40 protein-coding genes are annotated in these 46,887 nt (G+C 44.4%); 15 read left to right on the top strand and 25 right to left on the bottom strand.

Annotated elements, in window-relative coordinates:
* Positions 1 to 96: 96 nt before the first annotated feature.
* Both CA598_RS20550 and CA598_RS32365 read right to left on the bottom strand, forming a co-directional pair.
* A complete protein-coding gene (locus tag CA598_RS20550) occupies positions 97 to 282 on the bottom strand; it encodes an H-type small acid-soluble spore protein (RefSeq protein ID WP_042131867.1) in 186 nt (61 codons plus the stop codon).
* Positions 283 to 313: 31 nt separating this feature from the next.
* A complete protein-coding gene (locus tag CA598_RS32365) occupies positions 314 to 484 on the bottom strand; it encodes a hypothetical protein (protein ID WP_179283720.1) in 171 nt (56 codons plus the stop codon).
* Between the two features lie 139 nt (positions 485 to 623).
* On the opposite strand from CA598_RS32365, the gene ku reads away from it, so the two are divergent.
* Together ku and CA598_RS20540 are read left to right on the top strand one after the other, a co-directional pair.
* On the top strand, positions 624 to 1,592 hold the full coding sequence (gene ku / locus CA598_RS20545; protein WP_094877704.1) for a non-homologous end joining protein Ku: 969 nt from the start codon (positions 624 to 626) through the stop codon (positions 1,590 to 1,592).
* 12 nt (positions 1,593 to 1,604) lie between these two features.
* On the top strand, positions 1,605 to 2,552 hold the full coding sequence (locus tag CA598_RS20540) for an ATP-dependent DNA ligase (RefSeq protein WP_094877703.1): 948 nt from the start codon (positions 1,605 to 1,607) through the stop codon (positions 2,550 to 2,552).
* A 47-nt stretch (positions 2,553 to 2,599) separates the two neighbouring features.
* Here the strand turns inward: CA598_RS20540 and CA598_RS20535 are convergent, their stop codons facing one another.
* The 4 genes from CA598_RS20535 to CA598_RS20520 form a co-directional block, all read right to left on the bottom strand.
* Positions 2,600 to 3,406, bottom strand: a complete 807-nt coding sequence (locus CA598_RS20535) for a hypothetical protein (RefSeq protein ID WP_094877702.1) — start codon at positions 3,404 to 3,406, stop codon at positions 2,600 to 2,602.
* A gap of 26 nt (positions 3,407 to 3,432) precedes the next feature.
* Positions 3,433 to 4,248 (bottom strand): hypothetical protein, encoded by an 816-nt coding sequence (locus tag CA598_RS20530; protein WP_094877701.1) that lies wholly within the window; start codon positions 4,246 to 4,248, stop codon positions 3,433 to 3,435.
* A 160-nt stretch (positions 4,249 to 4,408) separates the two neighbouring features.
* On the bottom strand, positions 4,409 to 5,602 hold the full coding sequence (locus CA598_RS20525; protein ID WP_094877700.1) for a hypothetical protein: 1,194 nt from the start codon (positions 5,600 to 5,602) through the stop codon (positions 4,409 to 4,411).
* Complete coding sequence (locus CA598_RS20520; protein ID WP_094877699.1) at positions 5,560 to 6,144, bottom strand: RNA polymerase sigma factor; 585 nt, start codon at positions 6,142 to 6,144, stop codon at positions 5,560 to 5,562. The genes CA598_RS20525 and CA598_RS20520 overlap by 43 nt, the downstream gene beginning before the upstream one ends.
* 146 nt (positions 6,145 to 6,290) lie before the next feature.
* Here CA598_RS20520 and CA598_RS20515 point away from each other — a divergent pair, with 146 nt between their 5' ends.
* A complete protein-coding gene (locus CA598_RS20515) occupies positions 6,291 to 7,175 on the top strand; it encodes a DNA polymerase domain-containing protein (protein WP_094877698.1) in 885 nt (294 codons plus the stop codon).
* Positions 7,176 to 7,376: 201 nt separating this feature from the next.
* On the opposite strand, the gene CA598_RS20510 is transcribed toward CA598_RS20515, so the two are convergent.
* Positions 7,377 to 8,216 carry a YitT family protein gene (locus CA598_RS20510; protein ID WP_231573468.1) on the bottom strand — a complete coding sequence of 280 codons (840 nt, stop codon included), beginning with the start codon at positions 8,214 to 8,216 and terminating at the stop codon, positions 7,377 to 7,379.
* A gap of 240 nt (positions 8,217 to 8,456) precedes the next feature.
* Positions 8,457 to 9,887: a cardiolipin synthase gene (gene cls / locus CA598_RS20505; RefSeq protein ID WP_094877696.1), complete on the bottom strand. Its 1,431-nt coding sequence runs from the start codon at positions 9,885 to 9,887 to the stop codon at positions 8,457 to 8,459.
* 207 nt (positions 9,888 to 10,094) lie between these two features.
* On the opposite strand from cls, the gene CA598_RS20500 reads away from it, so the two are divergent.
* Positions 10,095 to 11,213: a peptidoglycan DD-metalloendopeptidase family protein gene (locus CA598_RS20500; RefSeq protein ID WP_256990573.1), complete on the top strand. Its 1,119-nt coding sequence runs from the start codon at positions 10,095 to 10,097 to the stop codon at positions 11,211 to 11,213.
* Positions 11,214 to 11,253: 40 nt separating this feature from the next.
* Complete coding sequence (locus CA598_RS20495; RefSeq protein ID WP_094871437.1) at positions 11,254 to 11,703, top strand: bactofilin family protein; 450 nt, start codon at positions 11,254 to 11,256, stop codon at positions 11,701 to 11,703.
* Between the two features lie 9 nt (positions 11,704 to 11,712).
* On the opposite strand, the gene CA598_RS20490 is transcribed toward CA598_RS20495, so the two are convergent.
* The 5 genes from CA598_RS20490 to CA598_RS20470 all read right to left on the bottom strand — a co-directional run bounded on the left by CA598_RS20490 (position 11,713) and on the right by CA598_RS20470 (position 21,718).
* Positions 11,713 to 12,501, bottom strand: coding sequence for an ABC transporter permease (locus CA598_RS20490; protein ID WP_094871436.1), 789 nt, complete (start codon positions 12,499 to 12,501; stop codon positions 11,713 to 11,715).
* Positions 12,494 to 13,405 (bottom strand): ABC transporter ATP-binding protein, encoded by a 912-nt coding sequence (locus CA598_RS20485; RefSeq protein WP_094871465.1) that lies wholly within the window; start codon positions 13,403 to 13,405, stop codon positions 12,494 to 12,496. Before CA598_RS20485 ends, CA598_RS20490 begins: the two co-directional genes overlap by 8 nt.
* Before the next feature lie 218 nt (positions 13,406 to 13,623).
* Positions 13,624 to 18,219: a glutamate synthase large subunit gene (gene gltB / locus CA598_RS20480; RefSeq protein WP_094877695.1), complete on the bottom strand. Its 4,596-nt coding sequence runs from the start codon at positions 18,217 to 18,219 to the stop codon at positions 13,624 to 13,626.
* A gap of 363 nt (positions 18,220 to 18,582) precedes the next feature.
* Positions 18,583 to 20,937 (bottom strand): YhgE/Pip domain-containing protein, encoded by a 2,355-nt coding sequence (locus CA598_RS20475; protein WP_094877693.1) that lies wholly within the window; start codon positions 20,935 to 20,937, stop codon positions 18,583 to 18,585.
* Positions 20,938 to 21,142: 205 nt separating this feature from the next.
* Complete coding sequence (locus CA598_RS20470; protein ID WP_094871433.1) at positions 21,143 to 21,718, bottom strand: TetR/AcrR family transcriptional regulator; 576 nt, start codon at positions 21,716 to 21,718, stop codon at positions 21,143 to 21,145.
* A gap of 268 nt (positions 21,719 to 21,986) precedes the next feature.
* On the opposite strand from CA598_RS20470, the gene CA598_RS20465 reads away from it, so the two are divergent.
* Positions 21,987 to 23,174 (top strand): MGDG synthase family glycosyltransferase, encoded by a 1,188-nt coding sequence (locus tag CA598_RS20465; protein ID WP_094871432.1) that lies wholly within the window; start codon positions 21,987 to 21,989, stop codon positions 23,172 to 23,174.
* Between the two features lie 235 nt (positions 23,175 to 23,409).
* Here CA598_RS20465 and CA598_RS20460 read toward each other — a convergent pair whose 3' ends face one another.
* From CA598_RS20460 to thpR, 3 genes are all read right to left on the bottom strand, one after another.
* On the bottom strand, positions 23,410 to 24,093 hold the full coding sequence (locus CA598_RS20460) for a metal-dependent hydrolase (protein ID WP_094877692.1): 684 nt from the start codon (positions 24,091 to 24,093) through the stop codon (positions 23,410 to 23,412).
* Positions 24,094 to 24,167: 74 nt separating this feature from the next.
* Positions 24,168 to 25,058, bottom strand: a complete 891-nt coding sequence (locus tag CA598_RS20455) for a cell wall hydrolase (protein WP_094871430.1) — start codon at positions 25,056 to 25,058, stop codon at positions 24,168 to 24,170.
* Between the two features lie 77 nt (positions 25,059 to 25,135).
* Positions 25,136 to 25,738, bottom strand: a complete 603-nt coding sequence (gene thpR / locus CA598_RS20450; protein WP_094871429.1) for an RNA 2',3'-cyclic phosphodiesterase — start codon at positions 25,736 to 25,738, stop codon at positions 25,136 to 25,138.
* 88 nt (positions 25,739 to 25,826) lie between these two features.
* Between thpR and CA598_RS20445 the strand changes: the two genes are divergently transcribed.
* The gene (locus CA598_RS20445; protein ID WP_094877691.1) at positions 25,827 to 26,783 is read left to right on the top strand and encodes a D-2-hydroxyacid dehydrogenase; all 957 of its coding nucleotides are present in this window, start codon (positions 25,827 to 25,829) and stop codon (positions 26,781 to 26,783) included.
* A 78-nt stretch (positions 26,784 to 26,861) separates the two neighbouring features.
* A complete protein-coding gene (locus tag CA598_RS20440; protein ID WP_094877690.1) occupies positions 26,862 to 27,128 on the top strand; it encodes a GrpB family protein in 267 nt (88 codons plus the stop codon).
* Between the two features lie 96 nt (positions 27,129 to 27,224).
* On the opposite strand, the gene CA598_RS20435 is transcribed toward CA598_RS20440, so the two are convergent.
* Positions 27,225 to 32,021 (bottom strand): glycosyl hydrolase, encoded by a 4,797-nt coding sequence (locus tag CA598_RS20435; RefSeq protein ID WP_094877689.1) that lies wholly within the window; start codon positions 32,019 to 32,021, stop codon positions 27,225 to 27,227.
* Positions 32,022 to 32,338: 317 nt separating this feature from the next.
* Entirely contained in the window at positions 32,339 to 33,748 is a 1,410-nt protein-coding gene (locus CA598_RS20430; protein WP_094877688.1) for a deoxyguanosinetriphosphate triphosphohydrolase family protein, read from the bottom strand.
* 190 nt (positions 33,749 to 33,938) lie between these two features.
* Here CA598_RS20430 and CA598_RS20425 point away from each other — a divergent pair, with 190 nt between their 5' ends.
* The 4 genes from CA598_RS20425 to CA598_RS20410 all read left to right on the top strand — a co-directional run bounded on the left by CA598_RS20425 (position 33,939) and on the right by CA598_RS20410 (position 36,753).
* A complete protein-coding gene (locus CA598_RS20425; RefSeq protein ID WP_256989878.1) occupies positions 33,939 to 34,247 on the top strand; it encodes a hypothetical protein in 309 nt (102 codons plus the stop codon).
* 42 nt (positions 34,248 to 34,289) lie between these two features.
* On the top strand, positions 34,290 to 34,913 hold the full coding sequence (locus tag CA598_RS20420; RefSeq protein WP_094871425.1) for a class F sortase: 624 nt from the start codon (positions 34,290 to 34,292) through the stop codon (positions 34,911 to 34,913).
* A gap of 52 nt (positions 34,914 to 34,965) precedes the next feature.
* Positions 34,966 to 35,715 carry a polysaccharide deacetylase family protein gene (locus CA598_RS20415; RefSeq protein ID WP_094871424.1) on the top strand — a complete coding sequence of 250 codons (750 nt, stop codon included), beginning with the start codon at positions 34,966 to 34,968 and terminating at the stop codon, positions 35,713 to 35,715.
* Between the two features lie 66 nt (positions 35,716 to 35,781).
* Entirely contained in the window at positions 35,782 to 36,753 is a 972-nt protein-coding gene (locus tag CA598_RS20410; RefSeq protein ID WP_094877687.1) for a substrate-binding domain-containing protein, read from the top strand.
* Between the two features lie 428 nt (positions 36,754 to 37,181).
* Here the strand turns inward: CA598_RS20410 and modB are convergent, their stop codons facing one another.
* The 5 genes from modB to CA598_RS20385 form a co-directional block, all read right to left on the bottom strand.
* Complete coding sequence (modB, locus tag CA598_RS20405; RefSeq protein WP_094877686.1) at positions 37,182 to 37,844, bottom strand: molybdate ABC transporter permease subunit; 663 nt, start codon at positions 37,842 to 37,844, stop codon at positions 37,182 to 37,184.
* 34 nt (positions 37,845 to 37,878) lie between these two features.
* A complete protein-coding gene (gene modA, locus CA598_RS20400; protein WP_094877685.1) occupies positions 37,879 to 38,667 on the bottom strand; it encodes a molybdate ABC transporter substrate-binding protein in 789 nt (262 codons plus the stop codon).
* Positions 38,668 to 38,904: 237 nt separating this feature from the next.
* The gene (locus tag CA598_RS20395) at positions 38,905 to 39,876 is read right to left on the bottom strand and encodes a helix-turn-helix transcriptional regulator (RefSeq protein WP_094877684.1); all 972 of its coding nucleotides are present in this window, start codon (positions 39,874 to 39,876) and stop codon (positions 38,905 to 38,907) included.
* A 199-nt stretch (positions 39,877 to 40,075) separates the two neighbouring features.
* Positions 40,076 to 40,762: a hypothetical protein gene (locus CA598_RS20390; protein WP_094877683.1), complete on the bottom strand. Its 687-nt coding sequence runs from the start codon at positions 40,760 to 40,762 to the stop codon at positions 40,076 to 40,078.
* A gap of 191 nt (positions 40,763 to 40,953) precedes the next feature.
* Positions 40,954 to 41,640: a M50 family metallopeptidase gene (locus tag CA598_RS20385; protein WP_094877682.1), complete on the bottom strand. Its 687-nt coding sequence runs from the start codon at positions 41,638 to 41,640 to the stop codon at positions 40,954 to 40,956.
* Positions 41,641 to 41,866: 226 nt separating this feature from the next.
* On the opposite strand from CA598_RS20385, the gene CA598_RS20380 reads away from it, so the two are divergent.
* Positions 41,867 to 42,334 carry a DUF3450 domain-containing protein gene (locus CA598_RS20380; RefSeq protein ID WP_094871417.1) on the top strand — a complete coding sequence of 156 codons (468 nt, stop codon included), beginning with the start codon at positions 41,867 to 41,869 and terminating at the stop codon, positions 42,332 to 42,334.
* A gap of 49 nt (positions 42,335 to 42,383) precedes the next feature.
* Entirely contained in the window at positions 42,384 to 43,088 is a 705-nt protein-coding gene (locus CA598_RS20375; protein WP_042185200.1) for an AIM24 family protein, read from the top strand.
* Between the two features lie 78 nt (positions 43,089 to 43,166).
* Here the strand turns inward: CA598_RS20375 and CA598_RS20370 are convergent, their stop codons facing one another.
* Positions 43,167 to 43,622: a Dps family protein gene (locus CA598_RS20370; protein WP_042185198.1), complete on the bottom strand. Its 456-nt coding sequence runs from the start codon at positions 43,620 to 43,622 to the stop codon at positions 43,167 to 43,169.
* Positions 43,623 to 43,806: 184 nt separating this feature from the next.
* Positions 43,807 to 45,285: a potassium/proton antiporter gene (locus CA598_RS20365; protein ID WP_094877681.1), complete on the bottom strand. Its 1,479-nt coding sequence runs from the start codon at positions 45,283 to 45,285 to the stop codon at positions 43,807 to 43,809.
* A gap of 194 nt (positions 45,286 to 45,479) precedes the next feature.
* Here CA598_RS20365 and CA598_RS20360 point away from each other — a divergent pair, with 194 nt between their 5' ends.
* Positions 45,480 to 46,547, top strand: a complete 1,068-nt coding sequence (locus CA598_RS20360) for a GNAT family N-acetyltransferase (protein ID WP_094877680.1) — start codon at positions 45,480 to 45,482, stop codon at positions 46,545 to 46,547.
* Positions 46,548 to 46,887 lie beyond the last annotated feature (340 nt).

Genomic DNA, 46,887 nt, shown 5'->3' with positions numbered 1-46,887 from the left:
AAGTTTCCATCTTACGGGTCACAGTTCAGATAAGCATAAAGAGTCTCTTTTATAAACGTGTGATTTAGATTATCTCAGCTCTTCGAACAAACCCTGTTAATGTTCTTGCTCCTCTAACCGTTCAACACCTACCGTATGCGTATTCGTTGGTCGAGAGCCCACTTGAACCGTAGCCATTCCGTTCTGTGCATCCACATGCTCAATCCATACAGGTTCTCCATCCAAATGTACACTTACCGTCTCTTTAGAAGCATAAATATCCTGTGCCCGTTTGACGTCCACCACTGTTCTCCTCCTTTATTTTTCCTATAGTTTACGATTCTAAGGGTGATGTATCTTCGAGGGTTCGTTCTGCATCCAGCTTCTCCGAATCAGATACCTGACTTGCTTCCGGTGGAGCTATAATACTATTCCAATCCACAACTGCCGCTGGAATATCCTGCTCACTTAATGCATCGGTCCACTCGTTATCCCTGGGTTCCATTCCTTGTATTCTCCTCCTCAGCTTTATAGGCCTGATTTTATATTTTCCCATGCTTCTCAAAAAATGCACCCGGCTAGAAAAGCCTTTCCTGCCTCATACTAACCCAAAGCAGACCAACTTAGATCAGGAGGGGTTTCTCATGCATACCGTTTGGAAAGGAGCCATCAGCTTCGGGCTAGTGCATGTTCCGGTTAAAATGTTCTCCGCTACGGAAGATAAGGACATTTCCCTGCGTTATATTCATAAGGAATGCGGCAGCCCTCTGTCGTATGTACGTAAATGTCCAGTATGTGACAAAGAGGTGGCTTGGGAAGAAATCGGCAAGGGGTATGAATATGAAAAAGGGAAATTTGTTCTATTCGACAAAGAGGAACTGGATCAATTGACCGACGAAAGCAGCAAAAGCATTACCATACTCGACTTTGTCGATCTGACGGAGATCGATCCGATTTATTTTCAAAAAACCTATTATTTATCCCCGGATCAGGCAGGGACAAATGCATACCGGCTTCTTATGGAGGCCATGCGTCAAACTGGTAAAATTGGCATCGCCAAAATTTCGATTCGTTCCAAAAGCAGTCTCGCTGCTATTCGTGTGCTGGAGGATTGCCTCGCCATCGAGACTATTTTTTATCCTGATGAAGTGCGACCAGTCTCACAAGTGCCTGGCCTGCCCGAAGCAGGGACGGTGAATGATAAAGAGCTGGATATGGCGAAGCTGCTGATTTCACAGCTGTCCACGCCTTTTGATCCGGCCAAATATACCGATGATTATCGCCAGCGTATGCTTGATCTAATCTCACATAAAATTGCAGGCGAAGAATTTCATATCGCTCCTGCCAAACAGGAAAGCAATGTAATTGATCTAATGGCAGCATTGCAGGCCAGTATTCAGGCGGTACAGCATGTTCCTACGGATCCAGGTCCTACATTAACAGGTACTAAGAAAACAAAAACTAAAGCGACTCCGGCTGCCAAAAGAAAAACTTCCAAGACCAAAGCAGCAGCTGAACCTGCCGAACTGCAGAATGAAGCTTCTGGGCCGATTCCAGTCATCGCACCCAAACCGAAGCGTCGTAGCCCCAAAAGTAAAACAACCGTATCTTAGGAGGCTCTGCTGATGAAGCTTCAGCCTATTATTCCTTTTGAACCCATACTGGCTGGGCAGCTTCCAGCAGGCAACCAGTGGATTGCACAGATTAAATGGGATGGCGTTCGCATGTTGTCCTATTACGACGGAAGCACTACTCAGCTTATTAACAGACGCGGCAATTACCGTACAACGCAATACCCTGAGCTTACGGATGTATCTGCTTACTGCAAAGCGGACTCCGTTATTCTTGATGGTGAGATTATTGCACTCAAGGATGGAAAACCTTCATTCCACGAGGTCATGCGGAGGGACAGCTTAAAGAATGGCTCCACCATTTCTGTCGTTAGGTATCAGGTTCCTGTCATTTATATGATTTTTGATATTTTGTTGTACAATGGCCAATCGACGATGGATCAACCTTTATGTTCGCGGCAGCAGCTGCTAAGCGATATTCTGCTGCCCCATCCTCATGTACAAGTCGTACCGAATTATAGCGATCCTGGAGAACTGTTTGCCGCCGCTCAGAACCAAAGCCTAGAGGGAATCGTCTGCAAGGATATCAACAGCACTTATGCTCCGGGTGGAAAAGATAAACGCTGGCAGAAACGTAAAATCATTTCTGACATTGTGGCTGTAGCCGGAGGTGTAACGTTCCGAGACGGCATCGTTAATGCATTGCTTCTCGGGCTGTATGACAATGATGGTAACCTACACTATATCGGGCATGCCGGACCCGGCAAATTGACTGTACAGGATAAACGCGACTTAACTGCGGAGGTACATCAATTAAAAATAGATCAAATGCCCTTTGCAGAGGTTCCGCAACGAGGTAAGAATGCATTTTGGATCAAACCAAAGCTTGTCTTCAAGGTTCATTTTCTGGAATGGAATACCTCAGGCACTTTGCGTCAGCCCGTTACTCAAGCTAAGGTTGATCTTCCTCCGGAGTCTTGCACTATGGAGCAAAAAGGATGAGTTCTTCCCCAAAGAAACGTCCTCCCGACTGTACGGGAGGACGTTGTTTATTGTGCTATAAGACTTGTTACAATAGCCTCCAGCTCCGCTTTTGTCTGCGCAGTATTTTTTGTACTCGTAAGCTTATAATCAGTACCTCCATCCACACTAGACCATACCAGCTGAACTTTAAGATCTCCATGATGAGGTCCAAACACAGTGTATACTGACTCAACTCCATTGATGGTCGAGTTCTCATCTTGGTCACCAGGCAGCTGCGCCAAAGTAACCCCTTCCGGAAGCGTATATGCAGGAGCAGATTTTAAAATCACTCTCTCCCCATTTCGCAAATAGGTGATAGAAGTTTCTGTGTCGCTCCACTTCAAGCTTTGGGAAATCACTTTTTTACCAGCAGCTTGTGCTTTGGCTTTTATCTGATCTCTGAGGGCTTTATACTCTGTGCTGAAAAACATCGGCAGCACTGGATTTAAAACAACATCCTGCAGCTTATAATCCTCCGGGAGTGAAGCAGGTATCAGGAGTGACTTTCCGCTTAATGAAGATAACTTCTGCGCTGCTTCATTTGTGGAACTGAATCTGTAAGGCATATAGCTTATACTCAAGGTTTCATCTGGATTAGATTTCTTGTCATTGACATAAAGGATCTTAATTTCGCCCGCTTTTAAGGGAACCGCATTTTCTTTAACAATCAACGCTTCAATCGTTGGCGATACCGGCGTATTCTGTTCAACGGGTGCGGTGGCTTTGCTTTTATTCTTGCTTCCTGAAGGCACTGCGCCTGCTGTTCCACTCACCGCACTCATCAACACTATTAAGCTTAAAGCCGTAATAGCTGCACTTTTTTTAATAATCAATATGATATCCTCCTTTAACCATCTGGTTATTTGATCATGCTTTTAGCTACAGCCAGCATTTCATTTGTCGTCAGTTTACTGGCCCGATTGTCTGAAAGGGTATATTGCACTGTTCCTGAGTTATCCAACCACACCAGTTTAGTATTGAAGCTTGCATCTTTAGCGGAATCGGTTGTAAGCACTACTTTCCTTCCGTTGACCGTCAGCTCTTTCTTAGTTTCTGTAGCTCGTACAAAAGGTACCGCTCCTTCGGGGAGTTTGGCGGGCGGCGCCCCGGCTACAATGCTAAAATTGGCTTTTCCTTTGGCATACAGCTGCATGGACAATTTAGTCTGGCTCCAGCCAACAACTTTACTGAACAACTGTTTATGGGGCTCACCTGCCGCTGCTGCTGCCTTTAGTTCCTGCTCTAACTGTAAATACAGATCTGAATCATTAGCTACGACCGGTGGGTAAATGATAGCTGTAGCCAGCGCGAAGCCTTTAGGAAGATTGCCAGGCTGCGGAGTAGACGGCCCCTTTAGCGCTTTAAATTTAGCTGCAAAAGATTTATAGTCTTTAAAAACAAATCCTTTGCCAGAGAAGCTGATCGTATCCTGAGGATTGGAAACTTTATCACGTACGTAATAAGCCATTAACGTTCCTTCCTTCAACCCTGCTTCGAGTGCATCCAGTTGCTTCTGAATCTTCTGATCGATTGGTGCTGAAGCCTGCTGTCCAGATGCCGACGCGGTCGAAAGGAACAAGCCAGATACTTCCCCACCCAAGACCACTCCTATTCCCAGCAAGGTTACTGCAGAAATCGCCATCAGTATTTTTTTGAATTGATTATTAAGCTTCAAGTTCTAATCACCTCCTTCTAAAAGGGTAGATGTAATTTCGCCCTGTTTTTCAACTACACTTCTATAACACTTCAGCATGGGAGAAAGGGACTTTTTCTCATAAAAAAATCCTTTCGTCAAAAGACGAAAGGATCATAAAGTACAATTAGAGCAGCAGTAGCTAGCGAATAAAACTATTGGCAATCACTTGCCATTGTTCACGGGTTAAACTGTTATTCAATCCATCATTTAGACTACGAATCGTCTGGCTGGCCTCATCATACCAATACAAACGATTCAAGGAATACCAAGCCTGGGTCCCCTGCTGTGTACTCGCAGCGATAAAAGCCGCCTCTTTACCTGTGTTTGTCAGAGACCATTTTTCAGCAGTCTGACCTTCCAGGATGGACACTTGTTGTGCACCGTTTCCAAGTAGTTCACTCTGGCTTAAGGATAATGTAATTCTTTGATCCCCCTTGTGATAGGTAACCTCAGCACTCTCTATGGCATTCACAGTTATCTTCTCCATAAACAGCTTTTGGCCTGTATCATCGGCCTTAGCTTTCTTTTGAAATTGTTCAAACATTTCTTTATGCTCCGTGTTTATCGACCCGTAAGGAGAAGCGGCTTTAAAAGTTGCTTGCTCAAATTCATAACCATTAGTGAGCTTGGAAGGCAGCTCTGGCCAGAAATCGCCAGTCCCTTTTAATTCATTTGCGAAATCTTGATACTTCGTATACACAGGAGATTTGAAGGCGTACTGCAATTGATTTCCATAACCTAAACCTTTGACCAACTTAGTAAATTCAGGATCATTCACATAATAAGCAGCCATTTCTCCAACGTTCAAGTAAGCAAGCACTTGCTCTTTATAAGTCTCTAATAAGCTTAGATACTTCTCTATCGCAGTAGAGGTTGTGGGAGCAGGGGTATTATTGTGAACCGTCTGAACAATAGCTTTACCTCCACCGCTTACTAATGTAATAGCGCCATCCGAAGGCTGTGTGATATCAATTGTAGACTGGCTCCCATGTTCCGCTAAATCCCCAAGTCCAGACAGCTGAAGAGCACCAAATCCGATCATTCCCAGCAATGCAGCTGCGGATACCCCTGAGAGAAGTCTTTTTCTAAACCTAGATGGATGCGGGAGTATCTTCTCTTGCTTTTGCATAACGGGATTTCCCGGCTTTGAGAATGAATCCAGCTCGTCACGGAAGTGGGTCATTTCTCCATCTATTATTTTCTGTTGATCATGAATCGCCCTTACCCGCTTCATAACAGCTGCTTTTACATCTAGATCGTCACAGTCACCCCATGCGTCCATTTTTTTTATCATTTTCTCTTCAACAAAGCTTCGTTGCCGTTGCCCCACCATTCCGTCCCCCCTTTCTGAGCATTCATCATTTTGCCAAGCTTCATAATCGTACGCCTGTATCTCTTCTTCACGGCATCCGTATTTTTATCGAGGATCTCCGCAATCTCCGGAAAGCTCTGTTCCTCAAAGATTCGAAGTACTAACAGATTTCGCTCATCCATTTTCAGCTTTGAGAGGGCAATCGTGAGCTGTTCGTTAAATATGTAACGGTCCATCAACTGTTCCGGACTTTCTGCAGGAGGCTCGGGTTGAAAAAGCGCCATAATCTTTAAATGTCTTTGGCGTTTGCGGATTAGACTAAGGCAATGATGATAGGCTATTTTATATAACCATGATGAGAAGCTCGCGATAGGGCGGTACGTGCCTATATGCTGATAGGCCTTTACCAGAATATCTTGTACCGCATCCTCTGCTTCCGTGCGGCTTCCAAGCAGCCGGCAGCAATAGCGGTAAATCGGCTTTTGATAAGCCTCGACGATAAGGGCATAGGACTCTACCTCGCCTGCCTGTACCCGAACGACGGTGTACTCGATTCCGTCCAATATCAGCAAACTCCCCTTTCACGTAATCGTATATCCTTATAACTCCTATGATCATCCAAAAGGGACACTTTGGAAATATTTTTTTCATGAAAAGAAACAGACTGGCACATAATACCCTCATTCCTATAATAGAAAGGAGGTTTCAGATGCCCGCGGCGATCAAAGGTACAATTACCGTAGACGGAGAAGAAATCATTATCACGAACCCAGAGAAGCTGCTCTGGCCAGAATGTGGCATTACGAAGCGGATTTATCTGCAAAAGCTTGCTGCACTTTCTCCCTATCTGCTGCGCTATTGCCGAGATCGGCTGCTGACCGTCATTCGTTATCCGCACGGTGTCTCTGGAATGTCCTTTTATCAGAAAAATGCACCTGATCCTCTTCCTGCCTTTGTCCAGACCGCTGTACATGAGAATATAAATTATATTAAGCTACAAGGTTTACCTGAGCTGATTTGGCTGGGTAATCTGGCTGCTTTGGAATTCCATCCTTCTTTGCATTATGTCGGCAGCGCTCTACCTTGTGAATGGATGATTGATCTAGACCCGTCGCGTGAGGTTGAGCCTCGTATCATGGAAGCCACTGCAATCGTTGGGACGGTCTTAACCTCCCTCGGTTTATCTTCTGTACCCAAAACCTCTGGCGCTACCGGGGTGCAGATCATTGTTCCTATCGAAACTGGTGTTACTTTTGATGAATTGCGAAAAATCGGACATTTCGTCGGTCGTTATGTCACTGAAAAGCACTCCGATTTATTCACCTTGGAGCGTCTGAAGAAGAATCGCGGAGATAAAATCTATTTTGACTACCTCCAGCATTACAGTGGCAAAACATTAGCTGCACCTTACACACCACGTGCCAGACCGCTTGCTACAGTATCCACACCCTTGCTATGGAAAGAGGTTCAGCAAAACGTATCTCCTACTGATTTTCATCTGCTCAATATTGAGGAACGCCTGCAGCGGATGGGAGATCTTTTGGAAAAGGTGCCTCCGCAACCCGTCAAACAGCTCATTGCTAAGCTTCCGTAGGGATGGAATGACACGAATAATGAGCCAAAAACAACAATAAGCCCGCAGCATCATTTCATGCTCCGGGCTTATCAGGCGTCCCACTCAAGGACAGAAGGTATATTGTATAAGAATACGGCATATCGAGTCTTGTTCACCGTATTTATTGCTCCATTATTCGTAAAAATACCTTCTTTCAGTTAATAATACTAAAGCGCCAAGCTAATGAATGGCTTTCTTCTTGAAACGGCCACCTTTAACATCATGAATGTTACCTATTGCGATGAATGCACCAGTATCCCAATCCTCAACAATGGATTTAAGCTTGGCTTCTTCCAAACGGGTGATAACCACGAAGATTACTTTCTTATTCTCCCCGGAAAATCCGCCTTCTCCATCTAAATAAGTAACACCACGTCCAAGACGTTCCGTCAAGGCTTCACCGATATCACGGAATTTATCACTGATAATCCATACCGATTTCGATTGATCCAGACCCTCAAGTGTAATGTCAATTACCTTGAAAGCAATGTAATAAGCAATTAGTGAGAACATCGCATTATTCCAACCGAACACAAATCCAGCTCCGGACAAGATGAACAGGTTGAAGAACATAACAACTTCACCTACAGAGAAGGGAAGCTTCTTGGCCACTAGAATCGCAACAATTTCTGTACCATCTAGAGATCCGCCAAAACGTACTACTAACCCAACACCTACACCAAGAATGATCCCCCCAAAAACGGCTGCAAGCATAGGCTCAACCGTAAAGGCATTCACATGATGCAACATTGAAGTACCAATAGACATAAGCACAATTGCATATAAGGTAGATAAGGCAAAGGTCTTACCGATTTGCTTATAACCAATTAACAAGAACGGAAGGTTTAACAGCGTCAATAAAATCCCCAGAGGAATGTCGAATAGATGTGATAAAATAATAGAGATACCGGTAATCCCACCATCAATCATTTGATTCGGTACGAGGAATATCTCAAGTGCAACAGCCATCATTGCTGCCCCAATGGATAACATGATCATACGCTGCGCGAACTTAGCCATTTTATGTGTTCCGGTCTTCTGCAGCTTGTTCTTTTCCTCTTTGGCAATCATTTGTGGACTCACATTCATAGAACTCCCCCTACAATTTAACAGTATAGTGTTGAAACATTCGGAAGTATAATTATAATCTATACTTTCTTACATTTCTTCTTATACAATTATTATATCACAAAATAAGCCCTAATAATGAATGGAACAGGTTATATCCTTCGAAAAATTCAGATTTAGTCCTCTTTCCGCTCATAATAGCGGAGATAACAACTGACACAGCCCTTCACCGAGTTTGACAATTCGCCCTCTCTCCTTAAACTTTACAGGATCAATAAATTCACTGTGCTTCTGATCCTTCTCAAACCCTTTGACTATCGGAGAGATAGCATCAGGATGTAGCAGCACAGCTGTCATTTCAAAGTTAGAATAAAAGCTGCGCATATCCAGATTTGCACTTCCCACTGTAGCGAGCAGATCATCGATAATCATGATTTTGGCATGCATAAATCCTTTGGTATAGCTGTAGAATTTAACTCCTGCGTCTTGTAAATTTTCTAAATAAGACAAAGAAGCATGATAAACAAGCATATTATCAGGCTTCGCCGGAATGATAATTCTTACGTCCACTCCACGAAGTACTGCACTTTTCAATGCCCGGCATACGGCAGGATCAGGAATAAAATACGGTGAAGTAATCCAAATCCGCTGTTTAGCTGCGCATAAGGCGGCAAAATACATCTCCTGAGAAGCGTCTATTGCAGCATCCGGGCCACTCCCAACAATCTGCACGGCTTCTTGCGCCTCACAAGTATGTTTTGGGAATAGACGCGGATGACTCATACTTTCGCCAGAGGCCAGTGTCCAATCCTTTAAGAACACATACTGAATGTAATATACCGAGTCTCCTTCCAGACGCAGATGGGTATCACGCCAATATCCCATTTTGGGATCCTTCCCCAAATAATCATCCCCTATATTCATTCCACCCGTGAAGCCAACGAGCCCATCCACCACCAAGATCTTCCGATGATTTCGGAAATTAAAACGACGATCCAACAGTGAACTAATCGGAGGTAAAAAAAAGTGGAACTCTACTCCCGCATTACTCAATGTACGAATGAATCTCCGGCTTAATTGATGGCTGCCCAAACCATCACAAAGCAAGCGTACCTTAACGCCCTGTCGCGCCTTCCGAATCATAACATCTTGAAATTGCTCACCAATCTCATCATCACGATAAATATAGAATTCCATGTGTATATGTTCTTTCGCCTCTTCCATAGCTTCCAGCATAGCATCATACGCTTCTCTAGCAGTGGATAATACCCTGCTCTTGTTGTGACCAGTAATCGGTCCTTCTGCGATTTTCGAGAGTAAATCCAGTAGACCTTTATTATTCTCAAACTGAGCGTTTCCACTCTCAGTAACATCCTTTACTACCTTAATACTGCCAGAGACATGTGAACGAATTTCACGAAATAGTGAAGTACATCTTTTGTTTAATTTTCGATTCTGTCTATAATCACGGCCCAGAAAATAATAGAATGCCAGACCCAGCGGCGGACAACAGAATGAAATGAACAACCACGCCATAGCCCTTTGCGGGCGACGGAACTCCAAAAATACAATAACTGCGAGCTGTACAATAAAAAGACTTAGAATTATCGCAAAGGTCTTCAATTCCCTACCCCCTCCATTAATAAAACAGTTGCAATAGACTCGCTGTGACGACTCTAGTACAGGTTTTGCCGTAACTCTCTTTCTTTATTCAAACAAACCGTTGTCATGTTCCCGAAAGATATGGAATACATAGAGTAGTAAGACAATTCGGGATGAGCCTAATGCAAGTAAGGTCGTTAGCTTCGTGTATCGTAAGGCGGCTGCCATATGCCGCAGAAAGGAGAAGTCATGAAGAGTCAGCCAGATCATAACCGGATTACGCTGCTCGTCGTAAGGGACGCCGGACGCCCAGTCAAACAACTCCACATCTCCAAGCCACTTGCGTTCGCCCTGCCGGCAGCAGCAGCCCTGTCCCTCTCCAGTCTGGTCACCTCTATGCATTTCCATGCCTCGCAGTCGATCTCACAACTGGAAGCTGAGGCAGCCGCACTATCACTAACCAATCTCCGCATGGAAATGAAGGTCGCTGACAAGGATAAGGATCTAATGCAGCTTCGTACTCAAGTCAGCGAGCTATCAGAAGAGGCAGATCATATTAAAGACAAGCTGAAGAGTGTAAATGCGCTGGAACAGGAGCTGCAGTCTTTGATTAACAAAAGCAAAGGCTCCGCCACTGAAACAAAAGAATCAAAAACGGAATCTACTGCTTCAAATTCTACCTTAGGCTTATCGAGCCGTAACGCTATGCCAATCCCAAATGAGACATCTTTTAAAGCTACAATCACATCACAGGTAGGCGGAGAATATATCGCGTCTTATCAGAACGAATCACTAAATCTGGTGGAGGAAACAAAAGACGATTTCGAAGAGATCCACGGTATGCTCGATGAAATGGTAGAAAGTATTACTCAGACTATCACTCTGGCCGAGCATGAGAATAACGTTCAAGCAAATCAACAGGCAAAAAAAGCTCAGGCTGAAAAAGCCAGACTAAATGCAGCGGTACTCTGGCCTACCGATTCTAGGGTCATCTCCTCAAGCTTCGGCTACCGAACAGATCCTTTCAAAGGCTTATCCGCGTTCCATTCAGGTGTCGATATTGCCGGGAACTTAGGCGATCCTGTATATGCCGCCTTAGACGGAGAGGTCGTTACCTCCGAGCAGATGGGTGCGAGAGGCAAGTATATCGTGATAAAGCATTCGAACGGGCTTGAAACCTGGTATATGCATCTGCAGGCAATGAATGTATCTGCGGGAGACAAGGTTAACAAGGGGCAGAAGATTGGCTTACTTGGAAACACTGGTCGAAGCACAGGACCTCATCTTCATTTTCAGGTAGTGAAGCAGAATAAAACTGTGGATCCATTGGATTATGTTAAACCCTAAATGTTAATGTGAAAATATATGAACTAGGAGGAATTTATACATGTGGAACAAGCGGCAGCAGCGTGCCCCTTTCAAGTCTACGGACTCTCTGATTGGTCATGGGGGTACGCTCGAGGGTAAAGTACATTGTGATACGAACCTGAGGATTGAAGGTACCTTTAGCGGAGAAATTATATGCAGTGGTGTAGTCACTGTAGGGGAGGAAGGCACGGTGCGCTCCAGTATTAGAGCAGAAGAGATCGTTATCGCTGGTAAAGTATATGGAGATGTTACCGCAGATCGTAGGCTCATTATGACTGGTACTGGCGAGCTACACGGTAATATTTCTGCAGGAGCACTCAGTATTATGGAAGGCAGCCTGCTTAACGGGTCCATCGCCATGCAGGAACAGCCCACCTCTGAACAAGCAGGTGAGCTCAAAAGTAATACGAAAAAGGACAAGTCAGCAAAACGTTCCTCCAAAGCAGAAGAAACGCTTGAAGCCGGTTAATCCTATTTTTTATCCAGCAACGTCCCGTTTACGGAAGACAAACCAGGAAACTGCTAAGAATATAACATAATACACTGCTAGCACAGCAATGGAGAAGCCTAGTGTGGCACCACCTGGACCAACATCAGATCCCATGTAGACCCTTAGATCCATATGAGTGAAAATTAAATATCTGGCCCATTCGAACACATCCGGATTAAGCAAAGCAGCGAAAATACCTTGGGCAAACATGATGAACATAGATAAACCAATCGCCAATCCACTTGCCCGGAATACGGAAGAGATCATAAAAGCAAGTGTAACCGTCAAGAAAAGAGTGACATAGCGGCATAGGAGATCTATAAAGGAATACTCAGCAGGACTCCAAGCTGCAATCGAAGACAGTGTGTCTCCAGTTGGTGAGGCGAAAATAAACGATGCGGCTAAACCAAAAACAATCAACACTGCAGTACAAAGCAAGCTAAACAACACAATGCTAATGTATTTCGAGAGCAAGATCTGGGAACGGCTCCACGGGCGAATCAGCAGCATTTTGATGGTTCCCCAGGTAAATTCGCCCGCTACGGAGTCAGCGGCTATAACAACAACGAAGATCGTATTCAGGAAGAATACAACACTCACTATCATTTGGAAGCTGTCCCAAACGCCTAAGCGTGATGCAGGGTTATCCGTTGTGAAATACATAAGAGCCGGAAGAAACGCACTAAACACTGCTAGAATAATCAGCATAATCCATGTGCGAGCACGACTGTATATCTTGATGTTCTCATTATGTATCAACGCTGTAAAATTACTCAATTCCTTCACCTCCTGTAACCTCTAAGAATTGATCCTCAAGTGTACGGGCAAGTGATTTGATACTGTACACTTTAATCCCACCAGCCACTAGTCTGGCATTAAACTCCGCAATATCTTCACGTGCCGCCTCAACTACAAGCCCACCGCTCTTTAATGTTCCTTGTCCAATGAGAGCAAGTGCAGCTTCGGCATCGTCAACCTCAAACAAGGTTTCTCCGACAGGCATTGTAACATTGCCCACCTCTTTTAGCTGTTTTACCTCAAGCAGTTGCCCATTCTGAATAATGGCTACACTGTCACACATGAGCTCCATTTCGGAAAGTAAATGGCTGGAGACAAATACGGTTGTTCCTTCTTCACGACAGAGTAGGCGCAGATAGTCACGAAGCTCACGTATGCCTTGGGGATCAAGCCCATTGGTTGGTTCATCTAGAACCAGTAGCTTTGGTCGGTTTAGTAGTGCCTGAGCTACTCCAAGTCTCTGACGCATACCTAGGGAATAAGTCTTCACTTTGTCATGAATCCTTTGACCAAGCCCGACCAGCTCCACAACCTCATCAATCCGTTGCTTACTGACTCCCGGTACCATCCGTGCAAATTGTCTAAGATTCTGATACCCGGACAGAAACTTGTACATTTCAGGATTTTCTACAATAGCCCCAACACTTGCAATAGCCTCTTTATAATTATTTTTAATACTATGACCACTAATCAGGACATCCCCACTGCTAATGGAAATTAATCCCACCATCATTCGTATTGTTGTCGTCTTCCCTGCTCCGTTTGGTCCCAAAAACCCGAATATTTGACCCGGTGGGATATCAAGCGTTAAATTGCTCACCAGCGTCTTAGAGCCTATTTTCTTGGTAACTCCCTGCAGACGGGCAACAGGTTCAGACATCATTTCTGTATTTGACACAGTATCACTTCCTTTCATTTACAAACAAGTTTACCATACCGTTTTTTTCAGAAAATTACAAAAAAGAAACAGTCTAACGTTGTTTAGACCGAGGATTCGATTCAATTGGAACAAAAAAGGACCTGGCCTCCCGCAAACGAAAGAGTCCAAGTCCCTTATATTACTTCATTCAATATTACCCGTTTTTTTCAGAATACAGGTATTTAGCCACCTACACGTGCAAGCTCGCGCATATTCGCTTCAAATGCAGCCATCAAAGCAGCCTCGCCGGTCAATCCGGTTTGCTCCACTTTGCGAATCTGCTCCATCATCCGTTTGTAATCCTTCGGAATGACCCGAACAAACTTCGGCAAGCTATCTGCCCAGTGATCCAATACCCGCGCTCCCGCCTCACTGCCTGTAAGCTCTACATGACGGCTAATCAGCTCGCGCAGCTCTTCGATCTCTTCTGGCTCTTCCACTCTCTCGAGCAAGACCATTTCGAGATTGCAGCGGCCGATGAAGGATCTCTCTGGATCGTAAACATAAGCGATACCACCTGACATCCCTGCCGCAAAGTTACGGCCTGTTTCACCAAGAACCACCACACGGCCTCCGGTCATGTATTCACAACCGTGGTCACCCACACCTTCTACAACAACCTTCGCTCCAGAATTTCGAACGGCAAAGCGTTCACCGGCGATACCGTTGATATAAGCTTCTCCAGCTGTTGCTCCGTAGAATGCAGTATTTCCGATAATGATATTGTCCTCAGCTGCAAAGGTAGCTTTTGGAGAGGGTTTGATAATAATCTTACCACCCGACAGTCCCTTACCAACGTAGTCATTGGAATCGCCTTCCACCGTAAGTGTGATCCCCTTAGGTACGAATGCACCCAAGCTTTGACCAGCAGAACCGGTGAAATGAAGACGAATCGTATCATCAGGCAAGCCGGCTGCCCCGTATTTACGTGTCAGCTCGCTGCCAAGGATGGTTCCAACGGCACGATTAACGTTCGTAATCGGTAACGATGCTTCTACAGCCGTTCCAGATTCCAGTGCAGGTGCAGCCAGATCCAGCAGTTTAGAGACATCAAGCGTCTCTTCCAGACCATGATTCTGACGTTTACTGCAGAAGCGTGTGCTTCCCTCTGGCATTTCCGGTACATGCAGCAGACTACTCAAATCTACGCCCTTCTTCTTCCAATGCTGCGAAGCTTGAGCAGCGTCTAAGCAATCTGTACGGCCAACCATCTCTTCAATCGTACGGAAGCCAAGACTCGCCATAATTTCGCGTAAATCCTGTGCCACAAAGGTCATAAAGTTAACTACATGCTGTGGATCACCCGTAAAGTTCTTACGAAGATCTGGATTTTGTGTTGCCACGCCAACCGGACATGTATCCATTTGGCAGACACGCATCATGATACAACCCACAGCTACTAACGGAGCAGTAGCGAAGCCATACTCTTCAGCACCCAGTAATACAGCTACGGCTAGATCGCGTCCGCTAAGCATTTTTCCGTCTGTTTCCAGTACAACGCGGTCACGCAGATTGTTCAGCATCAACGTCTGATGCGTTTCAGCCAAGCCAAGTTCCCATGGAAGACCTGCATGACGAATGGAGTTCATTGGAGATGCACCTGTCCCCCCGTCATAGCCACTTACCAGGATAATATCAGCACGCCCTTTGGCTACGCCAGCAGCAATCGTACCTACACCGACTTCAGAGACGAGCTTAACATTAATGTTTGCACGTGGATTGGCATTCTTAAGATCATAGATCAGCTCTGCCAAATCCTCAATCGAATAAATATCATGATGCGGCGGAGGTGAAATCAAGCCCACACCCGCTGTTGAACCGCGTACTTCAGCCACCCATGGGTAAACTTTACGTCCTGGAAGCTGTCCGCCTTCCCCTGGTTTAGCACCCTGAGCCATCTTAATCTGGATCTCATCAGCGTTAACAAGGTAGTTAGATGTAACTCCAAAACGTCCGGAAGCTACTTGTTTAATCGCACTGCGACGGGAATCGCCGTTGCTGTCCGGGATATAGCGGGCCGGATCTTCTCCACCCTCACCAGTATTACTCTTACCACCGATCCGGTTCATTGCAATAGCGAGGGTCTCATGCGCTTCCTTACTAATGGAACCAAAGGACATCGCACCCGTCTTGAACCGTTTCATAATGGACGCCACGGGTTCTACTTCTTCTAAAGGAATCGGTTCATATGCTGACTTGAACTGCAATAAAGAACGAATTGTCTGATGCTTCTCACTTTCACCTTGAACCAGTGCAGCATATTTCTTGTACATTTTATAATCTCCACTACGCACAGAGTGCTGAAGCAGATGAATGGTCTGCGGGTTGAACAAATGATCTTCCCCATCGTTTCGCCATTGATAATCACCACCGGAATCAAGCACTTTATCATTTCCGTCTTTTTCAGTGAAAGCACGGTTATGATGGATAAGTGCCTCGGTTGCTACTTCCTCCAGACCAATACCGCCAATGCGGGAAGGTGTCCAAGTAAAGTAACGATCCACGAACTCCGAGTTCAGACCCACAGCTTCAAAAATCTGCGCGCCCCGGTAGGATTGAATAGTAGAAATCCCCATTTTGGAAAGAATCTTAACTACGCTCTTAGTCGCAGCTTTAATATAGTTCTTCACAGCCTTCTCATGCGAGATTCCCCGCAGTAAGCCTTGGCCGATCATATCATCCAAACTTTCAAAGGCCAGATACGGATTGACTGCACTCACACCATAACCAAGCAGAAGTGCATAATGATGGACTTCACGAGGTTCACCGGATTCAAGTAAAATACTAACTTTTGTCCGTGTTCCCTGCCGGATCAGATGGTGATGCAAGCTCGATACCGCAAGTAGAGCAGGAATCGCAGCATTCTCACGGTCCACACCGCGGTCCGTCAGAATCAGAATGTTATGACCTTTAGCCATAACGCGATCCGCAGCCTCGTTCATACGCTCAAGCGCGATACGCATTCCTTCTGCTCCGAGCTCAGCCGGGAAAAGAATCGGAATAGACATCGACTTGAAGCCTGCTCGACGAACATGACGAATTTTAGCAAAGTCTTCATTCGAAAGAATCGGTGTGTGCAGCGAGATTTGGCGACAGCTTTCTGGTTCTGGTTTAAGCAAGTTACGCTCTGGTCCAATCGTAGTCGTAGTAGAGGTAACCAGCTCTTCGCGAATCGCATCGATTGGCGGATTCGTAACTTGAGCAAACATTTGTTTGAAATAGTTATATAGACGCTGCGGACGGTCAGAAAGCACCGCAAGCGGCGCATCATACCCCATGGAACCTACAGCTTCAGCGCCAGTAGATGCCATTGGCTCAAGCACCTTGCGCAAATCCTCAAAAGTATAGCCGAACGCTTGCTGCAGCTGCTGCACATTGTCATGCTTAGGATTGGGTAGTTCAGGCGCATCTGGAAGCTCTTCGAGACTAATCAAATGCTCATCCAGCCACTGACGGTAAGGCTTCTCGGTGGCGATAGCCGATTTAACTTCCTCATCGGAGATAATGCGGCCTTCCTTCGTATCCACGAGCAGCATGCGTCCAGGCTTCAGGCGGTCTTTATATAAGATGTCCTCTGCTGGAATGTCCAGTACACCTGCTTCGGAGGATAGAATAATCATGTCGTCCTTTGTTACATAATAACGAGCAGGCCGCAAGCCGTTACGGTCCAAAATAGCGCCGATTTGCACACCATCTGTAAAGCCCATTGCAGCAGGTCCGTCCCATGGCTCCATCAAAGTGCTGTGATATTCGTAAAAAGCTTTCTTGTCGGCGTCCATACTGTCATGATTGCTCCATGGTTCAGGGACCATCATCATGGCTACCTGCGTCAAGGAGCGTCCGCTCAAATAAAGAAACTCAAAGGTATTATCGAACATTGCAGTGTCCGATCCATCCGGGTTTATAACAGGTTTGATCTTGCTCAGATCTTCGCCGAACACTTCACTCTTGAACAGCGACTGGCGAGCATGCATCCAGTTCACATTTCCGCGCAAGGTATTAATCTCACCATTGTGGATCATAAAGCGGTAGGGATGCGCACGTTCCCAGCTTGGGAAGGTATTCGTACTGAAACGGGAGTGAACTAACGCTATTGCTGATTCCAGCTCTTCGTTCTGCAAATCCAGGTAGAATTGTCCGACTTGTTCTGTAGTCAGCATGCCTTTGTACACGATCTTACGACATGACAAGCTTGGGATATAGAAGGCTTCAGCCTCTTCTACACCACCGTAGCGAATCGCAAGTTCTGCACGTTTGCGAATGACATAAAGCTTACGCTCAAAAGACAATTCGCTCGTAACCGAGGCCGAGCGACCGATAAACACTTGGCGCACAAAAGGCTTTGCAGCCTTCGCTGTTTTGCCTAGCATTTCATCATAGGTAGGTACATCACGATAGCCGAGTACTTCCTGACCTTCTTCAGCAATAATTTTGCTTAAAAGAGCCTCATGCTGAGCCCGAACTTTCTCGTTTTGAGATAGAAAAATCATGCCTACGCCATAATGGCCTTGTTCCGGCAAAGCAAAGCCAAGCTTCTGGGCTTCACTAGCAAAGAAACGGTGCGGAATTTGCAGCATGATACCTGCTCCGTCACCAGAGTTGGGTTCGCTACCTTGTCCGCCACGATGCTCCATATTAAAGAGCATTGTTAAAGCGTTACTAACAATATCATGGGACGGTTTGCCTTTAATATGGGCTACAAATCCCATGCCGCAAGCATCTTTTTCGAACTGGGGATCATACAGGCCCTGTTTTCCGGGCAGTTCAGTGTGTCTCATCGAACGCAACCTTTCTATTATAAAGTATGGCGTAATCTTTGGAAAATTTTTCAGATTAAAATTTTAATAATTATTCAAGCCAGATTAGTGCTATTATTTTATCACCGAGGTGACAACAGCGCAATTTAAACTTTTTTATGATGCTGATTAACATTTCTTTTTGCGACACAGCTTTAGTGGACAAAAGTTTAAAAAAACTCATATGTGTATAATTATGCATAATTGACGCATAAGAACTTATGCAATGAAAGCGTTTCAAGAATTTTCATTGCCCTTGAATGTTTGCAAGAAAAAGGGTTCTATGATTTGAACTCAAAAAAAGCGTCTCCCTGAGGAGACGCTTTTTAATTACTTTTTTTCAAATTATACAGTCAGAGCCTGTTCACTATTCATTCCAGCTTCATTGTCCCGACTGCGGGTCATGAAGTAAGCGAAAGTAAGAGCAAGGAATCCAAGACCGAAGATTGCAAGCACACCTACATCACTCCACATTGCACTGAAGTCCCCTGTAGAAATTACTGATTTAAAACCACTAACTGTGTAAGTCATAGGAAGCAGTGGGTTAAAGAATTTCATCCAGTTCGGGATCAATTCAAGTGGGAATGTTCCAGCACTAGTTGTTAATTGGAAAATAAGAATAACGATAACAACAAAACGTCCCGGTTGATCCAGCCAAGTAACAATGGATTGTACTACCCATGTGTAAACTAGACTAGTCAAGAATGTAAACAGGAAGAATAGCGGTACACTTTGTACTTCTAGTCCAAGTCCGTACAATACAACCACAGCAGCCAGCATAGACTGGATAAAGCTCATGATTGAGAACGTAAGCGTACGGCTGATAAAACGATTCAAACGGCTTGCGCCAATTACAGCTGATTCACGCATTGGAATAACAATCGTAGAAATCAGAGCACCTACGAACAACCCAAGAGATAAGAAGTAAGGAGCAAACCCTGTGCCGTAGTTCGGTACATGATTTACAACCTGATCCTCAACCACAACCGGTTGTGCGAACATTTCCATCATTTTATCTGACTTATTCACGCTGCCTGTTTGTTCAGCAGCTTCACCAAGCTTAGTTGCAAGTTCTGTGGATCCAGATTTCAGATCATCCATCCCATTCTTCAGCTCGCCTGCACCATTAGCCAATTGTTTGGAACCGTCAGCTACAGCACCAATGCCGCTACCTAGTTCACCAACACCACTGAGTAATTTCGATGTACCATCTCCGAGTGCTTTACCACCCTCAGCAAGTTTGTTACCTCCAGCTGCTGCTTCACTAAGCTTCGCGCCGAACTGTTTCATACCTGCTTGTAGCTTATCGCCACCTGTTACAAGGGCTGACGCACCTTGTGCCAATTTTTGTTGTCCTGCCAAGAGCTGAGTGCTACCAGCATTTAATTGCTGTGCTCCATCATGCAACTGGGTTACTCCAGCAGAAACCTGCTGTGAACCAGCATGCAGCTGAGTTGCACCTTGTGCAAGTTGCTCTTGCCCACTGTGAAGTGCGCTTGCTCCTTGTGCTAACTGTTGTTGGCTTTGTTGCAGTTGTTCACTGCCTTGTGCAACAGCTGCACTAGCTGCTAGGAGCTTCTGTACGGCTGGATTTTGTGCCAGCTCAGGACTAGCCTGTGCCAATTGCTGCAAACCTTGAGCGACCGCTTTAGCACCCTCAGTAACCTTTGTGCTACCTTCTGCGGAAGCCTGCAAGCCTGCTTCCAGCTTCGCGCTGCCATCAACGGAAGAGGTCAAACCTGCTTCCAGCTTCGCGCTGCCGTCGACTAAAGATTGTGTTCCTGCTTGTAGTTTAGCAGTACCATCCACAGCAGACTTCGTACCTGCTTGAAGCTGTGTGGCACCTGTTACAGCTTGCTTCAAGCCATCACTAAGCTGTTTACTGCCGGCAGCGCTTTGTGCAACGCCATCTTGAAGCTGTGTATGAGCAGCCGACAATTGTTGCAAACCGCCTGCCAAAGTGCTAGAACCCGTTTGAATTGCGGTAGCACCTGAATTTAAATCAGTCACACCTTTAGTCAGTGGTTCTAAACCATTTTGAAGCTTGCCCGTACCTTCAGTCAGTACAAGAAGATTCTCTTTCAGCTTCAGTGCGCCGTCATCCAGCTTACCTGCACCATCAGCGATCTTGCTAGCTCCATCTCCCGCTTCGCCAAGTCCTTTAGATACATCAGTAATCTGATTGAATACAGAATCCACATAAGCCTCAGTTACCTTAGCGGATACTTTAGATTTAATTTCTGCTACAGCCGTTCCGCCGATTTGACCGGCCAGGAAGTTGTAGCCTTCATTTGGCTCATAAATAATTTTTGCCGGTTGTGGTTCATCATCCAAAAGCGTTGTTGCTTTAGCAGAGAAGTCTTCTGGAACAATAATCGACATATAATAGGTATTGTCCTTCATTCCTGCTTGCGCTTCTTCTAGTGAAACAAAGTTCCATTGAAAGCCATCGGTTACCTTAAGCTCTTCAACCAGATCATCTCCGGCCTGAAGTTGTTTTCCTTCATAATTAGCACCGACGTCTTGGTTGACCACAGCAACCGGTAACTCATTCATCTTGCCATACGGATCCCAGAATGCCTTTAGGAAGAATCCGCTATACATCACCGGAATAAATAGGATGGCAATCATCGGAATCAGCACCTTTGGATTTCTCAGTGCTGCGCCAAGATCCTTGGTAAATACGGATAATGATTTCATTCTGGTTCTCTCCTTATGAGCTTATGCTCTCTTTAAAATGCTTTGTTTGCGAAATATTACGTAACACTAGGTGACCACTTTCCCCATTCGGTCAATTCAGGGGATAAAAAAAACGCCTCTCGGCTCTTCTTCAATGCCTATAACAGCTTGGAAATTGTTAAGGGAAAGCGAATCTGATCACGCCATCCCTACCCTGAATCAACGCTTACTGTGCCAATCCTTCGGCGAGAAACAAATGAAAGTACATCTTGATCTGTTCCTTGTCCAAGGGAGTATGTGTTTTATTCAGTTCAGCAGTCAATACAATATATAGCCTGAACATGACTACAGATACGATTTTAGGATCGCAAGGTTTGATTTCTCCCTTTTGGAGCGCTTGTTGCACCTCCCGTTCTAAATATTCTAAAACTAAGTTCTCGATCTTCTCGAGCCCTTCTCCTGCCTGCGGCGTTCCGAATTCGCGACTCTCCTGGGAAAGCTTGATGAATAGCTCCTGCTCACTTCGAAATTCCAGCAGGGCATCCAGCACACGATGCAGGTTATCAAAGAAAGGTCTGTCTCGCCTGATCTCGCGATCAGCAATCATCTTCATTTCTACCATCATATCGCGCAGGATCTCATCAAACAATTGCTCTTTGTTTGTAAAAAAGGTGTAGATGGTTCCTTTCCCAACATTTGCGATCTTAGCAACCTGATCCATGGTAGTCGCCTTATAGCCGAATAATGAAAAAGATTTTGCTGCGGCCTGAAGCACCTGCTGTCTTCGATCCACCACTGCCACCTGTGCTCACTTCCTTTCTCCAGAAAATATCATTACCGCTGACTATCTGACCACTTTACTAATCCGGTCAATTGGTCATTCATTACTTTAACATGAAGCCTTGCAGTTTGCAATACTTTAGAAAATCTTTTATTTTTTTATTTATTGCAGGGTTTTAACTTTCTATTTACGTCTTATTTGTATAATGTGATTAGAGAACAGTTTTCCCTCATCTATATTAAGAAGAAATTCCGCATTTCTATTGAAAAGGAAAGTAGCAGGTGAACTTATGCGAAAGAAAAGAGTACTGCTGTTTTCGGAAGGCTTCGGTACGGGCCACACAGGAGCAGCCTATGCTCTGGCCGAAGGAATAAAGCTGCTGAATCCGGATGTCCAGTGCCGAGTCATCGAGCTAGGTAAATTTCTTAACCCGATGGTCGCCCCATGGATTCTTTCCGCTTACCGAAAAACAGTTAGCAGCCAGCCTAAGCTGGTCGGCATGATGTATAAGACACAATATCATAAATCATTGAACCCGTTGACTAAGATGGCACTTCACCGGATTTTTTATACACATGCCTCTCAAGTGATCGAACAGCTAAAACCTGATTTGATTATTTGCACACATCCCATTCCGGCTGCTGTCATTTCCAGACTAAAACGTCGTGGATTGGAGGTTCCGCTGTATACGTTAATTACAGATTATGATGCACATGGTAGCTGGGTAAATTCCGAGGTCAATCGATATCTCGTCTCTACCCCACGCGTCAAATCAATTCTAACAGGCCGAGGGATTGCTCCTGAGCTTGTAACGGTCACCGGCATTCCTGTGCATCCGAAGTTCTGGGAACGATCCAACAAGACGCTGCTCCGTAAGGAACTAGGTCTAGCCGATATCCCTACTGTTCTTATAATGGGTGGAGGCTGGGGACTGATGTTCGGCAAAGAGATTATGAATTCACTCACAGCCAGAATGGATAACATCCAGCTCATCTTCTGTATGGGCAGTAACGAGAAGCTTATAGCCAAAATGAAGTCCAATCCAAGACTTAATCATCCTAACGTCAGGATTCTTGGATACACCAGTGAAATCAATAAACTGATGGATGCTTCCGACCTTCTAATCACAAAGCCTGGCGGTATGACCTGTACCGAAGGTCAGGCTAAGGGAATTCCAATGCTCTTCTATAAAGCTATTCCAGGTCAGGAAGAGAAAAACTGCCAATATTTCGTAGAGCTTGGACTAGCAGAGGTACTTGACTGTGAGGTAGTAAACAAATGGTTCTCTATGATGCTCCGTGAGTATTCTGTTCTCGAAGAGCAGCGTAAACGCCGTCTTGCCCCTGATAAACATCAACCGCAAAGTTGCGCGACTACCGTTCTGCAGATGTTAGGCAACCCCGCAGACAAAACAGCTGATATTAGAGGAGCAAGATCTCAAGCCCGAGGCGAAGAGGCTGTGTGCATTACACCATAAAACATCCCCACGAAGCGGAGCTTTTCTTCAAATATAAGAATGTAACTTTTACGCTATACATTATCTTTATATTTCTACGAGAAACGGTTATCGTCTTTAATAGACGACAATCTCGTTTCTTCTTGGATGCGTAATCAGGTACTTTGTGAGGCCCCAATTATATGTAAAGAAAAGTAGATAGCCGGGAAAATCCCCGGCTATCTACTTTTTTGTGTAAACATGTGATCGGGATTTATTAAATCTCTATACTTTCACCAGCTTTAAGCGGGAACCCCTCTATCCCCTCTTGTCGCAGACGAGTACAGAAATCCATAGCATCTTGGGCAATATCCGGAAATGTATTGTAATGAAGTGGGATGACCTTGTCCACTTGAAGCCAGCGCGCAGCAAGGAGCGCATCATCCGGTCCCATGGTCAGCATATCGCCAATTGGCAGAGCCGCCAAATCAATCGCAGTTCTTTCACCAATCAGACGCAGATCGCTGAATAGTGCGGTATCACCTGCATGAAATAACGTCTTACCCTCTATCGTCAATAAAATACCTGCGGGCTGTCCAGCATAAATCCAAACGTCGCCTTCCTGAATCGATGAGGAATGAAACGCCTGAGTATATTTAACAGTAATGGCATCATAAATATGACAGCCACCTATATTCATATGTTTAACCTTGGCACCCTTCATCCGGCAATATTCTGCAAGCTCAAAAACAGCAAAGATCGGACAATCATTTTGTTTGGCAATTTGCACAGCATCACCTAAATGATCCGAGTGACCGTGAGTCAGCAGGACAGCATCTACAGTAATGTCATCAGGTGAAATACCGGAGTTCGGATTCCCTGACAAAAAAGGGTCAATAATAACTTTCGCTTGCTCTGTTTCTACCAGCAGTGCTGAGTGTCCGTAATAAGTGATCTTCATGACAATTCTTCCACCTCCAGGGTTATATAGTCTAGTTTACCCTATAAATAGCTGAGGTTCACAGAATAGGTCAATTATTTATAAAACGTATGATTACCAATGGTCTTCACATACTCCTGCGAATGATGTACGGTAAGATCCTGCGCAAGCTTAAGTGATAGAAAAAAATAAGTATTATCAGGAACTTCCTTCACGCCAGAGAGCGCTGCGTTCACCGCTTTAATACTATCATCATTAGGTTTGACACGTTTAAGACGCCCGTTAGCTACAGGACTGAATTGATGCTTTTGATAAATGACCTTATATATCGTGTCGGGGAAATTGGCTGACCGCAGCCTATTCAGAACAACGTTGGCAACTGCCACCTTGCCCTGGTACGGTTCACCTTCCGCCTCTGCCATTACAATCTTTTGTAGCAGAAGCAGTTCTTCTTCGGATACTGCGTAGCGCCGGGTTGCTTTACTTTGCTGCTCCTGGCTTAATAGCTCGGTCCGAGAGAAGTATAATGTTGTGAGGGGATTTTTCTGAGATGCCGAGACTGTCTTAACTACAGTCTGAGCGCTCTTTTTCGCTGTCGCTTTCTGCGCAGCTGAATTAGATTGTGCTACATCAGCCTTTACCCGAACTATGGAAGCCTGCGATGTATTTTGTGGCTTTATTTTATTCTTACTAAGCCATTCTACACTCTGCTCTGGTTTCCAAGTGGAACTGAACAGATTAACTGTGTTGTAAAGCTTATTCGTTTGTGAAACTTTTGTAGTGCCCCTCGTCTTACTAGATTTTGATTCTTCTTGCAAATAATTAATTACCGATGCTCGGCTGGTGGATTGCAGCTTATCCATCTGCACACTATCTATTTTCCCCTCGGCAACCTGATTAGGCTGCATTAAGCTTATGGCAGAGAAACACACTAGTATAACGCCAACAAGCAACGCGATACAGCGGTTTTGTTTAAAGATTAACATGATATTCCTCCTATTTCACGGCACATTCCTATTGTATGTAACCGAAAACGGAAGCTTTGAAAACTTAAATACCGAATTTAAAATGTAATATTTTCAATCATTTCATACATAGGAATGGCATACATTCTGGTAGCATACAACACAAAACTATCAATCGTCCAGTCTCTATGAAAGATTTTCGATCTTTTTTCATCATCCAATTTCAGTAAGTTTTCCAGCAATTTATCATCAAATGAAATTTTTCCAAGGTACTTTCGAGCCACTGTGAGATGTGGTTTGTACTCCCTGGATTCGGCCGAAAAACCTAAAGGAAGTGTCGCAGCGTGTACTCTCGCAGCCAGTAAATTCAGCTCTTCTAATTCGCCGGAAACCCCTACCCATAAAACTTTTGGAGCCTTCGGCAGACCAAATGTATTCCATTTATCTAAGGATAGTTTGAAGGGGCGGCATTGCTCTGACATCTGCTTCAATGATCTGATTAAATCCGGGATTTTCGTCTTTGGGGTATCTCCTAAAAATTGCAGGGTAATATGATAATCCTCTGGATGAGTCCATTTTGCAAAATGAAACTTATGTGATAGGTTAGAGCACTCTTCCGCCACAACTTGTTGAAGTTCTGAAGGTAATTTCACAGCAATAAATAATCGTTCTGAATCTTTATCCGACACGTTAGCATCCATATCAATTTCACCTTCTCCTATAGATTTGGTATCCTTATCCTATAACATTATCCATTTTCATCAAACCTTATAGCAGGAGGAATACATCATGACTAAGTCCATAGTATGTTTACAACCACTTACAGCCGAACAACAAGAAAGGATTAAAGCAGCAGCCCCCGGTTATACATTCACACAAGGTGACGGCAAAAATCCGGATTTACAGCTGCTAGCTGATGCTGAAATCGTAATCGGCTGGGCTAAAGGCATCGCCGATACGCTTCTTCGTCCAGATTCGCCCCTTCGCTGGGTCCAATCCTGGTCAGCTGGAATTGAGAAACTCCCGTTAGAGCGTTTTAAGGAACGTGGAATCCTATTGACTAGTGGGAGCGGAGTGCATGCCGAGCCTATTTCTGCGGTGATTTTTGGTTTCATGCTTCTCTTCACACGTAATTTGCACACAGCCGTTCAAAATCAGATGAACCGTTACTGGAATTCTGACGGAAGTGAGAGTGAATTGTTCGGAAAAACAGCCGTTATTGTTGGAACTGGAGCCATCGGCAGCGAAACTGCCAGAATAGCTAAAGCATTCCGGATGAAGACGATCGGAGTAAGTCGCTCAGGCAAACCACTCGCTGATTTTGATCAAGTATATACCACTGACCATCTGCCAGAAGCTGTGAGCCAAGGCGACTTCATCATCAATATACTCCCTATCACCGATGAAACTAAGCAATTATTTAACACTCCAGTCTTTTCTGCCTTTAAACAAGGTTCCTATTACATTAACGTTGGACGCGGAGCGACTACTGATACTGAGGCTCTAATCCATGCACTGAATCGCGGTCAGCTTCGTGGTGCGGGATTGGATGTTTTCGAAACCGAACCCCTCCCGCAGGATCATCCGCTTTGGACTATGGAGCAGGTAGTCATCACTCCTCATTCTGCTGGCATAACCGATCAATACGCTAATCGAATCGTAAATATTTTTACCGAAAATATAAATTCCTATTTATCTACTGGCACTCCATCCCTAAATCTCGTTGATTACGCCCGCCAATATTAAATTTAGCATTTGATTATTAAGAACACTTGTTCTATAATAAAAAAATCCAGGAATCAAACATAAAGAGAGGTTAGCGAAATGGATGTTACTGTCACACAATACAATGAGGAATGGAATCTTATTTTCCAAGAAGAATCTCGTAAGATTAAAGAGATCTTCGCTGATGCACTTATTGATATTCACCATATTGGCAGCACTTCTGTTCCTGGGCTAAATGCTAAACCAATCATTGATATGATGCCTGTTGAACGAAATATCCGAAGGACATTGAAGCCTATGGATGGGAAAGAAGCATTTGTCACTGAACTAGAAAGAGCAGCGCTTGAATGGTATTCAAATCATTAACTATAAACTGATCATACAAAATAGTCCCTGCATGTCCATTAGACAATCCTAATGGACATGCAGGGACCCTTATTTCACACCTGGATCGCAGCGCTCTTAATTAGAAGCTATGATTTCGTCAATATAAGCTGTAGCGGTTCCACCCGTAGAAGGTGTAACAAACTGAATGCCAATGGCATCCACTTTTTTCAAATTATCAGGCGATAGATTGGAATTGTTGCTGAGATCAATCGTGAACTCCGTGAATCCATTCTGAGCAGCTATCTTCGCACCCGAATCGACCCATACTGCATAACCCCCTAATTGAAGAAACAGCTTGGCTTGGACATCAGGATGGTCAGAGAGTATTCTAACTTTAGCAGTAAGCTTGGAGAATAAGCTCAGATCAAGTGCAGCTACTTTTGTTGCTGCTATAAAAGGATCTTTATCTTCTCCATTCCATGCGAAATCAAGCTTCAAAGATTGATTACCTTCAGCATATACATCAGAAGATACTGTGGCTGTACCAGAATTAATAGACCAACCGTCGTTACCCGTCTCGAAGCCAAAATGAACATCCGGGACAGCTTTCTCCAGAGATACTTCCTTCAAGTAAAGCTTCGCAGTTCCTCCATCATTGGAAACATCCTCAATTTTAATCCCAATCGTCTTTACAGCAGCCAAATCTACGCCCAACCCTGCTGCTGCAGTCGGCAGTGAAATAGATAAGGTCGTATAGCCCTTAGAATCTATAGGCACAGGATCGCCGCTGTCGCTCCATTTCCAGTCCGCACCTGTCTTGATGAATAGACGCGCTTTAGCCGCACCACTCGAGAGCCTAACCTTAGCGCTGATCGTATCGAGCCCTGTAATATTCAGCTTCTCAGGATTAATAGCGAGTTCAAAGGATTCTTTGGAGCTGCCATTTGCATCATTGCCGGTATTAATCAAATCAAATTGTACACTTGCCGCTTCTTCATTGGCATCAAATGCTGGAGGTTGAGCGTTAGCGGACGAACCGCTTGTTGTAGCCCACCCTGTAATATCAGATGAGGTAGTGAAGGCGTATAACACGCCAGGCGCATGTCCCTGCGAACCTCCATTTTCTTCTCCCGACATATCCGGAAGTGTCCCGTCATAGACCGCTTGAATATCGTCAAAGTAGAGCGAACCTTCGTGGCTATGTCCGTCCATCGCATTCACATACAAATTGAAGCTCTGAACCTGCTTCAATCTTTCCTGTGTAAGCTCTCCGGCTTTTCCCCAGCTCATCTCCGTCAAATTCTTCAAACTTAATATTATTTTACCGTTCTTGTCTGGATTAATGACCGGATAAGCTTCGAAATATCCACCATCAATGACAAGCTGCACCACTAGCTTAAGCGGCTCACCTTTCTCAGCATAAGCGTTGTCTCCATCGGAAGCTACCCACATACTGAGTGCATTATAGTCGGACCAGTCCAGCGAACCCAGACTTTTACCTACTCCGGTATAACCTGCATTATTAATCGTATAGTGCAGTTTCATTCCGTAATCCCCGGATGCCTTATGCTCGGAGCTTAAAGATACGTTCACATCATCTCCGCCAGCCTTAGGATATTTGGCTACCAGCGCTTCATCACTTGAGCCATAAGATTCATAATTATCTACCAGTGCTTTGTCAGCAACAGGTGCAGTATACGTATTATAAAGACCGATATTATCTACATAGATCGGCAATTCACCTTCCACTTCCAAACCACTGCCAACCAGGGATATCGCTAGACCAGCGGCTTCGGCTGATTTAGCAGTATTATCCAGATCAACCGAAACATCAAATTTATAATATTGTGATCCACCCATGTTAACTTTCTCAAGATCGGACAAAGATTTATAGGATGAGTCCATGCCATACTTTGTATCCCAATCTGGCGGCAGCTGAATCACACTGCGTACCGCAGCATTGTTAGCCTCATTCTGAGCAGCCTCCGGAATTAACACGGAGAACTTCACACGTGTAACTTGAGACAGATCCACCCCATCCAGTGCATGATCATTCAATTGCAGCTTCAGTTCCTGCCAAGTATCCTCAGCAGACAGCCCTTCAGTAATGTTAATAACAAGCTTACCGTCAGCATCTAGTGACACATGCTGCAAGACCGTCTTGATCGTCTCTGCGTTATTGGCGAGCCCTGACCAAGTACCATTATTTTGAATTTGCTCCAGATCCTTATCTGTATCAAAAGTAAGTACCTTTATCGGCGCTTCGCTGATTTTTAAGAACACTGAATTAGTTTGCGTAAGTGTAGATTCTCCAGTTCCATATGCTTTTACTGTAATCTCTGCTGAACTGCCATTCAGACCAGCTTCTGGCTGCCAGGAAGCGCTATAGTAACCGTCCGCACCTAGCTTCATTTCCACCTCCACTCCAGAATCACCCACAGTATAAGTCACTTTGCTAGGCACTGCATTTAATACTTTGGCCCGAATGACGGTTACAGCATCTGTTATTGTACTGATATTATTCGGAGTTACGATGTGGAGGAAAGGTTTCTTTCCTGCCACTTCAACCTCGAGATTGTACTTATTATCTTCTTTCACATCGCTCGCAAAAGCCGTGAAATCATCTTTATAGAAATTCACAAAATCAGGAAGCAACTCATGATCTGCTTTGTTAGGAACATTCTTATAAGGAACATACAGATTGTTACCTTCACCAAAGTTCGCCCAAGTCAGCATATATGATATTTTTGCCGCATCAGGGTCCGCCTTGATCGCATTCAATACTTTAGTAAACCATTCCAGCTCATTATTGCCTGTTGTTTTCATACCAGCAGCACTATAACCATACTCAGATAGGGTAACAATCTTACCTTTGTCTTGAGCAAGCTGAGAAATCATTTTAAGGTCTTTAACAAGACCACTCAGGAAAGCCTCCGAACCGGCATTCTCCTTGTTGTCATACTGATCCATTCCAAGAATATCAACAAATGAATCACCCGGATAAGTCGTTAAATATTCACTTTCATTTCCATTAAAAGATCCGTTTGGTGAGAATACATAAAGGAAGTTATGAACGCCTTTAACATCACGTAGATATTCAACTGTATATCTGTACAGTTCCGCGTATTCACTCTTTGTCGTTGTAGCCGCACCCCACCAGAACCAACCTCCATTTTGTTCGTGGAAAGGACGGAACAGCACTGGAATCAGGTTTCCATCGTCATCCTTAAGATTGTTCGCAAAATCAGAGATGCGATCCAGATATTTATTAAACTCTCCATTCCTATCTCCGCCCGGCAAAATACGTGATACTACGGAGTGCGTTGCTCCTTTGGAATTGCCTGTATCATTAAAGCTTCCCCCCGTAACAAAATTGTACGGATGTGTACTTAGCGTTACAATACCCCCCAAATCATGAGCCTGCTTCATGGCAGCTGATAACCCCAACCTACTCGCTTCATAATCTCCGCTAACGCCAGGAGGATTCTCATATCCATCTAAACTAAGAGTGTCCCAACCAAAAACCCCGGGATAATCACCAGTGGAGCTGTATACGTCAGAAATAACATTTCCGTTCTTATCCTTTCCGGCAAAAGAGACGGTAGTATCATGCTGATGACCGAACATCACTTGTTTACCGCTCATGCTATCCAGATAAGCAAATAACGATTTGGTAGCAGCCGATGCATCTTCGTCAACGATTTGAACACCAGCTTCCGGTGTTGCCGTTGGAGCAGCTGTTGCTGTAGGTTCCGGAGTAGCCGTCGGTACTGGCGTTGCTGCAGGCTCTACACTAGTACCACCTGAGCCCCCAGGCGCCGGTGTGCTTGTTCCCTGTTCTACAAGAACTCCATCCCTCACAGTGTATGTTCCTGCTACTAAAGTCACTCCATTTAAGACTACAGAGGAAGCACTTACTACAAGTTTGCTAATGGTACCTTTTGTTGTAATCAACGTTCCCGTTGCACCGTTACCAATCACAAGCTGATCGATTGTAGAACCTGAGCCTACTTCTATAATAGAAGCACTATCAATAGACAGTTGAGTGATGATCGTACGGCCCTCTATAACGACCCGAACTTTTCCTTCAGGACGATTCACTTTTACAGCAGCCAATTCAGAATTTTTTAAATGAATCGAATGCTCACCACCACCAGATATAAGTACATTTCCTTGTACAGTTACATTCTCCAAGAAACCCTCACCATTACCAATACCGGAGGTAAGATAAAGGTTGCCTGATGCAGCTATATTCTTTAGTTCAACCCCACTCTGGTTAATGATAACATTCCCTTGGATATCTCCCCCAGTGAATGTACCGGCTGTGTTGTAGTAGCCGCTAACCAATCTGTCAACGATAGTGACTACCTCTGCCCTTGTAATTGGGTCGCTCGGACGAAATGTACCATCTGGATAACCGGATAGAATTCCACTCAATGCTAGGATAGCCCCTTTAGCGTAAGCGCTGATGGATGCTTGGTCTGTAAAGGTACTCGCTTTAGTGTCAGGCTCTAGTGAAAAAACAGAAGCAATTAATGTTGCAGCATCCTGACGAGTTACTTCAGTATCCGCTTTCGCTTTATTATCAGGAAAACCTTTGTAATAGCCAGCTTGCTTCGCTATAGATAAAGCGCTTGCATACCAGGCTTTAGCGGGTACGTCCGAGAATGACATTTCCGAAAGAGTGCTAAATCCAAATAGCTTATTAATAATACTTACAAGCTCAGCACGCGTTACTTTATGATCCGGCTTAAAAGAGCCGTCCGGATAACCTTGAATAACACCATTACCCTGCCACTTCTCTAAACTTTCTCCAGCCCAGTGGGCCTTCAGGTTTTCATTTGTTTTTCCGTTAGCTAGCGCAGGCACAGCCATTGTAACGAGCATTACTGCTGTAAGAAATAGAGCAAAGCTTTTTTTGAACCTCTTCATTTGTTTTACCCTCCCGTTTTGTAAAGGTTTTCATTATTACTCAAGTAGAAGATTCTCGACTCCTTTATCAACCTCCCCATTTATTCCCAATAACAATTTAGTTATTATATTAGCATCAATATATCATAGTAACAATAACTTATTTTAATAAATAGAAATCTTTTTAGAAAAAACACTGAATTTAAAGGTTTATAAGCATAAATATATTCGAATAAATAATAACAAAATACTAACAAGATATTCCCTGTTCTATAAAAACAAAAAAAGGCCAGTTCCAATGAAATGGAGGCTGGCCTTAACTTAATCTTCTCTTTTATCTAATCCAAGTCATAAATCGATCCGACTTTCAACCCGTATAGCTCATTGTATATTTTCTCCGCAAAGGCATCCGTCATCCCTGCGATATAATCAATCACCATATGTTCCCACGTCCAAATAGGATTTGCTTGTTTCTGATCCTTCTCGAAGCGTTGCAGCCAGTCCGATGGAATAATGGCTTTGGATGTCTGCGGATCAAGAAAAGCTCCCCATAGACGGCGCAGAATCCATTCACTACGTTTCTGAAGCCGCTGTACTCGTAAATCACGAATCATCGTGACCCAAGCGAAGCTTTTTAGCACACTTACGGTCCGCAGCATATCCTCATCTTCTTTTCCTTCCTTTATAAAGGTGACCTTCTTCCAGTCTCCATCAGGAATCACCCCAAGACTTGCGACAAAGGTGCTGACCCAATAAGCCTTAACTTCACGCCGAGTTCTGGAATAGTCGTTCTCACAGGTTGGCATCTTTTCGATCCATACTCGAAGAAATGAACTAAGCACCTCTTCTACCTTAGCACGAATCCCGTCCTCCTCCCAACCCTTCCAGAAGAAATCCTCTAACGTTGTAATTTTCTCTACGATCAGCCGCTGAATATAGGAATCATGCATGAAGTGTTCATGCACTTCAATCTTTCCAGCCTTAATTCCATCCTCCAAATCATGTGCAGAATAAGCGATATCGTCGCAAAGGTCCATTAGCTGAGCTTCCAACGTTTTCTTACCTGCTGGAATTCCCCACTCTTTGCGAATCTCCGAAATATATGCCCATTCGTGAAGGTACATCCCCTTCTTCAGTGAGGTACCAGGAAACGGATATTTATTAATTCCGAGAAGCACAGCATCCGACAGATTTAAGCCATCAATATTCTCCCGCTTCTCCAGAAACATAATCAGCCGATAATTATGAGCATTTCCTTCAAAGTGCTCATAGCGCTGCTTCATCTGCTCATGAATGAGCAGCCTATCTGGACCTGTTGCTCCAGATTGCAGGGCAGCCTCATTCGTCTTCTTTTCAATAAGCTGGTCCAGAATGTTATCCAGTACCTCTTCCCCTTTATGCCCAAATGGAGGATGACCAAAATCATGAGCAATAGCCGCGCATTCTACGACCTCCGGATCAATTACAAGTCCTGGGTTCTCCGCTTTACTTGTCTCTACCTCTGGATAAGATCTAAGCAGACTTTTCGCTGCCTCACGAGCAATCTGAGCGACTTCAAGTGAATGAGTTAGACGCGTCCGGTAATAATCACCCGTGCCAGCCCCGAACACTTGAGATTTGCCTTGCAGCCTACGAAAAGTAGGCGAATGGATCAAGCGAGAATAATCACGCTCATAAGCAGCTCTCGACGTTTCTAGGCGGGTAATTTCCGGATATTGCCGGTGTTCTCTTTTTTCAATAAGTGTCATATTCCCACCCCTAACCAATTGTCTATATATTGAATTTCATTATAAGGCATTTTCATAACAATTTTCACATCAAAATACAAAATGCTATACCAATCCCAAACTGCAATGGAAGCAATCCACCAATCTAAAAGCCACTGAAATGGAGATATTAATCTTCGTAGGGAAAAAACATCTAGGAGGAATCCACTAAATGATTATGAAGAAATTGTCCGTAGCTCTTTTATCCACTTGCTTAATGCTATCCGTTGCTTCTGCGGCTTCCGCTTCTGCTGCACCAGTCGAAACGAAACATGAGAAAAAAATGATGCATGCTGAGAAAATGAAAAAAGAAAAAGAACATAAAATGCATGAAAAGAAAATGCATATGAAGAGCCACTCCACTAAAGGAATTCATGCAAAGAGCATGAAGGCTAAAAGCATTAACACTAAGAGCATTCAGATGAAAGCAACAAAAATGCCAAAAACAGGCCATGGCGGTGCTAGCGAACAAACTGAATAGGGAGGATGAAAGAGGGGAAATCCCCTCTTTCTTTTCTTAAACATGAAAAAATGGATCTCTTCATTAATCTTAACCTTCATCACTCTAACTACTGTCAGTTGTACTGACTCACATTCGCAGGAAAGCAGACCAGAAACGAAGTCACTACAAATACAGCAGCAAGAAACGATAACGCCTACTAAAGCTATTCAAAAGATCGATATTAAACCATCATTACCCAAACCTATCCTGCCTACTCAGCTTAGCATTCCAGCTATTAAAGTAAGCGCCAAAATAGAGACCGTTACGTTGCTTCCAGATGGACAAATGGACGTCCCTAAGGACAGCAATATTGCAGGAATTCTGTATCCAGGAATATTGCCAGGCGCTAAGGGAAATGTGATTTTAGACGGGCATGTGGATAGTTATATAGGTCCAGCTATTTTTTTCAACCTCAAAAAGCTTAAGCACGGTGATGAAATTACGGTATCCAATGCGGACGGGCGAAAACTAACTTATAGTGTAGAGTCTGTAGAAATCTTCACCACTGCTGAAGCACCCTTGGAACGAATCTTCGGTAAGTCTACTGAAGCCAGAATGAATCTTATTACTTGTACAGGGAGATATAGCAGAAAGAAGAAAGAACATGAAAAAAGACTGATTGTCTTTACAAAACTGAAACTATGAATATTTTGACCCTCCAAAGGAGCATTCTAAAATAAAAAAAACAGGTGAATTCATGAAAACTAGCAGCAAAATTATGATGACTACCCTCTCTCTCTTGTTATGCTTCACGAACTCCGCGCTAGGTAGCCCGAGCAAGAACCGCGACTACTACGAAAAAAGAGGAGACATGATTTGGGAAGTACATACTAACCAAAAAGTGATTGCATTAACGTTTGATGACGGTCCCGACCCTTCTGAAACCGATCAAATATTAAAGGTATTGAGTCAATATCATGCGAAATGCACCTTCTTTGCCATAGGAAAAAGAATTGCAGCGTATCCAGATGTGGCGAAACGAGTCATTTCCGAAGGACATGAATTAGCTAACCATACCTACAATCACGTTTATTTTAGAAAACCTATTAATAAAGCCCAGTTTGAGCGGGAGCTTAATTTAACCGAAGAAGAAATCATCAAGGTTTCTGGAAAGCATAGCGCTTTGTTCAGACCCCCGGGTGGCATGTATGACGAGACACTAGTTGATACTTCAAATAATATGGGCCTAAAGCCAATTTTATGGTCCTGGCATCAAGATACTCGTGACTGGAATCGCCCTGGCGTGCAGAGTATCGCGAACAAGGTTATTCGAAATGCACATAATGGTGATATCGTCCTGTTTCATGATCATGTGCATGGACAATCTCAAACCAGAGAAGCGCTTAAAATTATTTTGCCGGAATTAGAAAAGCAAGGTTTTCGATTTGTCACCGTTTCAGAATTAATCAAATTATCCAATACACAGCAAGCTGGTAAACCACAGTAGCCTAATTGCACAGGACTTCAAAATAAGGTAGTCTTGTCCTATTATGAAGTTCTGGAGGCTTTTGTCATGTCTGATAACACATCCTATACGACTGAGGAAATTGCCCGTTTACTGAAGATCTCGAAATTAAAAGTATATGATCTGATTAAAAAAGGGGAGCTTCCCTCCTACCGTGTAGGAAAACAGATGCGTGTGGATCAATCCGATTTAGAAGCCTACAAACAGAATGCTCGAAATGGAATGACCCTATCGACATCGCCGCTCACTTTTGCTGGAGCAAATCTAACACAAGCTGCCACACATTCTGGCCAATTTAATAGTAAAGCTACAGGACACAGCCTTGTGATTACAGGTCAGGATATGTCACTCGATATTCTAGCGACCTATTTGGAGCGTTGTTTGCCCACTGAGCGCCCTCTTCGTTCTTACGCTGGCAGTCTAGATAGTCTGATTGCCATGTATCAGGGCGAATCGGACATCGTCAGTACGCATCTGCTCGACGGGGATACTGGAGAATATAACCTTCCCTATATCCGTAAAATACTTGTGGGGTTCTCTTATGTTGTAGTCCGTCTGTTGACCCGAAGTGCAGGATTGTATGTTCAAAAGGGGAATCCTAGAGGTCTCCATGAATGGTCTCATTTACAACAGGATGGACTTAAACTGATTAATAGAGAACGAGGCGCTGGTGCACGTGTGTTATTGGATGAACAACTCCGATTGCACGGCATTCCTGCTGCAAGCCTATCTGGATATGAGCAGGAGGAGAATAGCCATTTAGCGGTCGCGGGTAAAGTCGCAAGAGGCGAAGCTGATGTGGCCATCGGTACCGAAAAAGCTGCTAAGATTGTCGATGGCATTGATTTCATTCCCTTGATTCAGGAGTCTTACGATCTAGTGATGCTTAAGAAACCGGAGCATGAGCAATGGATCGCCACCGTGATTGATATTTTACGCTCGCCAGCCTTTCAAAGTGAGCTTGGGTCCATTCACGGATATGATCTCACGCAATCCGGGATGATTATTTATGAGACCTGATGAGTCGCTGACTTACTTAACTGTATAGCGAGCAATCGAAATCTGCGTTGGTGCAGTGCGTCGAGCAGTGCGTCGAGCAGTGCGGAGCATGCGGCGGAGGAACATTTAGTTGTATTTCGTACAACTACAATCCTGCTAATAACTCGCAAAATAGATATAACTGTATTTAGTACACCTATTTCACTTGATTTCTCCCCTATACGGGATTTTTCTAGTTTTTAGTTGTATAGAATACAGTTAAAATCTAAATAATCCCTTTTCCATCCGAAATAAGTGTACAGAATGCAATTATCTCAAAGGTTCTTCAAGATTTGTGCTATAGATCTGCACTGACGAGCTTCTGCTGAAGATTCATACTAAAAATAGCGATTTACAAAAAACACCAGCCAACGTTTCTCCATTCCTCGGAGAATCACTGGCTGGTGTTTTTAAGTACGCCGGTTCACAAACATCAACATTACAGCAGACATAACAATAATAGAGCACACCCACATCCAAGCAAGAGTCATATTGCCGCCATCTACCGCAACATAGATCGCTGTAGGCACTGTCTGCGTGCGGCCAGGAATATTCCCGGCAACCATGATCGTAGCGCCGAACTCTCCTAAACCACGAGCAAAGCCGAGAACGTACCCTGCAGCGAGTGAACGGCCTGCAAGGGGCAATGTGACATAACGAAGTACTTGCAACTCGCTTGCTCCCTGCGCACGCGCCGCATCCTCAAGATCCGGTTCCACGCCTTCAAAGCCCGCCTTCACTGTGCGATAAACGAGAGGAAAAGCGACGACAACCGCGGCGATAACCGCAGCCCCCCATGTGAAAAGGATCGTATGCTCCGTCATCTGTTCATACCATCTGCCAATCCAGCTGCGGCGACCTAAGACGACCAACAGCACAAATCCGACAACTGTCGGCGGCAACACAAGTGGAAGCAGCATTACAGTATCGACCAAGCTATAACCAGGGAATTTACGACCCGCCATAGCCTTGGCTGCAGCCGTTGCCAGAATAAACACAATGATGCTGGTAAGTACTGATATTTTTACGGAAAGCCATACCGGGGCGAAGAAATCAGTCCAGTTTATTTCCATCCTTAACCACCCCGCTTCTACTTATGATCTCTTATTAAGGAAGCAAGAAGCCATAGCTTGCAAAAATATCACTAGCTTCCTTACTCTGAAGATAACTGTACAGTTCCTTGGCTTCCTTCTGATTCTTCGAATCCTTCACGATACCCGCCGGATAATTAATGGCTTTGTGGACATGCGGGCCAACAGTAAGGGCGATCTTCGTCTTTTTTGAAGTCAACGCATCTGTCTTATATACAAAGCCTGCATCGACATTCCCCGTTTCGACGTAGGACAGAACCTGACGTACATCCTTCGCAAATACAAGTTTGTTTTGCAGCGTATCCCATACCTTCTTCGCAGTTAACGATTGCTGAGCATATTGGCCAGCGGGCACAGATTCAGGCTGCCCTACCGCTACCTTCTTAAAGGATTTATCCGTAAGTTGAGTGATCGTATTTAATGAAGCTTTTGAATTCGAAGGTACGACAAGAACCAACTGATTCTTAAGCAGAACCTTATGGTCAGAGATCAGTCCAGCATCCACTAAAGCATTCATCTGTTTATCCCCTGCAGAGAAGAACAGATCAGCCGGAGCACCTTGCTCAATCTGCTTCTGTAATGTGCCAGATGCAGCATAATTAAAGACTAAATCAATATCGGGATGTTTCTTCTCATAGAGAAGCGCCATTTTATCTAAGCTATCTTGCAAGCTGGCTGCAGCGGATACTATAATTTCTGTCTTCTTGGCGGCTGCCTCTACCTCCACCACTGCGCCCGCAGATAAATTCACAACCAAAAAAATTGCTAATATACCAAAGATTCTGATTGACCATTTCTTAAACATTTCCATTCCTCCCATTTTCACATATATATGTAGATGCTATTCTAGCATACGTTTTTTCGATTTTCTATAGATTGAGTTGTGTTTAGATATGTTTAGTTATATATTGTTATAATTAGATAGTTAGAAATGAGTACATCTTCGACTTACTCGCAAAAAAAGGATGCCTCCGGCAACCATTTAAATGGTTGCACAAGCACCCCATCTTTCGAATTGAACGAAGGTCAAATGAGCGTGTCACTACTTATAGTGCGAGCTCCATTTTTCCAACTGCTGCCTGATTACTTCACGATAATAGTACGGTTCAATGATTTCCGCTTCCTCTTCGAATCTCTTAATCCAGCGGACAAATCCTATATCTTGTTCCACTGCAACTTTAAAGTGAAAACATCTAGATTGACGATCCACTTTACTTGGCTTAAAAGGTAATTCGTCCTTCTTAATTCCTTCCATTACCCGTTCCGAGAATTTCACTTTAAATTCTACCTGTAAACTATCCCTATCTAGTGACCATTTCTGCTTCATAAAGGCTTGAACATCAAACGCTTCCTTCGAAAAAAAACGATTTAATGGCTTCACATTAGAAAAATCGTTGATATGATATGTACGAATAACACCCTGACGATGACAAAATCCAATGAGATGAAAACGACTTTCCAGCGGGACCAGACAATAAGGATCAATGGTGATCCCTTTCTCTTCTAATGCATTCTCACTATAATTCGCTTGAATACTCTTTTGTTTTAATAAAGCCTCCAGGATCGGAGTAAGAAATGAGTGTTGTTCCATATGTGAACTGTTTCTTGTTCTTTCTGCCCACCCCACCCCTACTTCTCTTCTTGCACGTTCTATTGATTCTTCTCTCTCTGCCTTACGTTTATATTCAGCTGCGACTATTTTTTCATACGCGCTTTCAAAATCTATGGGTAATGCTGGTTTTATATCTTCCATAATATAGCGTAATTGCGAAAATGCGTTTGCTTCTTCTTCCGACCAATCCAAGGGATAGAGTGCAAAATTTCCAATAAAAGCATAACCTTTTCCATGCCCCAGGTGGGTTATGGGAATATGCATGGCACTAAGCGCGTCCATATCCCGGTAAATCGTTCTCTCGCTGTTGCCGCAGCGTTCCGCCAATTCACGGGCTAATATCCCTGGCTTGGCTTGAACAAGTGTAATAATGCGCATCAGTCGGATTAATCGGTCTGTCATATTCAGTTCCCCTTGATTTATGGTTAAATAGACCCATTATTTTATGAAAAAAAGTAAAATTGTGATAGAACTTTTTTACTATGTTACCACATTTTATATTACAATTCTTCTTATAATTTTCCGCCGAATCCGCTGAAAAATCCAATTTATGTATAGGTCTTTTTTCGCTTATATGCATCCTCGTGCAGTGAGTCCTATATTAAATTCCACCAACGGCTTTACTTCGTTGCTGATGCTCGAACCCGATCTGTTTATATAACATTTCAGCCTCTTTAAGCAGCAAAGGATCTCCAGAGCGTACTGCGAGTAGCAAAATCTTATCCGCATGCCGATTGAGCATTTCGTGAGCTTCACTATGCTGGCCTTTACTTCGTAGTGCCTCTGCTTCTTCAACCGTTTCAGCCGTCTTCAACAATTCCAGATGCTTCTCAACATAAAAGCAGCAAGTATCGCTCAGAATGCGCGTATGATGCGCGTACTCCAGTTCAAGTACCTTCACGGGAAGTTCACGAACGCGCTCTACGGTTGGTTTTTTATACTTCCACTGTAGGGATAATGCTTCATACTTACCTGCTACAGAACTAGAAGTAGTGAACTCCAATCCTATGAATTTGCGTTGTCCTGTTTTTATTTTTCCTAGTTTAAGCAAGAGAGAATTTCCTTCCCCTACCTCCATTTCACATCCATAACAGCGCTTAAAAGTTACATGTGGCTCAAGCCAAACTCGTAGTTCAATATCACGTGCAACCACTTTGTGGCTGCTTGGTCGGCTATTTTCTGAAGGCAAATTTCCTTTCCATTCGACAAGTAAAACTACATCACGATTTCCACCTGCAAAAATACGATCTTGACCCCACGTAAATATAGGAGTAATACTTTCCATCATATTTTCCACCTCTTTCTTATTTTGGGTCTTCTATTAATGTACCAATAATGGCGGACAACTCCATGTCATGGAATGTATGTTCGGTTCTATATTATCGACAAAAAAAGAGCCATTCTACATACTAAGTAGACTGACTCTCGCAAAAACAGCCCCTTTTGTCTGTTTATGACGAAAATTTTATATTTTTAACTTTAACGACTCTGAAGTTTAGGCTGCACTCGCTCCCGCTTAAAAAATAGTCCCAGCGCCCATTTGGCGCAAAGCAGAGAAAATATAAAAAATAGGATGGCCCAAAATATGGCCGGCACCGATGTCATCCTTGCCAGGTTACTGGCATCTCCCGCACGAGATGGGGATACAACGGCCGCATATACGAGAAATAAACTTCCCATTACAGACTCTTCCAAGGTCAAAAAAGCTAATAACAAATAATAATATTTGCTGGCCTTTTTCCACACCACCAGCATTAAAATATTCAGCGTAATAAACCCGCCTAACCACATCATTCCGAAGCTTCCCCGCACGTACATTACCAGCATAATCAATGCTACTGTAGTAGCTAAAATAAGTCCCCAATCATGCCGTCCTTTACTGTAGAGATAGAAGAGCAGCAATGCAAATAAAGAAGCCAGCACATACCCGGATAACGACACTAGTATCGCTCTGCCTCCATCTTGAATGGCTGTATAGGTGACCCCACTATGATTTGCATATAGCTCAATCCGTAGCACACTGCCAGACAGCAGTAGAGTCACCAGCGCATGACCAAATTCATGAATCATCGTGTCCAAATTCCGAAACAAAGATGAGAATGGAATCAACCTCGTCAAAAAAGCAGATCCGACCAAAAATAACATTGTCTTAAGCCATTTATTCATTCCGTAGCAGCCCCTTTCCGTCCAAAGTATACGATAAATAGTCCCTCTTCTCAATCATGTAGAGCACAGCCTTGTTGTTCTTCACAAGGATGTGTAACCTCACTTCAAGCAGGCAAATATTACTGATCCAAGAAGCCCTATTCACGTTTAGCGTACGCTGTCAGAAGCTGTCAAGCTGTGTTAAAATAAAAGAAATACAAGCCTAAATTGGGTGGTGATTATATAGATGAAACAACGTAAATACCGTAAATATCTACAGCTGTTATGTTCGCTCCTGCTTCTGCTGACCCTTTCCATATCTCTTCCGGCCCCAGTAGCAAAAGCCAATATATTCAGTGATATCTATAATGGATTCAAAAGCTTCTCTGAGCTTCCGAATGAAGTCAATGAATTGAAAGAAGGATTTCAGCAGACAGCTGAAGAGCTACAACAGGCGAAAGATAAGCTTACGAATACCATGCAGGAAATGGAGGCCTACCGGACACAGAACGAAGCCCTGCAGGAGCAGAATCGCCAACTAACGCAAATGGTGGATGAGTTGCAAAATGACCGGACGGCACGCGAAGAATATTATCATAAAATCAAAGTGACTATTTTTACGGGGATTGGTCTAATTCTGGGGTATTTTATACTCATCCGTATTGTTCGTTTCAGCATGCTTCACCGTTCTAGAAAAGGAGACCGCCTGCGCTAAGCTTGAACATTCAGTAAAGATCACGTCTACAGCATGAGGGAGATGAAATATGAACATCGATGTCCAAGATGAAAGCGACAGCGGGAGCGGACAAGCCGTAGCCTTCACCCTTGGGGAGAAGGAAGAGGTTCATGTGCTGCACCCACAGCAAATTATCGCTTATCAAGGACCTGCCACTGGACGGGCGGACAGATTTATGGATGTAAAGGGCATCTATCGCAAGCGAAAATTGATTCGTTCGGATATGTCTGGTCCTTGCCATTTTGTCGCAGCCCTTCCACCAGGTTATCGGGTAAAGATTCTGCAGCTTGATGGAAAGAGCGATTTATTGTACGACTTTAAACATCTCTTCTTCTACAGCAAGGGAGTTACGATGGATACACGAGTGCTAAGTATGAAGAATGTGCTCGTTACACGTGATATTGTGAAAGTGAAATTTACGGGTAACGGCATCATTGGCATATTGACCGAAGGTACGGTATGTGAAGCTGAGCTTCATCCTTACAACCCGCTCTATGTGGATGCAGGCAGCATTATTGCCTATCCTGAGAATGCGAAGCTGGAGCTTACCGTTTACGGCAACCATTTAGCTAGCCAGCATATGAGCTATCACTGGAAGATGACGGGCCATGGCCCTGTGTTGTTTCAGGCCGGACGCCAGAATCGCCGATTTGAAAGAGATAATAACGATGATGGAATTATTAAACGATTTCTGCGCGAAGCCGTGCCATTTGGTGGAGTATTTATTAAATAGAATGCTTCAAAAAAAGAGCGCCATGCGTTAACCATACGCAGGCGCTCTTTGTGTATTCTATCCTATAAGGATGTTGTCTTAGCCGATAAAGGCATTCAGCATCCAAGCATGTTTCTCAATGCTGCTTCTGATGCCAATCAGCAGATCCGCAGTTGGTTGATCGCTCAATTCTTCAGCAGTAGCAATTGCATCTTGCAGTTCTTTAGCAACAGTCTTAAAATCTCTCACGAGCTCAAGTACCATACCTTTAGCATCTTCACCGCCACGAGCTTCTTGTAAGTCGGACAATTCAAGATATTGCTTCATTGTGGAGGCTGGTTGTCCACCAATAGAAAGCAAACGCTCAGCTAAATCATCTGCATAACCCGCAGCTTCATTGTATAGCTCTTCAAACTTCTCATGCAATGTGAAGAATTGAGATCCGCTAACATACCAGTGATAGTGATGAAGCTTTACTCCGAGCAGGAACCAGTTCGCAGTTTGGCGGTTCAAAGCAGCTTGCAGTTCAGTATGGTTCTTTAATTGTGTTGTCATTAATAAAACCTCCTATGGTTCATTTATTATAATTGTATTTAGACTCATTCTAAATCTATATACAATTTAACACACTCTTTCGTATTTTGCAACTATTCTGGAGATTATATGTTGTGCCGATTCTAGCACAGCTTATGGTGTGAAGCCTATTATGTGTGTCACACTTTGGTAAAAAGTCTCTTCTCTAGATTAGAGAAACATCCTCCTCCGCGGTCTTTCCTTTCCTGCTGCGGAAGAAAGCCCTCATCTCATCTCGCTTACTCTTTGGACTTAGGACGTACACAGTATCCCCAGGCTCAATAACAGTACTGCCATGCGGAGTGACAATCTTTTTATTGCGGATAATGGCCGTAAATAAGATATCATCCGGCAGACCTATTTCTGAAATCTTCTGTCCAGCAATCGGCATATAAGGATTAATTCCAATATGGTTAAACTCCGAGTCTGTCTTGCCAAGAGCCACCAGCTCCATCAGGGAAGGCTGATCTGAATCTTCTTGCCCCACAAGCTTCAATCGGGATGCTAACGGGGATATACTAGTTCCCTGAATCACCGCCGAGGTCAGTACGACAAAGAAAACAACATTAAAGAATAGTCGTCCATGAGGCAGGTCAGCCAGCAGCGGATAAGTCGCTAACACAATCGGAACGGCTCCACGAAGTCCTGCCCAAGAAATCAAAGTCTTCTCGCGGAACGTAAATTTGGAAAAGTGCAGGCTTATAAATACACCGATTGGTCTAGCTACAACCATCAGAATAACGGACAACAAGATACCATGCCATGCCACTTCCGCCAGCTCCTGTGGAAATACTAACAAACCCAGCAGTATGAACATAAATATTTGCATCATCCAAGCAAAGCCATGACTAAAATTCATAATGGTACGGTGATACATGAGCTCGGAATTTCCAAGCGTAAGGCCCATAACATAAACAGCCAGCAGCCCGCTGCTATGTACCCATGCAGATAAACCATAGGTCAGTACAGCAAAGCCAATCGCCATTACTGGATAAAGACCTGTGGAATCCAGGTTAATTCGATTGATACAGAAAACTGCGATCTTCCCCAGCACAAAACCCAGTACTAAGCCAATGCCCATCTCCCATATAAAAGACAACAGAAGCCCCCATATCGCCATATCCGGATGCTGTATCCATTCGATTAGCGAGACTGTCAAGAACACCGCCATTGGATCGTTGCTTCCTGATTCTGCTTCTAACGTCGAGGTTAGACGTTTATCAATGTTCTTACCGCCGAGTACCGAGAAGACTGCAGCCGCATCTGTCGATCCAACGATCGCTCCAAACAGAAAGCTTTCCGGCCATGACACATCAAGGATTAGCTTAGCAAATACCCCTACAATGACCGTCGTCATGATTACGCCTACCGTTGATAAGGATAATGCTGGCCGAATAACAGGTTTAATATCCTTAATATTCGTCTGCATGCCACCTTCGAATAATATGACAACCAATGCGAAGATCCCGGCCATTTGCGTTAAGGAAGCATTGTTAAAAAAAACAAATTGGCTTAGCACCATCCCCGCAGCAAGAAACAGCACTAAAGCTGGCATTCCAAATTTAGTGGAGAACTTGGTGGAAAATACGCCTACAAGCAGGAGTGCTGCCAGTAATAATATAATATTATCTGCAAGTTGGGACACCGATTATTCACTTCCCTTTCTCTTCTAGCTTTAAAATATAAGAAGCTTCCTTATTTATGTACTTTATTACCCTTTTCGATATCCTTTTGAGACATTGAATAATATAAACAAGATTGGAGATTTCATTCCCCGGGCCTTATACTTTATGTAAATGCTTTCTCCCCATCGTCTGTACATATAGGAGGTTGAATGTTATGCAATTGAGATTAATTAAACCTGCGGAGCTAGACCAAGCGGCTCGGCTCGCAGATTCTGTCTTTCGTGAACCGGGTGCCACTTCAATGAAAGAGCTGTTTCCACTTATTTTCCGCCCTGGACTCAGTCATTCCTACGCGGCGATTGCCGATGACGGAACGGTTGCTGCTTTTATGGGACTCGTACCCTCTACGATCAAAACTGGAGATACTTTCCTGAATGTATTCTCCATAGGTGCTGTCTGCACCGATCCCGCTTTTCGTGGCCAAGGGCTGGCGGGCCAACTTCTGCAGCTATGCCAGAGTCACGCTGCCGAGGCCGAGGCATCGCTGATTTTTGTCTCGGGTGATCGTTCGTTATACACCCGAGCAGGGTGCGTACCGTTCGGAGGTACGCAATTTGCCGAGCTGAACGCAAGCTCGGCTCAGGCACTTGCAGCCGCAGCAGGCGAAGAATGGACGCTGCGGCCAATGCAGCCGGGCGACTTCTTCGCCGTCTACCGGCTGCTCAATGAACGCGAAGCCGGACATGTGTACAGTCCGGGTGAGCTGGCGCTGCTGCTGGGGACCGGGGCTTACGCGGGTGTGATGGGCTTAGCCCAGCGCACACTCGTAGCCGTTCGGGACGGCAGCATCGAGGGGTTCGCCGCGGTGGCTGTGCCCGCGGCGGCAGAGGTGCCAGCGCCGAACACGGCGACGGCGGTGGAATGGGCCGGCCAGCCGAGCGCGGTAGCGGCATTGCTGGCCAAGGCGGGCTTGTGCGGCGGCGTTGGCGCGCTGCAAGTGCCTGTGCCGTGGCAGGAGCGCGGCTTGCTCGCGCTCTTGCGGGACGCCGGCGCCTCTTTAAGCGCCGGCGCGAACAGCGGAACGGTCTGCATCGCAGACCGGGAAGCGCTTTTGCGGCAGACCGAAGGCTGCCGCAAGGGCCACGACTTGTCGTCCGTGCAGGACGACAAGGAGCTGATCTCGCTGCTCTTTGATCCAGCGAGCCCGCTTCACAGCTCTGATTCCTCGGGGGAATCAGAGGCAATTCCCTTGCCGTATATGTCTGGTCTACGTTTCATTTGACGGATTTAAACAATAAAACGGAAACCGTCCTTTTAGGGACGGTTTCCGTTTCTGCAAGAAAGAGAAGGATAATTAATGCCGTGGAACATATACATTCTGATCTACAAGCAAAATCACCCTCGCAGGTGAATAAGCCTCTGTTAACTTAACATTGGAGTGTACGAGGCAATCATTGTTGTACCTTTTGTAAAATTTCATATCCCAAACTCCCCCACCTTCTGCACTCAGTCTAAGAAATTGTGATGGGGCGTTGGGGAGGGAGTTTTATGGGGAAAAACTCCCTCTATTTAGGATGATTTCCTCACAATTGCCCAGTTATGCGGAATTTCTCCCTATAATA

Source organism: Paenibacillus sp. VTT E-133291 (assembly GCF_002264395.1).
Lineage (GTDB): Bacteria > Bacillota > Bacilli > Paenibacillales > Paenibacillaceae > Paenibacillus_AQ > Paenibacillus_AQ nitricinens.
The sequence above is the reverse complement of the archived record's forward strand: the minus strand, read 5'-3'. Positions and strand labels throughout refer to the sequence as shown.

Bases quoted from the DNA above. Each gene is read 5' to 3' on its own strand.
- CA598_RS32365 (WP_179283720.1), bottom strand. From the start codon at position 484: ATGGAACCCAGGGATAACGAGTGGACCGATGCATTAAGTGAGCAGGAT.
- ku (WP_094877704.1), top strand. From the start codon at position 624: ATGCATACCGTTTGGAAAGGAGCCATCAGCTTCGGGCTAGTGCATGTT.
- CA598_RS20540 (WP_094877703.1), top strand. From the start codon at position 1,605: ATGAAGCTTCAGCCTATTATTCCTTTTGAACCCATACTGGCTGGGCAG.
- CA598_RS20525 (WP_094877700.1), bottom strand. From the start codon at position 5,602: ATGGTGGGGCAACGGCAACGAAGCTTTGTTGAAGAGAAAATGATAAAA.
- CA598_RS20515 (WP_094877698.1), top strand. From the start codon at position 6,291: ATGCCCGCGGCGATCAAAGGTACAATTACCGTAGACGGAGAAGAAATC.
- CA598_RS20510 (WP_231573468.1), bottom strand. From the start codon at position 8,216: ATGGCTAAGTTCGCGCAGCGTATGATCATGTTATCCATTGGGGCAGCA.
- CA598_RS20500 (WP_256990573.1), top strand. From the start codon at position 10,095: ATGCCGCAGAAAGGAGAAGTCATGAAGAGTCAGCCAGATCATAACCGG.
- CA598_RS20495 (WP_094871437.1), top strand. From the start codon at position 11,254: ATGTGGAACAAGCGGCAGCAGCGTGCCCCTTTCAAGTCTACGGACTCT.
- CA598_RS20485 (WP_094871465.1), bottom strand. From the start codon at position 13,405: ATGATGTCTGAACCTGTTGCCCGTCTGCAGGGAGTTACCAAGAAAATA.
- gltB (WP_094877695.1), bottom strand. From the start codon at position 18,219: ATGAGACACACTGAACTGCCCGGAAAACAGGGCCTGTATGATCCCCAG.
- CA598_RS20475 (WP_094877693.1), bottom strand. From the start codon at position 20,937: ATGAAATCATTATCCGTATTTACCAAGGATCTTGGCGCAGCACTGAGA.
- CA598_RS20465 (WP_094871432.1), top strand. From the start codon at position 21,987: ATGCGAAAGAAAAGAGTACTGCTGTTTTCGGAAGGCTTCGGTACGGGC.
- CA598_RS20460 (WP_094877692.1), bottom strand. From the start codon at position 24,093: ATGAAGATCACTTATTACGGACACTCAGCACTGCTGGTAGAAACAGAG.
- CA598_RS20455 (WP_094871430.1), bottom strand. From the start codon at position 25,058: ATGTTAATCTTTAAACAAAACCGCTGTATCGCGTTGCTTGTTGGCGTT.
- thpR (WP_094871429.1), bottom strand. From the start codon at position 25,738: ATGGATGCTAACGTGTCGGATAAAGATTCAGAACGATTATTTATTGCT.
- CA598_RS20445 (WP_094877691.1), top strand. From the start codon at position 25,827: ATGACTAAGTCCATAGTATGTTTACAACCACTTACAGCCGAACAACAA.
- CA598_RS20440 (WP_094877690.1), top strand. From the start codon at position 26,862: ATGGATGTTACTGTCACACAATACAATGAGGAATGGAATCTTATTTTC.
- CA598_RS20435 (WP_094877689.1), bottom strand. From the start codon at position 32,021: ATGAAGAGGTTCAAAAAAAGCTTTGCTCTATTTCTTACAGCAGTAATG.
- CA598_RS20430 (WP_094877688.1), bottom strand. From the start codon at position 33,748: ATGACACTTATTGAAAAAAGAGAACACCGGCAATATCCGGAAATTACC.
- CA598_RS20425 (WP_256989878.1), top strand. From the start codon at position 33,939: ATGATTATGAAGAAATTGTCCGTAGCTCTTTTATCCACTTGCTTAATG.
- CA598_RS20420 (WP_094871425.1), top strand. From the start codon at position 34,290: ATGAAAAAATGGATCTCTTCATTAATCTTAACCTTCATCACTCTAACT.
- CA598_RS20415 (WP_094871424.1), top strand. From the start codon at position 34,966: ATGAAAACTAGCAGCAAAATTATGATGACTACCCTCTCTCTCTTGTTA.
- CA598_RS20410 (WP_094877687.1), top strand. From the start codon at position 35,782: ATGTCTGATAACACATCCTATACGACTGAGGAAATTGCCCGTTTACTG.
- modB (WP_094877686.1), bottom strand. From the start codon at position 37,844: ATGGAAATAAACTGGACTGATTTCTTCGCCCCGGTATGGCTTTCCGTA.
- modA (WP_094877685.1), bottom strand. From the start codon at position 38,667: ATGTTTAAGAAATGGTCAATCAGAATCTTTGGTATATTAGCAATTTTT.
- CA598_RS20395 (WP_094877684.1), bottom strand. From the start codon at position 39,876: ATGACAGACCGATTAATCCGACTGATGCGCATTATTACACTTGTTCAA.
- CA598_RS20390 (WP_094877683.1), bottom strand. From the start codon at position 40,762: ATGATGGAAAGTATTACTCCTATATTTACGTGGGGTCAAGATCGTATT.
- CA598_RS20385 (WP_094877682.1), bottom strand. From the start codon at position 41,640: ATGAATAAATGGCTTAAGACAATGTTATTTTTGGTCGGATCTGCTTTT.
- CA598_RS20380 (WP_094871417.1), top strand. From the start codon at position 41,867: ATGAAACAACGTAAATACCGTAAATATCTACAGCTGTTATGTTCGCTC.
- CA598_RS20375 (WP_042185200.1), top strand. From the start codon at position 42,384: ATGAACATCGATGTCCAAGATGAAAGCGACAGCGGGAGCGGACAAGCC.
- CA598_RS20370 (WP_042185198.1), bottom strand. From the start codon at position 43,622: ATGACAACACAATTAAAGAACCATACTGAACTGCAAGCTGCTTTGAAC.
- CA598_RS20360 (WP_094877680.1), top strand. From the start codon at position 45,480: ATGCAATTGAGATTAATTAAACCTGCGGAGCTAGACCAAGCGGCTCGG.